The 57,671-nt window shown below is 54.2% G+C and carries 47 protein-coding genes and 2 pseudogenes (2 of these 49 running past the window's edge); 15 read left to right on the plus strand and 34 right to left on the minus strand.

The window, feature by feature from the left end; translation table 11 throughout:
* The 8 genes in view from M9920_00705 to M9920_00740 are tightly spaced (at most 33 nt apart) and all read left to right on the plus strand, a layout consistent with a single transcriptional unit that may run on beyond the window.
* Nucleotides 1–26, plus strand: partial view of a hypothetical protein gene (locus M9920_00705; GenBank protein MCO5050811.1) — the final stretch only. Its footprint begins 784 nt before the window's first position; 26 of the gene's 810 nt are visible here — the last part of the coding sequence; its start codon lies beyond the left edge, outside the window; the stop codon is at nt 24–26.
* Nucleotides 27–43: 17 nt separating this feature from the next.
* On the plus strand, nt 44–466 hold the full coding sequence (locus M9920_00710) for a nuclear transport factor 2 family protein (GenBank protein ID MCO5050812.1): 423 nt from the start codon (nt 44–46) through the stop codon (nt 464–466).
* Between the two features lie 33 nt (nt 467–499).
* On the plus strand, nt 500–862 hold the full coding sequence (locus M9920_00715; protein ID MCO5050813.1) for a type II toxin-antitoxin system prevent-host-death family antitoxin: 363 nt from the start codon (nt 500–502) through the stop codon (nt 860–862).
* A gap of 2 nt (nt 863–864) precedes the next feature.
* Nucleotides 865–1,305: a type II toxin-antitoxin system VapC family toxin gene (locus tag M9920_00720; GenBank protein ID MCO5050814.1), complete on the plus strand. Its 441-nt coding sequence runs from the start codon at nt 865–867 to the stop codon at nt 1,303–1,305.
* A 9-nt stretch (nt 1,306–1,314) separates the two neighbouring features.
* The gene (locus M9920_00725; protein ID MCO5050815.1) at nt 1,315–1,890 is read left to right on the plus strand and encodes a hypothetical protein; all 576 of its coding nucleotides are present in this window, start codon (nt 1,315–1,317) and stop codon (nt 1,888–1,890) included.
* Nucleotides 1,887–2,177, plus strand: coding sequence for a hypothetical protein (locus tag M9920_00730; protein MCO5050816.1), 291 nt, complete (start codon nt 1,887–1,889; stop codon nt 2,175–2,177). The genes M9920_00725 and M9920_00730 overlap by 4 nt, the downstream gene beginning before the upstream one ends.
* Before the next feature lie 9 nt (nt 2,178–2,186).
* Nucleotides 2,187–4,853, plus strand: a complete 2,667-nt coding sequence (gene gyrA, locus M9920_00735) for a DNA gyrase subunit A (protein ID MCO5050817.1) — start codon at nt 2,187–2,189, stop codon at nt 4,851–4,853.
* A gap of 5 nt (nt 4,854–4,858) precedes the next feature.
* Complete coding sequence (locus tag M9920_00740) at nt 4,859–6,133, plus strand: response regulator (protein MCO5050818.1); 1,275 nt, start codon at nt 4,859–4,861, stop codon at nt 6,131–6,133.
* A 1-nt stretch (nt 6,134) separates the two neighbouring features.
* Here M9920_00740 and M9920_00745 read toward each other — a convergent pair whose 3' ends face one another.
* On the minus strand, nt 6,135–6,701 hold the full coding sequence (locus M9920_00745) for a hypothetical protein (GenBank protein ID MCO5050819.1): 567 nt from the start codon (nt 6,699–6,701) through the stop codon (nt 6,135–6,137).
* Nucleotides 6,702–6,831: 130 nt separating this feature from the next.
* Nucleotides 6,832–7,536: a pyridoxamine 5'-phosphate oxidase gene (gene pdxH / locus M9920_00750; GenBank protein MCO5050820.1), complete on the minus strand. Its 705-nt coding sequence runs from the start codon at nt 7,534–7,536 to the stop codon at nt 6,832–6,834.
* A 156-nt stretch (nt 7,537–7,692) separates the two neighbouring features.
* Between pdxH and M9920_00755 the strand changes: the two genes are divergently transcribed.
* Both M9920_00755 and M9920_00760 read left to right on the plus strand, forming a co-directional pair.
* Nucleotides 7,693–11,142, plus strand: a complete 3,450-nt coding sequence (locus M9920_00755) for a hypothetical protein (GenBank protein ID MCO5050821.1) — start codon at nt 7,693–7,695, stop codon at nt 11,140–11,142.
* Between the two features lie 2 nt (nt 11,143–11,144).
* Nucleotides 11,145–11,996, plus strand: coding sequence for a D-hexose-6-phosphate mutarotase (locus tag M9920_00760; GenBank protein MCO5050822.1), 852 nt, complete (start codon nt 11,145–11,147; stop codon nt 11,994–11,996).
* On the opposite strand, the gene M9920_00765 is transcribed toward M9920_00760, so the two are convergent.
* On the minus strand, nt 11,993–12,478 hold the full coding sequence (locus tag M9920_00765) for a hypothetical protein (protein ID MCO5050823.1): 486 nt from the start codon (nt 12,476–12,478) through the stop codon (nt 11,993–11,995). The genes M9920_00760 and M9920_00765 overlap by 4 nt on opposite strands.
* Nucleotides 12,479–12,594: 116 nt before the next feature.
* Between M9920_00765 and shc the strand changes: the two genes are divergently transcribed.
* Genes shc through M9920_00780 form a run of 3 tightly spaced genes read left to right on the plus strand, consistent with a single transcriptional unit; the run spans nt 12,595 to nt 16,752 of the window.
* Nucleotides 12,595–14,586, plus strand: a complete 1,992-nt coding sequence (shc, locus tag M9920_00770; GenBank protein ID MCO5050824.1) for a squalene--hopene cyclase — start codon at nt 12,595–12,597, stop codon at nt 14,584–14,586.
* A gap of 20 nt (nt 14,587–14,606) precedes the next feature.
* A complete protein-coding gene (locus tag M9920_00775) occupies nt 14,607–15,590 on the plus strand; it encodes a HEAT repeat domain-containing protein (GenBank protein MCO5050825.1) in 984 nt (327 codons plus the stop codon).
* 43 nt (nt 15,591–15,633) lie between these two features.
* Entirely contained in the window at nt 15,634–16,752 is a 1,119-nt protein-coding gene (locus tag M9920_00780; protein ID MCO5050826.1) for a quinone-dependent dihydroorotate dehydrogenase, read from the plus strand.
* Between the two features lie 56 nt (nt 16,753–16,808).
* Here the strand turns inward: M9920_00780 and M9920_00785 are convergent, their stop codons facing one another.
* The 31 genes and pseudogenes from M9920_00785 to M9920_00935 all read right to left on the minus strand — a co-directional run bounded on the left by M9920_00785 (nt 16,809) and on the right by M9920_00935 (nt 56,015).
* Nucleotides 16,809–18,095, minus strand: coding sequence for a nucleotide sugar dehydrogenase (locus tag M9920_00785; protein MCO5050827.1), 1,287 nt, complete (start codon nt 18,093–18,095; stop codon nt 16,809–16,811).
* A gap of 123 nt (nt 18,096–18,218) precedes the next feature.
* Nucleotides 18,219–19,760: an O-antigen translocase gene (locus M9920_00790; protein MCO5050828.1), complete on the minus strand. Its 1,542-nt coding sequence runs from the start codon at nt 19,758–19,760 to the stop codon at nt 18,219–18,221.
* Nucleotides 19,757–20,857, minus strand: coding sequence for a DegT/DnrJ/EryC1/StrS family aminotransferase (locus M9920_00795; protein ID MCO5050829.1), 1,101 nt, complete (start codon nt 20,855–20,857; stop codon nt 19,757–19,759). The genes M9920_00790 and M9920_00795 overlap by 4 nt, the downstream gene beginning before the upstream one ends.
* Complete coding sequence (locus tag M9920_00800; protein MCO5050830.1) at nt 20,854–21,273, minus strand: FdtA/QdtA family cupin domain-containing protein; 420 nt, start codon at nt 21,271–21,273, stop codon at nt 20,854–20,856. The genes M9920_00795 and M9920_00800 overlap by 4 nt, the downstream gene beginning before the upstream one ends.
* A gap of 149 nt (nt 21,274–21,422) precedes the next feature.
* Nucleotides 21,423–21,533 (minus strand): annotated as a pseudogene (locus M9920_00805) (isomerase).
* Nucleotides 21,534–21,675: 142 nt separating this feature from the next.
* Nucleotides 21,676–21,893 (minus strand): annotated as a pseudogene (locus tag M9920_00810) (hypothetical protein).
* 163 nt (nt 21,894–22,056) lie between these two features.
* Complete coding sequence (gene nadE, locus M9920_00815) at nt 22,057–23,043, minus strand: NAD(+) synthase (GenBank protein MCO5050831.1); 987 nt, start codon at nt 23,041–23,043, stop codon at nt 22,057–22,059.
* 20 nt (nt 23,044–23,063) lie between these two features.
* A complete protein-coding gene (locus M9920_00820; GenBank protein ID MCO5050832.1) occupies nt 23,064–24,632 on the minus strand; it encodes an acyl--CoA ligase in 1,569 nt (522 codons plus the stop codon).
* On the minus strand, nt 24,626–26,647 hold the full coding sequence (asnB, locus tag M9920_00825) for an asparagine synthase (glutamine-hydrolyzing) (protein MCO5050833.1): 2,022 nt from the start codon (nt 26,645–26,647) through the stop codon (nt 24,626–24,628). The genes M9920_00820 and asnB overlap by 7 nt, the downstream gene beginning before the upstream one ends.
* Before the next feature lie 18 nt (nt 26,648–26,665).
* Nucleotides 26,666–26,926, minus strand: coding sequence for an acyl carrier protein (locus M9920_00830; protein MCO5050834.1), 261 nt, complete (start codon nt 26,924–26,926; stop codon nt 26,666–26,668).
* Nucleotides 26,927–26,999: 73 nt separating this feature from the next.
* Nucleotides 27,000–27,422 (minus strand): VOC family protein, encoded by a 423-nt coding sequence (locus tag M9920_00835; protein ID MCO5050835.1) that lies wholly within the window; start codon nt 27,420–27,422, stop codon nt 27,000–27,002.
* The gene (locus M9920_00840; GenBank protein MCO5050836.1) at nt 27,419–28,198 is read right to left on the minus strand and encodes an N-acetyltransferase; all 780 of its coding nucleotides are present in this window, start codon (nt 28,196–28,198) and stop codon (nt 27,419–27,421) included. The genes M9920_00835 and M9920_00840 overlap by 4 nt, the downstream gene beginning before the upstream one ends.
* A gap of 225 nt (nt 28,199–28,423) precedes the next feature.
* Nucleotides 28,424–33,751: a YDG domain-containing protein gene (locus tag M9920_00845; GenBank protein ID MCO5050837.1), complete on the minus strand. Its 5,328-nt coding sequence runs from the start codon at nt 33,749–33,751 to the stop codon at nt 28,424–28,426.
* A 200-nt stretch (nt 33,752–33,951) separates the two neighbouring features.
* On the minus strand, nt 33,952–35,031 hold the full coding sequence (locus M9920_00850) for a glycosyltransferase (GenBank protein MCO5050838.1): 1,080 nt from the start codon (nt 35,029–35,031) through the stop codon (nt 33,952–33,954).
* 316 nt (nt 35,032–35,347) lie between these two features.
* On the minus strand, nt 35,348–36,154 hold the full coding sequence (locus M9920_00855) for a phosphatidylserine decarboxylase (protein MCO5050839.1): 807 nt from the start codon (nt 36,152–36,154) through the stop codon (nt 35,348–35,350).
* Between the two features lie 6 nt (nt 36,155–36,160).
* Complete coding sequence (locus tag M9920_00860) at nt 36,161–37,330, minus strand: hypothetical protein (protein MCO5050840.1); 1,170 nt, start codon at nt 37,328–37,330, stop codon at nt 36,161–36,163.
* A 135-nt stretch (nt 37,331–37,465) separates the two neighbouring features.
* Nucleotides 37,466–39,091 (minus strand): choice-of-anchor D domain-containing protein, encoded by a 1,626-nt coding sequence (locus M9920_00865; GenBank protein MCO5050841.1) that lies wholly within the window; start codon nt 39,089–39,091, stop codon nt 37,466–37,468.
* 38 nt (nt 39,092–39,129) lie between these two features.
* The gene (locus M9920_00870; protein MCO5050842.1) at nt 39,130–40,368 is read right to left on the minus strand and encodes a hypothetical protein; all 1,239 of its coding nucleotides are present in this window, start codon (nt 40,366–40,368) and stop codon (nt 39,130–39,132) included.
* Between the two features lie 239 nt (nt 40,369–40,607).
* Nucleotides 40,608–41,540 carry a glycosyltransferase family 2 protein gene (locus tag M9920_00875; protein ID MCO5050843.1) on the minus strand — a complete coding sequence of 311 codons (933 nt, stop codon included), beginning with the start codon at nt 41,538–41,540 and terminating at the stop codon, nt 40,608–40,610.
* Nucleotides 41,512–42,846 carry a hypothetical protein gene (locus M9920_00880; protein MCO5050844.1) on the minus strand — a complete coding sequence of 445 codons (1,335 nt, stop codon included), beginning with the start codon at nt 42,844–42,846 and terminating at the stop codon, nt 41,512–41,514. Before M9920_00880 ends, M9920_00875 begins: the two co-directional genes overlap by 29 nt.
* Nucleotides 42,847–42,944: 98 nt before the next feature.
* Entirely contained in the window at nt 42,945–43,811 is an 867-nt protein-coding gene (locus M9920_00885) for a glycosyltransferase family 2 protein (protein ID MCO5050845.1), read from the minus strand.
* Between the two features lie 86 nt (nt 43,812–43,897).
* Entirely contained in the window at nt 43,898–46,108 is a 2,211-nt protein-coding gene (locus M9920_00890; GenBank protein ID MCO5050846.1) for a glycosyltransferase, read from the minus strand.
* 215 nt (nt 46,109–46,323) lie between these two features.
* Nucleotides 46,324–48,549 (minus strand): Wzz/FepE/Etk N-terminal domain-containing protein, encoded by a 2,226-nt coding sequence (locus M9920_00895; GenBank protein ID MCO5050847.1) that lies wholly within the window; start codon nt 48,547–48,549, stop codon nt 46,324–46,326.
* A 167-nt stretch (nt 48,550–48,716) separates the two neighbouring features.
* Nucleotides 48,717–49,211, minus strand: coding sequence for an N-acetyltransferase (locus M9920_00900; GenBank protein MCO5050848.1), 495 nt, complete (start codon nt 49,209–49,211; stop codon nt 48,717–48,719).
* Entirely contained in the window at nt 49,208–50,341 is a 1,134-nt protein-coding gene (locus M9920_00905; GenBank protein ID MCO5050849.1) for a Gfo/Idh/MocA family oxidoreductase, read from the minus strand. Before M9920_00905 ends, M9920_00900 begins: the two co-directional genes overlap by 4 nt.
* Nucleotides 50,342–50,392: 51 nt before the next feature.
* Nucleotides 50,393–51,229, minus strand: a complete 837-nt coding sequence (locus tag M9920_00910) for a sugar transferase (GenBank protein ID MCO5050850.1) — start codon at nt 51,227–51,229, stop codon at nt 50,393–50,395.
* 268 nt (nt 51,230–51,497) lie between these two features.
* Nucleotides 51,498–52,508 (minus strand): dTDP-glucose 4,6-dehydratase, encoded by a 1,011-nt coding sequence (gene rfbB, locus M9920_00915; GenBank protein ID MCO5050851.1) that lies wholly within the window; start codon nt 52,506–52,508, stop codon nt 51,498–51,500.
* Nucleotides 52,505–53,377, minus strand: coding sequence for a dTDP-4-dehydrorhamnose reductase (gene rfbD, locus M9920_00920; GenBank protein ID MCO5050852.1), 873 nt, complete (start codon nt 53,375–53,377; stop codon nt 52,505–52,507). Before rfbD ends, rfbB begins: the two co-directional genes overlap by 4 nt.
* 22 nt (nt 53,378–53,399) lie before the next feature.
* Entirely contained in the window at nt 53,400–53,948 is a 549-nt protein-coding gene (rfbC, locus tag M9920_00925; protein MCO5050853.1) for a dTDP-4-dehydrorhamnose 3,5-epimerase, read from the minus strand.
* A 12-nt stretch (nt 53,949–53,960) separates the two neighbouring features.
* Nucleotides 53,961–54,851, minus strand: coding sequence for a glucose-1-phosphate thymidylyltransferase RfbA (gene rfbA, locus M9920_00930; GenBank protein MCO5050854.1), 891 nt, complete (start codon nt 54,849–54,851; stop codon nt 53,961–53,963).
* A gap of 60 nt (nt 54,852–54,911) precedes the next feature.
* A complete protein-coding gene (locus M9920_00935) occupies nt 54,912–56,015 on the minus strand; it encodes an SAM-dependent methyltransferase (protein MCO5050855.1) in 1,104 nt (367 codons plus the stop codon).
* 72 nt (nt 56,016–56,087) lie between these two features.
* On the opposite strand from M9920_00935, the gene M9920_00940 reads away from it, so the two are divergent.
* Entirely contained in the window at nt 56,088–57,182 is a 1,095-nt protein-coding gene (locus tag M9920_00940) for a type IV pilus twitching motility protein PilT (GenBank protein ID MCO5050856.1), read from the plus strand.
* Nucleotides 57,183–57,209: 27 nt separating this feature from the next.
* On the plus strand, nt 57,210–57,671 hold the 5' portion of the coding sequence (locus M9920_00945; protein MCO5050857.1) for a PilT/PilU family type 4a pilus ATPase. It continues 741 nt past the right edge of the window; only the first 462 of its 1,203 coding nucleotides appear in the window; the start codon lies at nt 57,210–57,212; its stop codon lies off the right edge, out of view.

A 57,671-nucleotide genomic window follows, 5' to 3' on the forward strand; every position in this document is an offset into this window, starting at 1 on the left:
AAGTCTATCAGTCGTATTTTCGATGATGAAACCGAACAAGTGCATGAAACCAGACTTTGATTCAGCATTGAAGGCGCACTTCGCCGCCATTGCCAACCGGGACATTCAGGCGTTCAAGTCGCACCTGTCTCTGGGTGATACGCTTTACACGATTGTTCAGAACGGTCACGCCTTTAAGACGCCAGCGGAGACCATCGCCATTCACGAGCAGTGGTTCAAGGATACGAATTGGACTTGGAACGGCTCGGTTGTCCATAAGGTCGTCGGCGCGGACATGGCGATGGCGCTCGTGCGCTACACGTATCAACCTAACCCGGAAACCGCGCCATTCGAGACGTGGCTCGTTTACGTTTTCCAGTTGCAGGCAGGCGCGTGGCGAATCGTCCACGACCAAAATACCGCCCTTGATTTCCACGCTTTCGCCCGCGCCGCAGGGATCAATTTGCAGGAGAAAAATAAATGTTGATGAATGTAGTCACATGAGACTACATTGAGGCGTATGAAAACAAAACGACAGGCGGCGCTCTACAAACAAAAGCCCAAGTCGCTGGGCCTCGAACCGGAATCGCCCGGGCCAGCGGCCTTGAGCGAGGCGGTGGCGCTGCCGGGCGTGGGGCTGACCATCCCGGTGCGCGCGGCCAAAGCCAAGCTTTCGGCGCTGCTCGAAATGGTCGCGAGCGGGCAGGAAGTTACGATCACGTCGGATGGCAAACCGAAGGCGGTTTTGTCGCCGGTGGGTCGGCGCGCGGCGCAGAAAGTTTTCACGGGCATGGGAGATCATCTTAAATCCATGCCCATGCAAACCAAAGGGCCGTTCGCCGATGAAATTGTCCGCACCGACCGCGACGGTCGCGGTTGGTGATTATGTATCTCGACACAGGCATCCTGGTGAAACTGCTGACGCCCGAAACGGAGTCGTCGTTCTTTGAACGCGAACTGGTCGGTCACACGGTGGTTTCATCGGAACTTGCCTTGGTCGAAGTCAAATCGGCGTTGTTTGCAAAAGAACGCGCCGGAATCATCACGGCGGCGCAACGGGCAAAGGCGGAAACAAAATTTGCGGCGATGGTGGCGGATGGTATTTTTAGGCTTATCAGTTTTGACAGCCACACATTGCGCAAATCCGTGCAAGTCATTCAGGCGTGTCAGCCGAAAGTGCCGTTGCGGGCGTTGGATGCGCTGCACGTTGCCGCGTGCGATTTGGCGCAGGAATTTCCGCTTTGCACGACGGATGCGCGGATGCACGCGGCGGCGCGGGCAATGCACATTCCGGTGTTCCCGGAGCAACTGCCGTTGGAAATTTAGAGCGATGCCATGCCGACGATTTATGTCATTGCCAGACCGAATGGCGTGGGGAAAACCACCTTCGCCAACCGTTATTTGCCGAATACAATCAAAGAATTGGAATTTGTGAACGCTGATTTGATTGCCCGGGGGCTTGCGCCTTACGCGCCGGAATCCGCTTCCATTGAAGCGGGGCGCGTGGCTTTGCAACGTATCCGACATTTGATTGCGGCGAGCCAATCGTTCACTTGGGAAACCACCATGAGTGGACGGAGCGCGGTCGGTTGGTTGAAGGCGGCGAAACAGAGCGGTTACGTGATAAAGGGATATTTTCTATGGGTGGCCGATGTGGAGATGACTTTGCACCGCATCCGTCGGCGCGTTATCGAGGGTGGTCACTTAATTGAACCGGAGATTTCACGACGGCGGTTCTTCAAAACCATCCAGAACTTTTTTACCATTTACCGTCCGCTTTTTGATTCGTGGCGCTTGTTTGAGAACGACGCAACACCGCATTTGCTGGCTTTGACAAAAGCCGGACGCATGGTGGTGCGCGATCCGCAACGGTTTGAACGCATCCTATTGGAAGCCGAGATTGGGTTATGAAAACGAACTACGAAATTCTTGACGACACGATGCTGGACGCTGAAGACCTCGCAGCCGAGCGCGACCTACAACTTGCGGCGGTGGATTCCATCCGCCGCGCCCGACAATTCGGCATAACCTGGGTGACGCGCGAAGACGGTAAAATCAAAGAAATTCCGCCTGAACAAACCGCGCCGTATGAAAATCGCCTGCTCGCCAGTGCCGAAAAATTGAATCAACGCATCCAATTTTTGAAACAATCCGAAGCAAGCAATTATTCGCTCAACGACCAGCCGCCGCTACAATAATTTTACATCATGCCAGACGAAATCGAATCCAATCAGCCGCCGGAGCCAGCGCAGCCGACACAGCCCGGCGGACTTTACTCGCAAGGCGAGAAAATCCAAAAGATCAACGTCGCGGACGAGATCAAGAACTCGTTTCTCGACTACTCGATGTCCGTGATCATTTCGCGCGCGTTGCCGGACGTGCGCGACGGCCTCAAGCCCTCGCAGCGACGCATCCTGTACGCGATGGAGAACCTGTCGCTGTTCCCCGGGCGCAAGCACATCAAGTGCGCGAAAATCTGCGGCGACACCTCCGGCAATTACCATCCGCACGGCGAGGCGGTGATCTACCCCACCCTGGTCCACATGGCGCAACCGTGGGCGATGCGGGAGAAGCTGGTGGATGGCAAGGGGAACTTTGGCTCGGTGGAAAACGATCCCCCGGCGGCGATGCGTTATACCGAGGCGCGGCTGACCCATCTTGGCGCGGCGCTGATGTCCGACATGGACAAGGACACGGTGGACTTTGTTCCGAATTACGACGAGCGCCTCACGGAGCCGAGCGTGTTTCCGGCCGCGTTTCCGAATCTGCTCGTCAACGGCGGCACGGGTATTGCCGTGGGCATGGCTACCAACATGGCGCCGCACAATTTGGGCGAAGTGATTGACGGCATTTGCGCGGAAATTGACCGGCCGGACATTACGATTCCGGAACTGATGAAATACATCAAGGGTCCGGACTTCCCGACCGGCGGCCTCCTCTGCGGCATTGAGGGCATCCGAAATTATTTCATGACGGGACGAGGCAGCGTGAAATTGCGCGGTCGCGTGGGAACTGAGGAGCTTAAGGGCAACCGCGAACAACTGATCATCACCGAGATTCCTTACAATGTTAATCGCGCCAATCTGGAGCAACAAATCGCCAATCTGGTCAACGAAAAGGTCATCACGGAAATCTCGGCGCTGCGGAATGAGTCCGACGAGCATTGTCGGCTGGTGATTGAACTCAAGCGGGACGCGGTGCCGAAGGTGGTCATCGCGAATCTGTTCAAGCACACCCAACTGGAAACCTCCTTCAGCGTCAACGCGCTGGCGATTGATCACGGTCGCCCCAAGACGTTGAACCTGAAAGAGCTGATCCAGTGCTATATCGAACACCGTCGCGAAGTCGTGTTGCGGCGGACGCGCTTTGAATTGAGGAAGGCCGAGGAGCGCGCCGACCTGTTGGAAGGTTACATCATCGCGCTCTCGAATCTTGACGAATTCATCCATCTCATTCGGTCGAGCAAAACCCGCGACGAGGCGAAAGTCAAACTGCTGGCCTTTGAATGGTCACGTCAACAAGTCGAGCAATGGGGCGTTTTGATCCGCCAGGAAAGCCGCTTGCAATCGGGCCGTTACGCCCTGTCCGAGCGGCAGGTGGACGCCATCCTTGATCTGCGCTTGTATCAATTGACCGGGATGGAAATTGATAAAATTGACAAGGAATACAAGGCGTTGCTGGAGGTCATCAAGGATTTGATGGACATCCTCGCCAAGGAATCGCGGGTCATGGCGATCATCAAACAGGAGTTGCAGGAGATCAAAGCCAAATACGCCACGCCGCGAAAAACCGAGCTGGTGCCGGATGAAGGCGAGATTGCCATCGAAGACCTGATCGCCAACGAAGGCGTGATCATCACGCTGACCCACGGCGGTTTGATCAAACGCACTGCGGTGAGCGCCTACCGGGCGCAACGTCGTGGCGGCAAAGGGGTGATTGGCATGACCACGCGCGAGGGGGAAACGGCCGAGGATCGGGATTTTGTCGAGCACCTGTTCACCGCCAGCACCCACGATTACCTGATGTTTTTTACCAACACCGGTCGCGTTTACGTGGAGCGTGTGTATGAAATTCCCGACATGGGCCGCGCGGCCAAGGGACGCAGCATCGCCAATTTGCTGGAACTCAAGGCCGGCGAATCCGTCGCCGCCATGATTCGAGTGATTGCCAAGGCCGATGAAAACCGGGAGGATGTGACCTGGCAACAGTCCGGGGAAATTTTCTTTGCCACGCAACAAGGCACGGTGAAAAAGACAGCACTACATAATTTTGCGAATGTGCGCAAAGGCGGTATCAACGCCATCAACATCGGCGCAGGCGATGCGTTGATCACCGTCAAATTGACGCGCGGCTGCGTTGACGAAAATGATCCGGGCGACGACGTGGTGCTGATCAGCCGGAAGGGCATGAGCATCCGCTTTCACGAGGCCGACGTGCGCTCGATGGGCCGCACCGCAGCCGGCGTGCGAGGCATCAATCTGGAAGCGGATGATGCGCTGGTCGCGGCGGCGGTGGTCATGCCCGACGCCACGCTGCTCGTCGCGGGTGAGAACGGAATTGGCAAGCGAACGTCGTTTGACGAATACCGCATTCAATCGCGGGGCGGCAAAGGCATCATCACCATGAAAACCGGGGATAAGACCGGGGACGTGGTTGGCTCGCTCACCGTCCAAGACACTGACGAGATCATGTTGATCACGGTGGGGGGACAAATGGTGCGCACTTTTGTCAAAGACATCCGCGAAGCGGGTCGCAACACCATGGGCGTCAAACTGGTAAATTTGGACGCCAATGACAAGTTGCAGGCCGTCGCGCGCGTCATCAGCGAACAACAGGAAGAAGCCGAAGACGGCAGCGAAGTTGCTGGAAAGTAAAGTTTATGGCGAGACTGGTCGTTATTTCCAAAGCGCAGGCGGGTCTGACGTGCGAACTTGGCCCCCACTGGGTCACGATTGGTCGCGCCGAAAGCAATACGTTTCAAATCCCCGAAGTCTCCATTTCGGGCGAACATTGCGAAGTGCGACTGCGCGGCGGCGAACTGGTCGTGCGCGATATGCGTTCAACCAACGGTACGTTCATTAACAACAAGCTGGTCACCGAAGCCGTCTTGAAGTCCGATGAAGTGTTGCGCCTGGGCGACATCGAATTGCGGTTTGAAAAGGCTCCCACCGCGGCAACAACTTCCACGTCCCCCAGCAAAACCGAGTTGCTCAAACTGCCCAAGTCGGGCGATCCCTTCATCCGTCCCGAGGACAAATCCGACAAACCGCACCAGGTACTGCTCGTGGATGACAGCATGGCTTTTTTGGAAACCTTGGGGGAGATGTTTGAAACATTAAGCGACAAGTCGTGGCAGATTTACCGCGCTGTTTCCGCGGACCAGGCGCTGGCCTTGCTCCAGCAGCACTCGATTGATCTCGTCGTTCTGGACATCAACATGCCCATGCTGGACGGCGCGCAATTGTTGACCGTCATTCACCGCCGCCATCCCGAAGCCAAAAAGGTGGTTCTCACCGGTCACGCAAATGACGGCCACCGCAACACCTGTCTGGCCAATGGCGCCGAACTGTTCCTGGAAAAGCCCATCACTCCCGATGGATTCGTGTCCGTCTTCAACCTGCTCAACGACCTGTTTGTGTGGAGCCAGCGGGAAGGGTTTACGGGCACCTTGCGCCAGGTCGGTTTGACCGATGTCATCCAAATTGAATGTCTGCGGCGCAACTCCACCATTCTCGAAGTGCTGAGTCCGGGGATTCGTGGCGAAATTTTCATCGAAGTGGGGAGCATCGTCCACGCCACTGCCGGAGCGCTTTCCGGAGAGAAAGCGTTGTTTCGCCTGCTCGCCATCAGCAACGGTCAATTCCGAGTGCAACCGTTTCACAATCCGCCGCAGCATACCATCCAAGGCTCCTGGGAGTACCTGCTGATGGAGGCCGCCCGGATGCGCGATGAAACCACCTCTTTTGAAGATGACCGGGACAACACCGTGTTGATCCGAAAGCGCCAGGACGACAAGCCCGCGAGTCCTTCTGCCACCCAGAAAATATCTTCCGCGCGAAGCGAAACCGCGCCCAAGAAGGCTGATGGCGATCAGGTCATTGCCGCCACGCACGATGGCAAATGGCATCCCGTGGAAGGCAAAAAGAAAAGTTGAGCTACTCGTTCAGCCCGAAGTGAGAGGGTGGACGAATGTCACCAAGCACGCCTTCGATCGTCGGCCCCAATCTCAGCGTCTCCTCAGCCGCCGTCTGAACTGGACCAGACTCCAATCCGTGAGCCGCCAGGTAGTCAAAGTTCCCTTGTCGGCACAGCTCGCGCAGCAATTCACGCCGGGCCGGCGAACTGGGAACGGCCTGACCCGCACGGATCACTCCAACGTCCACCAGAATCCCGACGCGTTCCCGACGGCGCGGCAGCCAGCCATCGAACCAATCCCGCACGGGAGTGGAAAGTTGCGGTTCGGCCCCGGCGCAAAGCACCAGAAAGTCGGCCTTCACTCCGTCAGCCGCCGCCTGCCGGCTCATGAGCGCATCCGCCAAAAAATCGGTACGCCACCAGTGGAACTTCAGATTGACAGCCTCCCAAATTTGGCGCACCAGCACATCGCAAACCGCCAGTGCCTGCGTTCGTGCGTGGCGATCATCGTAAACCACCATTACATGACAGGTTTCCCCGCCCGCCGTCGCGACCCCCGGCTCCAGAGAATTATCGGTTACACTCATGGCTTTAGTCCCGCCTCCACACACGTCAACCTTGGGTTGATGCGTTGCACCAGATTTTAACTCAAGGTTGTCCCAATCAGATTGCGCGCAAATAAATTTTGAAGGATTTTTGCGCCCGACCCGACCGCGACTACGGAGATAACCGCCCGATTCGCCAACGACCATCCGGTTGCCGCCAATAACACAACCGATCATGCAAACGACTTGGACGTCCCTGCCAGAATTCAATCCGCTCGGGCCGCAACGCAAATCCGCCCCAAAAGGGTGGCAACGGAATTTCGTCGGGATACCGCTTCGCGACCTCCTCCCAGTGCCGCTCCAGTTCCGCGCGCGAGGCGACCTCGTGGCTCTGCGTCGAAGCCCACGCGCCCAACTGACTGCCGCGCGGGCGACTCTTGAAATACGCCTCGGATTCCTCATGCGACACCTGGCTCACCTTCCCGGCCACGCAGACCTGGCGTTCAAATTCCGGCCAATAAAATGTTAACGCGGCGTTGGGATTGGCCGCCAACTCGGTGCCCTTGCGACTGGTATAATTTGTGAAGAAAATGAACCCGCGCTCATCCATCCCCTTGAGCAACACCGTGCGGCTCGATGGAAGCCCCTCCGCACTTACGGTCGCCAGCGTCATCGCGTTCACATCCGCGCCCGAGCGCCCCAGAATGGCCTGGCCGAGTTTGTACAGCGCAATCCCGATGCGTCGCCACCGCGATTTTCCCTGCGCACCAATTGCGTCTTCCAACCAGAAAGAAAACTGCCGCAACGGATCGGGATCTAATTGGGATTCATCCAAGGTCAACACCTTGTACTCACGACGGATATCAGCAATCGCCATAGCAATGTTGCAGCGTAGCGCGACCTTTCCTCCGTGCCAACCCTGAACCCGCCAGTGAATCACGTCCTTCCATTTCAAATCACTTCGCCCTTCGGTCTCGAAGCGCACTTGTTAAGACGGGGAGATTTCATATTCTTTGCAGGTAGCGGAGTATTCATGAATTCGATTCCTAATTCGCCGGAGCAACGGCATCTGGTTTCCTTTATCAACGTCAAATTGGTGCTGCTGGGTTGTGAGCCAATCCAGACTCCCGAGCTGGCAAACCATACCGATATTGTGTCGGCATTCGCGGCTCAGTACCAGGAAAAAGATCGGTTGTTGGGTCAATACCTCTGCCCTGCCGACCAGCGCATTCAGAGTTTTCTGGACAGTTATCTGCAAGGCGCGCCAGCGGGGCGACTGCCCATCCGCACGTTCACGTTGGATCGTCCGGGACTGGCGCGCATTTTATCGTTGCCGGTGGATCGTGACGAATTTACCTCGGAGTTGATCTCCTCCTACCGCGTGAAACAGGGCGTGCTGCATAATCCCAAACACGACCGACGCACAACAGCGGGAGTTTTTCATGTCGCCGAAGGTGGCTTGCCAATTCCAGATGACAAATTGAGCGTGCCGAAATCCGTCTTCGCCAAAATGCTGGAGCTGGCCTGGCAACCGCCCAGAGCGTTGTTGCAACTGCCCTTCACCGCCACGCAACCGAAACCTGCCGAGTGTTTTGTATCCTTGCTGTTACGGCCGCTGGTTTGCCCCGCCGTTCCCCGGATCACGAGTGAGAAGACTTTGGAAGTGCGCTTTTTCGCGCCCGGCGGAATGGTCAGTAACCTCGATTTTGTGGAGAGCATTTTTGGGAATGGCGGCGATCCGCTGCTGCCCGAGAATGACGCGGGGCTGGACACTGAACATTGGACCGGCCACACCGGCTGCGTGATTCTCGCACCGCACCTGACGCAATTGACCAAACGCGCAGTGGGGCTGCCGCATTGGGATCAGGCGACGGAACGCCAACGGCGCGACGGCATGTGCTGGCGCAACGAGAACGAGCGCTATAACAACGGAGAAGCCTTCAAGCTGACCTGCCGCGATGAGCGGGGCGTCATCGTCACCATCATTGCCGACAATTACTTCGGCTATTGTAAAAAGGAAATCAAAACCCAGATCAGCTACGCGGCGAACCTGTTCGGCGGCTGCGAGGAAGAACACGCCGGGGGCGCGGTGACGTTTGCGGCCTACAACCTGGGCGAAAAATTTAGTGGCGATCTCCACGTTCGTCCGCTGGGACATAACATCGAGGAGGTATTCCAACTTTACGCCGAACTCATGGACATCCAACCCGAGGGTTATGGCATCGACAAACAGTTTCCGAACATCGTGTATGTACCGCAGAACGCCGAGTTCGATCTCCTGGCGCAAAAAGTTTCGTGGAGAAACCAGACCGGCGAACACGCAATCAAACTGCTCGCGCGGCAAACCTACGTGCGGCCCTCGGGTTACAAGGTGCGCATGGAAAAACCCGCGGATCCGGGGCGCCCCTGGCGATTGGTGGGCATCACCGCCGAGGGGGTCTTTTGTCACAAACCCTGCACCGTGTCCGGCGGCGGCAAATCCGAAATTTCCAAACCCATTACCGACGCCGTGCTGACCGGACCGGTGTTTGTGGCGGATTTGAAATCGGACATGGACAAGGTGACGGAATTGATCGAGCGCGATTACTCGGATCGCTTCAAAGACAAATGCCGGAACGATCGGCGGAAAATTCTTTCGGGCGAACGCTCACTCGGATCAGTCATCAAGTTATTGACTCAGGATCAACGCGATTTCACGCCGGCATACAATGCCTGGCTCGAAAGCATCCCGCGCTATATCAAGGAATTGGTGTTTGTCATCAAGCGCTACTATCAGCCCGCCTGGGGCGAGCATTGGCGGGAACACTTCAGCGTGGACATCATCAACGGTACCCCCGGCAACGAACTGAAGTGCGATAATCATCATCTGGTCACCATCCATTTGCGTGTGGGGTTTGATGATGACGGCGCGTGGCGCACGTTTGGCCTGCGCAAAGATTACTATCCCGCCGTCAAAATCCAGGTCGAGGACGATATCACCGCCTCCGTCGTGGTGCCGCGGGCGCAACTGGCCGGCCTGCCCGAGCCATCGGGATCGGCGGCGGTCAAGTTCGTCGGCAATTGTGAGCAGCGGCTTTTTCAGCGTCCCGATGACGCCATCCAACGCGGCTACGATAAGCAGGCCGAAAAGGATTTTGCGCAACCGGACAACTTCTTCTCAAATTACGAGCCGCTCCCAGGCACGTTGGCGCCCGCCCTGATCGAGGATAGTGTCAGCTTCTCGGAATACACCGAGCCGATGCAACGCGTCATCAGTGAAGTGGCGAATGAACGCACTGGCTACTTCGTCTCGACGGCTCATCCGCGGTTGGTGAATGGTCGGCCGAGCAAAAACCCCCGTTATCTACAGGCGCGGCCCGATTTGCAATCGCCGGAAGCCGTCTATCTGGCGGCGGTCGGGATACGATTGCGCCGGCGACTACCACTCTCCCAACCCGTTTACAAGCCGGTCGAAGCCGTGCTGCCCGGTCGCCGAAACAATCCGCCGGATGGAAACGTCCGTCCCCTGGCCGTTTACAATCCCATCCACTACTTTGAACCGCCGGAGCTGTTCATGGAATTCATCTGCAGCATCACGGGCAAATCTCCATCCACCACCGGCGCCGGCTCGGAAGGTGCGTTGACCAAAGGACCATTCAACGCCCTGCCGCCGATCATGGATCTAAACAACGCGCTGGTGTCGTTTCTGTTGACTGGTACACACGGATTCGTGACCGCCGCGGGCTACGTCGGCCCCCAATTCCGCGTGGATCACGACATCAGTTTGATCGTGCCCGAGGTCTGGTGTCACCTGACGCCGGAGGAACGGGAGCCGGAATTTCTCATCGCGCACGGCTATCTCGACAAATGCGAGGACTTCGAATACAAGGGTAAGCCGGTGCTCGCGAGCCGGCTGGGATACCGCATCAACATTCGTTTCGTGCATTACTTCTTTGGCCGCGTGTTTAATCATCCGCACACCATTTTCACCGAGGCCATGTTGAAGCCGGAATTGCAAGACATGGACGTGTTTGCGGACGGCATGGATAACATTGTCGCCGCCCATGCGCGCATCGCCGGGATGTACTTCAACGACGGCTCGATCGCGCAAGCGTGCCCGCCGTTGAACGCGCTGTTGCACATCATGCGCGACGGGCAATGGGAAGGGAAACGGCTCGAACACCCGAACGTGCGGAAACTGTTCACGCGCGACCACCTGCTCGCCAGTGATTGGTATGCGGAACGACTCAAAGCCAAACAAGCGGTGGATCGCCAATTGTTGCAGCGGCACGAGGCGTATCTCAGCCAGTTTCTGCAACGCCCGGATTATACCGACGAAGCCCGACGTTTAGGCATCCACGAACGCCGGGAAAAAGTTCAAGCGCGATTACGGGCACTCGAAGCTCCGGACGATTGGAAAAAGTTGACCGGCACCCTAGGCGCCGAGCCGATCGCGCATTATCTTGGCGGCCAAGCGGCGACCGCGCCGCGACAAGGAGGATGAGTATGAACACAATCACTGGCCGGGGCGGCCTGCCCATGGTGCAAATTCAAACGCCGTGGAGTACCGCTGAAATTTATCTGCAAGGCGCCTGCGTTACCCACTTTCAATTACACGGGGAATCGCCCCTGTTGTTCTTAAGCGAGCAAAGCCGTTTTGAGAAAGGCGCGGCGATTCGCGGCGGGATTCCCATCATCTTTCCGTGGTTCGGCAAACCGCCCGGACGCGCCACGCAGCACGGCTTTGCGCGGTTGCGCGCGTGGGAACTGGTGGAGTTAAACCGGGCCGGCGATGGCAGCGTAACCGTCCATTTAACCCTGCCCACCACGGCGGAACTCCTATCCATTCCACTCGACTACTACGTCACCGTCGGTAAAACGCTGACCGTCGAGCTGGTCACGCGGAATTATTCCAACGACGTTTTTGCCTTCGACAACTGCCTGCACACGTACTTTGCGGTTGGCGATATCAGCCGCATCAACGTAACCGGTTTGCGCGGCGAGGAATATCTGGACGCCGCGGAAAAATTCCAACGCAAGCAAGAGCAAGCGGAAGCGATCCGCTTTGATCGCGAAGTGGATCGTCTCTACGTCAACACCACGCGCCCGGTGGAAATTCATGATCCCGTCTGGCAACGCCTTATCCGCATTGAGAAAGCAGGCTCAGCGTCCACAGTGGTTTGGAATCCTTGGATCGCCAAAGCCCAGGCGATGGCGGATTTCGGCGATGAGGAATATCAGCGCATGGTTTGCGTGGAATCCGGCAACGCGGCGCAAAACGGAATCCAACTGGCGGTTGGCCAGGAGGCGCGATTAAAGGCAACCTACAGCCAAATGAAATTGACGCCTCAAGGTTAAGTCGTCGTGGGATGGGAAGACGCCGGCGCTTTCAAACTGGAAAAATTGCCGTCTTCACAACACGCCACAAATCCCTCGGTGACCGTTTTCAATTTTTCCCAGCGCGCCCGAATGGCCAGGGCCTCTTTCTGGGTGATTTGATTGTCGGCGGCGGCAAGCGCGATCACCGCCAGCAGATCGGCAAACTCCTGCACAATCTCATTGGTGGCGGGGATCAGGTAATCCGGGTGCGGCAAGGTTAATTTGGGATTGCGAATGAAGAACCCTCCGGCGCGCTCACAAATCCACTGCACCAGACGAGCGTCCTTGGTGCTTTGCAGCAATTGTTCCAACCGATCCAGCGGATTCACCGCGCCGCTGCCATCCCCGGCGTTTGGCTCGGCCCATTTGTAGATCATGGAAAGTGACAGATTCAGATCCGCGGCCACTTGTTTCGCTCCACTTTGCTGGATGACCTCGCGCAAAAGTTCATGTGATTGCATGGCGTCACGATGGGAAACTGGCGGCTAAAATTCAACCTCGAAGGACGAGGCATTATCATCTTTACATCCCCCGCGCCAATGCCGAAAGTGAGCGCGTGTTAGCTTCACAGCATACTCTGAGACCGCAACACGAAGCAGCGGTCCATAGTCCCGAAACCCCGGATTGGCCTGAGCTTGAAGTTGCGCTCCAACGTTCGCAACAATACCTGCTCAGTTTGCAAAAACCGGAAGGTTATTGGGTGGGCGAACTGATTGTGGACAGCACGCTGGTTGCCGACACGCTGGCCTATCATTATTGGAACGGCAAGGTGGACCCGGAATGGCAACGGAAAGCGGTCAATCACCTGTTGAGCCGACAACTTCCCGAGGGCGGTTGGAACATCTATTACGGCGGACCGGCGGAGGTCAACGCCACCATCAAAGCCTATCTCGCCCTCAAACTCGCGGGGGTTCCGGTAACGGATCCGCGCATGCTCAAAGCGCGCGAAATCGCCAAAAATCTCGGCGGCGTTCCGCGCATGAACACCTTCTCCAAATTATATCTCGCGCTGCTGGGACTTTATCCGTGGAAATATGTGCCCACGATCCCTTGCGAGGTGTTGCTCATCGGCAAATGGTTTCACGTCAATTTTTGGGAGATGAGTAATTGGTCGCGCGCCATGCTCGTGCCCCTGGCCATCATCAACCATTTCAAACCGACGCGAATTCCGAAAAAGCACGTCAACCTCGACGAGCTGTACCCGCAGGGATTTCACGAACGGGATCTGGCCTTGCCACCGGACCCGGATCGCATCTCGTGGCGCAACTTTTTCCTTTGGTTGGATCGGCTGCATAAATTCGCCGAGAAATTTGCCGAGTATGGCATCCACCCCTTCCGCCGGCGGGCGTTGAAGAAATGTGAAAACTGGATGCTGGAACGCTTTGAAGGCAGTGACGGACTGGCGGCGATCTTTCCGGCCATGCTCAACGCGGTGATCGCGCTCAAGGCTTTGGGTTATCCCGAGGATCATCCACAATTGCTCCGCGCGGAAAAGGAATTCAAACGGCTCGAACACGAAACGGAGGACGACATCCGGATTGAGCCATGCTTGTCGCCAGTGTGGGATACCGCCATCGTCGCCATCTGCCTGCGCCAATCAGGTCTGCCTGCCGATGATCCACGCCTCAAGCAAGCGGCCGAATGGCTCATGGGAAAAGAAATTCGGCGGCGGGGCGATTGGATTCATAAAAATCCCGTGGACGTCGAACCTAGCGGCTGGGTCTTCGAATATAACAACGAATGGAACCCGGACGTTGACGACACCGCGATGGTGCTGCTGGCGCTCCGGCAAATTGCCACCGACCACCCGGCCCGGCGCGAGGAATGTTTCGCCCGCGGCATGAAATGGATGATGACCTTCCAATGCAAAGACGGGGGTTGGGCGGCCTTCGACAAGGATTGCACCAAGAATATTCTGGAAAAAGTTCCGTTCGCCGACCACAACGCCATGTTGGATCCGGAATGCGCCGACATCACGGCGCGCATCTTGGAATTGCTCGGTTACGAAGGTTGGGACGTGAACCATCCGCAAATCGTGGCGGCATTGAACTACATCCGCACACAGCAGGAGGAAGACGGTTCCTGGTACGGACGTTGGGGAGTGAATTATATTTACGGCACGTGGCAAGTGTTGCGCGGCATGCGGGCGCTCAAGCTCGATATGAGTGAACCCTGGCTGCAAAAAGCGCGGCATTGGCTTGAAAGCGTGCAACATCCTGACGGCGGCTGGGGCGAACGCTGCAACACGTACGACGATCCAGTGTTCAAAGGCCAGGGGCCGAGCACGGCTTCCCAAACCGCCTGGGCCGTAATGGGGCTTTGCGCGTTTGGCGATCCCGATCTGCCGAGTCTGCGTTGCGGCATCGAGTATCTGGTCCGCACGCAAAACGAAGACGGCTCCTGGGATGAGGAGGAAGTTACAGGCACCGGTTTTCCCAAGGTTTTCTATCTCAAGTACGACATGTACCGCAATTCCTGGCCGCTGCTGGCGCTGGCGACCTATCGGAAACTGCTCACGGATTCGCCCGACAACCGGATCATCAAATTAAACGGGCACGTGGCGACTTGACGTGGTAAAGTCGCTACGACTTGAGACGACATCGCTTCATTCTCCTGGCGTGGTTCGCGTTTGCCGCCTTTGTGTTGCTGTTGCTTTGGCAGGCTAATCATCGCGCCAACGTGCAATTTCAGGGAAAGACAGTTCGGGAATGGGCACGCGGACTGTACCTGGGGGCCACCGCTCAACAAACCAACGAAGCCACCATCGCCTTTCAAACGATGGGCGCGGCGACCGTTCCAGAGTTACGCGCGTTGCTGCTCAGGCAAGACCCGCCCTACAAAAAGCTGCTGTTGAAATATATCCGGTATTTCCCGCCACCGGTTCGCAGTTACCTGTTTCCCAAAATCCGCTTGGACGCGGCCGAATACCGTGTTGGCGCCATTCGCGCCCTGGGAATTTTGGGGACGAATGCCGCTCCCGTCCTGCCGGATTTCATGCGAATCCTAACCACCCCTGATTCACCGGAGTGTTGGGTCGTCGCGCAAAATATTTCAGCGCTGGGCTCGGAAGCCATTACCAGCTTGATCCCGCTGGCCACCAATACGGAGGTCCGCACGCGCCACGCTTCGGTCTATGCCCTCGGCCAGGCCAAATCCAATGCGCTGCCGGCAGTGACCGTTCTCATCATGGCTTCCACGGACACCAACGAAACCGTGCGCGCGTCCGCATTTTATTCACTCAGTCAGATCGGTTCAGCCGCTGTGCCGATAGTTGTGGACCTGGCGGTTACCAACTCTGATCCCCAACTGCGAAGTGCCGCGTTCAACTCGCTGGCGATCCTCCGGCCTCCGCCCGGCAGTGTGATGACTTCCAGTCTGGCAGCGTCCACCAATTCCACCAGCATCCGGCGCATGGCCTATCAGTCACTATGGTTTGCGCGGCAAACCAATGCCCACGCGCTAAAGCTTCTTACTGCTGGATTAACCGACGAGGACGAATCGGTCCGCAAGATCGTGCAACACATCCTCACCCGGATCGCCGCTTCCAACGCCATCGCGCCTCAGCCGCAATGAATCTCAACTCGACACTCACCCGCCCTCCCTCGACCATGGCGATATGAGTTGGCTCTATCGCAACCTGATCCGCCCCAGCCTTTTTGCGCACGACGCGGAAGCCATTCATGAGTTTACGCTGCAAACTTTGGGTTGGGTCAGTCGCCACGAATTCGTTTGTGATTCCCTGGAATCACTACTCGGCGCTCCACAATTGCCGGTGAATTTGTGGGGCTTGCAATTTCCCAATCCCATCGGACTCGCCGCCGGAATGGATAAACTTGGAGAAGCGCTTCCCGCGTGGCAGGCGCTGGGATTTGGCTTCACGGAAATCGGCGCCACCACCTGGCATCCGCAGCCCGGCAATCCGCGCCCTCGAGTCTTCCGCGCCATCGCCGAGAACGCCATTGTCAATCGTATGGGCTTTAATAATCCTGGAGCGGAAGCGCTGGCCGAAACTCTGCACGATTGGCGTTCGCGTGGTCGCTGGCCCAAACATCCCGTTGGTATCAACCTCGGTAAATCAAAAATCACACCGCTTACGGATGCGGCGTCAGATTACGCAAAATCCTTCAAAGTTCTTCGAGATCTGGCTGACTTTTTCGTCGTCAACGTCAGCTCGCCCAACACGCCGAATTTACGTCAGCTTCAAGACCAGTCGGCGCTCACGGAAATTCTTGCCGCCCTGGAACAAGAACAAATCGGAACCGCCGCCGCTTCAGCGCGCAAACCCATCCTGATCAAGGTCGCTCCAGATTTGAGCTTTGAAGCACTCGATGAAATTCTGCAACTCACCGGCACCGTTTCAGGAATTATTGCCACCAATACCACCATCACCCGACCCGACTCGATGCATCCAGCTTCCCAGAGGGTTTATCGCGAAACGGGCGGCTTGAGCGGGCGACCACTCCGCCAGCGCAGCACGGAGATCATCCGACATTTATTTCGGCAATCTCGAGGGCAACTCCCGATCATTGGGGTCGGCGGAATTTTCTCCGCCGATGACGCCTGGGAGAAAATTACCGCCGGCGCGAGCCTGCTCCAAATTTTCACGGGTCTGGTTTATGAAGGTCCGGGACTGGTGAAAGCATTGATCGTCGGCCTGCGCGAACACATGAATCAACATGGCCTCACCGACCTGCGCGATGCCGTCGGCCGACAAGCGGCAGTTGCCCACGCATGAGTACATAAAAAACGGAGCGGGCGTCACCCAGCTCCGTTGTGCAAATCAAAAACCAATTATGCCTTCAAAACCTGATTCGGGGCGGTCGGAATTCCGTGCATTGCATTGCGCGTATCCACGATGACCGGCGCCCAGTCCGCCAGCTCACGATAATTTACTTCGGCATGATTGGTCGCGATCAGAACCAAATCGTAGCGAGCAATGGTTTCCTGATTCCACGCAACCGATTTCGTCCCCGCCCAATGCGGGTGTTCCCGCGTCGGCCGAATCACCGGCACATACGGATCGTAATACGCCACCGTTGCTCCTCGTGCTTTCAACTTTTCCATTAACACATAACTCGGCGATTCCCGCTCATCATCCACATTCGGTTTGTAAGCCAAGCCCAGCACCAAAATTTTGCTGCCGTTAATGGATTTCTGTTGTTCATTGAGCGCGTCGGCCACGCGATGCACCACGTACTCCGGCATCGCCGTGTTCACTTCTCCCGCCAACTCGATGAACCGGGTCGCCTGCCCATATTCCCGCGCCTTCCACGTCAGATAAAACGGGTCAATCGGAATGCAATGCCCTCCCAGTCCCGGTCCCGGATAAAACGCCATGAACCCAAACGGCTTCGTCTTCGCCGCCCCAATCACTTCCCACACGTCGATCCCCATCGCCTCATACACCATCTTCAACTCGTTCACCAACGCAATGTTCACACTCCGAAAGATGTTCTCCAACAGCTTCGTCGCCTCCGCCGCCCGGCACGATGACACCGGCACCAACGTCCGAATCGCCTTCCCATACAACGCCTGGGCGCGGGCCAGACACGCCGGCGTCAAGCCTCCCACCACTTTCGGAATGTTGGCCACCTGACTGTCCGGGTTGCTCGGGTCTTCGCGTTCCGGCGAGAAGGCCAGATGAAAATCCTTCCCCGCGACCAGGCCTGAACCGATCTCCAAGACTTCCCGTAAATCCGTGTCGGTGGTGCCGGGATACGTGGTGGATTCCAGTACGACCAGTGCGCCCTTTTGCAGGTGCCGGGCGATGGCCTTGCCGGTGTTGACGATGTACGAGATGTCCGGCTCGCGATTCTTGTTCAGCGGCGTCGGCACACAAATGATGACCGCTTCGACTTCACGGATGCGCCCGAAATCCGTCGTGGCCGAAAAACTGCCATTTTTAACGACCGCGGCAATGGATTCAGCACTGATATGCTTGATGTAACTTTTCCTTTGATTCAGAGCGTCCACCTTGCCGGTATCCACATCGAATCCCAACACCGACACACCAGAACGCGCGAACTGCAGCGACAGCGGCAGCCCGACATAACCCAAACCGACAATGCCAATTTTCATTTAGTATTATTTTGTTATTTTTGAATCGATCGAACTTACCGAACTGATAATTAGTTGTGCATTATCAACAGATGATTGCGAACTCATTCCGAAACCAAATGCGGTCCTCAATGATTTGCTCACTCAGTCCAGTACCCGCAACTTAACCAACAGTCTCCTAAAACGACGCGGGAAACGTTCCGGAGGCAAAAGACTAGCTATCTTTCGAATCGAATACACTGCCATACCGCTCATTACCATTACCCCGATTATGGTTGCCACCAATTCCCCCAAGAAATAGAACGCCACGCTCACGACAAGCGCCAGCGTCAAGTAGCTGCTGATAAGTTGCCAAGACGCTCGACTCCAAATAAAACCAGTCAGTTTACGACTAATAGCATAGACTGCGATTATATAGAGCACATACATGGCAACAAACGCCATCCCCACCCCGTTAACCCCCCAATGTCCAACCGCAAACCATACCATCGCCAAATAGGTCGCGCTGGAACCCAGCTCACTTAAAAAAAATACGCTTTTCGCGTTTTTGGCCAACATGATGAACCCCATCGGCCAAGCAATGACCCGCAGCAGAATCCCCAAGCTGATCCAACGCAACACGTCCACCGCCGGGAGGAATTTAGCCGACTGCAAAATCTGAATCGCCCAAGGTGCAAAGGTCAACGTCGCCACCATGCCGGGACCGGCTAAAAGAATTCCAATCTCGGTCTGCTCATTAACCAACTGATTACATTTGGCGTGATCACCAGCAATAGCAGTAAGCCGCGGGTAGAAATCAGTTCCCATCGCCTGCAACACAAACCCGGCAAAATAACCGCCCACCAACCAAGCAGCACCATACAGTCCGACCGCGTTTGCATCCATGCGGCGCATCAAAATAATATTAATGCAATAGTTAACCCCAACCACCATTAAACCGGTCGTTAGGAACACTGCCCCCAGCTTAAATAACTCACCAGTTTCATTAAAAAAATCCGCCACGCGCATTTTTACAGAAACAACCTTAACCCGTCGGGCGAAGAGCCAAGAAGTCAGCACGCTAAACCCGGCGACAGAAACCAAGGCCCAAGCAATCCCACGTTCGCGGAAAAAATAGATGATCGGAATACAGACCAAGGTGCTGAAGATCGCTCCCAACACCTTATCCTTCGCCATGTCGGCAATACGCCGCACCCCCTGCAGCAAAGCGTTCTGCCCTTGCGAAATGATGTTGCACAGTACGGTCAGCGATAGGATCGCCACCATTGGTGCGTACCCGGCATCGCCAAATGAAAACAAGGCGACGCGGCGCGAAAACACAGCCAGCAAAATTGCTCCGACGACTCCCAAAACACGTGAAACTCGGCGCAAGGTGATAACCGTACGCGCAATACGTTGCTCATCCCCGCTTCCAGTAGTTTCGGCAATTTGGCGAACGCCACTGCCATTCATCCCCATTCCCGCAATCGTTTGAGACAATTCCACTATGGAATTACAAATTCCCCATAGACCATAACCTCCGGTCCCCAACAAGAGCGCGATTGCTTTTGCCCGCACCATGCCCAGCACGAGCGTCACCGCCGAGGAGCCGCCGATCACCGCAGAAGATTTCAGGATCTGCCCATAGGACTTGGGGTTGGTTGAAGCTGATTCCATGTGAGTCGCAAAATCAACAGCGACGTTCAAGCTGAGTCCCTGACAACGGAAATTACTTCATCGACTTGGCTGGAAGTCAGGTGTGGTCCGATTGGTAAACTCAAAATCGTGCGACTCATTTCTTCTGCGATGGGAAAATCGCCCACTCTACCTCCTAAATCGGCATACGCTTCAGCCAAGTGAGCGGGGATTGGGTAATGGATCAAGGTGCCTATTCCTCGGTCCTGTAGTTTTTGCTGCAAACGGTCCCGCTCCGCGTGCCGGATGACAAATAGATGCCAAACCGGTTCGGCCCAAGAAGGTACAAAAGGCAAAGTTAACGACTGAACCTCGGCCAACTCAGAAAGATAACGCGCCGCGATTGATTGTCGCCGAACGTTCCACTCTTTCAGTCGTTGCAACTTTACCCTTAGAAAGGCAGCCTGAAGTTCATCTACGCGTGAATTGAACCCCTTAACCTCGTGAAAATATTTACGCTTCGAACCATAGTTTCGTAGCGTACGAACAGTTTCGGCAAGTTTTTCGTCGTTGGTGGTTACTGCACCGGCGTCACTAAACGCACCTAGATTTTTTCCAGGATAAAAACTGTGGGCAGCGGCATTCCCAAGCCCTCCCGTGGAGCGCCCGTAATAATGAGCTCCGTGAGCTTGCGCGCTGTCCTCGATTACGACCAAATCGTGATCGGCGGCAACCGCCATAATCGAACGCATATCAGCAGGCTGGCCGTAAAGATGCACCGGCAAAATCGCTTTGGTGCGCGAAGTAATCACACGCTTAATTTTTGCAGGGTCCAGATTATAGGTCTTTACATCAGGTTCGACACCAATGGGAGTAGCTCCGGCATAAGAGACAGCCAACCAAGTAGCGATGAAAGTATTGGTCGGAACAATGACTTCGTCTCCCTCTCCTATGCCATAAGCTCGCAAAATCAGGTGCAAAGCATCCAAGCCATTCGCCACAGCTACGCAATATTTTACGCCGCAAAAGTCAGCAAACTCCGACTCGAAAGTCGTCAATTCTCCTCCGAGCAAATAATGACCGGAATCCATGACACGGTGGTAAGCCGCATCAAACTCCGATTGCAACTCCTCGTAGGCAGGTTTTAACTCTAGAAAAGGAACGCTCATGATTTTCTCTTGCGTGCGGCGTCTAAAAAGCATTGATAATCGCGATAATAGTCGGCCTCATCGTAGTAATTTGACGCCAGCACCATGCAGACGGAGCCAGAAGAGAAGTTGTCCAACTCGCGCCAAATCATTGGGCAGACGTACAATCCGGTATAAGAACGATTCAAATGAATGCGCCGCTTTTTCTCCAATCCATCATCAAGAACGACATCAAAACTTCCCGACATCGCTATGATTAGCTGATGCAGCTCTTTGTGCGCATGCCCGCCTCGCTCCGCTCCACCTGGCACATCATATAAATAATAGACTCGGCGGATTTCGAACGGGATATGGCGTTCACCTTCAATAAACGTCAAATTACCGCGCGGATCACTAATTTTAGGAAGATCTACCAAGCGACACTCTGTTAACCTCATCGTACCACCTAAAAATTTCCATCATCGGCGACTCAGGAATGAGTCGGCCGGATTTCTTCTTCTCCAACTTGTTCGTAAAATTGACCGCAGGAGCAACTCAAACGCTCCGATGTGGCCTTGATTAGACGCGTCCCACATTTACAAATCCAACCAACAAGCCGGGCTGGATTGCCATAAACCATTGCGAAATCAGGCACACTCCGCGTGACAACCGCTCCGGCTCCAACCATGGCATAACGGCCAATGGACAATCCCGGCAATGTGGTAGAATTTGCGCCTAAACTACAACCTTGTCGTAACAAAGTATCAAGAAACTCCATCGGATACTGTTTGCTGCGAGGTCTTTTATCATTAGTGAAACAGGCGTTAGGCCCCAAGAATACATCGTCTTCTATCGTTATACCATCCCATAACGAAATTCCGGTTTTAATCGTAACGCGATTCCCCACTACGACCTTGTTTTCAATAAAGGTGTGATCACAAATATTGCAATCCGTTCCAATTCTGGCCCCGGACAAAATATGAACGAAAGCCCAGACTCGCGTACCAGTGCCAACAGTGGCACCATGTTCGACAATGGCTGACGGATGACAAAACCAATCTCGCGCCTCCGCACGCATCACACTCGATAACCACGGTGGTGGCGCAAGCTCCATGTCAGTCCGTTGGCCGACTCCATCGTTCGATATCTCCTCCATATTTTAATCAACGATCACGAAGCAAAATGGCGCGCTTTGCCCATTTCGTCCAGTTATTACACGCTGTTACGATTGTCGCGAATAATCAGGCGAGCAACTCCGGCACCGACACCACCAGTTGAGGCTTCAAGTGCAGGTAACGGGTCGAAACGCGTTTCATTTCAATATCTTTAAAGACTTTCTCCACTTGGTCGGACGTCAGCCCCACCACCGGCGCAACCTGTGCAACCGGCACCCCGTGGTTTTTGGCGTAGAGACACAAATCCATTTTTTCGTAGGGCAAGGAAAAGTAGAATTCGTCCTGCCCCTGTTCCAGGCTGTAAGTATCCGTGGTCGGCGCCCGCCGACAGTTTTTCTCGGGCACTCCGAGATATTCAGCAAGCTGATACACCTGCGTTTTGTAGAGGTGAGCGATGGGTTTGAAATCAGCTGCCCCATCACCTAGTTTCACGAAAAAGCCTTGATCATATTCCAGCCGATTGGGGGTTCCAGCCACCGCATAATTCAACCGATCGGCGTAGTAATACTCCATCATTTTTCGCACCCGTTGTTTAAAGTTGGTGGCAGCCAAAACTCCCAGATAGGCCTCCAACGACAGCTTGGCTTTGAGCGTTTTTCCGTCGGGTGATTGCGCCACCACGCTAAAATAGTTAAAGCCTTGATTGGTCAGGATGTTTTCCAACACAATCTTGCTCTTCCATCCCGGCCCATATTCAGGAATCACCATCTGAAAGGCTCGTTCCTGGCGTGAATAACATCCCACGGCCTCAAGGATTTTAGTGATGTCCTCGATAGCCGAATCGAAACCAAAATGGTTCGAGATGGCCTGGCTGTAGCTCAGGGTGTCCTCAGATGAATGACGGTCCGGCATGTGAATGCCAAAAACCCGTTCTTTCCCCACCGCCCTGACGGCTAATGCAGCCGTGCATGAGCTATCAATCCCACCGGATAAGCCTAAAACCACGCCCCGGCGTTTGAAGCTGGTTAGCAATTCTCGTATCCCCCGAGTGATGATTTCCACCTGCTCGGCACAATTTATTTTTAATACATCTTTCGAAAAAGGCGTGGTCATAAAACTTTAATCTTTAAATATCAAGGAGTGGAAAGGCTGGTTGCTAATCCGTTCGCCGGTTGCCGGGCCTGCTCTCGAAGCACGGACTTCAGGATCTTTCCCGACTGGTTTTTGGGCAACGATTCGACGAATTGAATCCATTTCGGCAATTTGAACGATGGTAGCCGCCTCCCCAAATGATTTTTAATCGCTTCTTCAGTCAACTCAATCTGGTGGCGCACCACAAAAGCCTTGATCGCCTCGCCAAGGACCTCGTCGGGGACTCCAATAACGGCAACTTCCAGAACTTCGCGGATCTCCAAGAGTACGTCCTCGATTTCTTTCGCGCTAACGCGGTTGCCGCCAACCTTGATGATGTCTCGCGATCGGCCAGTGAGGAAGATATAACCGTCCTGGTCCTCGTAACCCAAATCGCCGGTGTAATAGTAACCATGGCGCAAAACTTCGGCGGTCGCCTCGGGAGCCTTCCAATAACCGATCATGATATTCGATCCGCGGGCCGCAATCTGCCCCGGAACCCCGGCAGGCAACCGACGCCCGGCTTCATCCAAGATGGCAACTTCCACGTTCGGAATCGCCCGTCCAATTGAACCCCATTTGTTGGGCAACATTTCCGGCTCAACGTAAGTGAGGCGAGGACTGGCCTCGGTGCTCCCATACATGATGTACAACCGGACCTTCGGAAATACCGCGACGAGTTCCTTTTGCAGCGCGGGCGCCATTCCGCCACCCGCTTGGGTGATAAAACGCAATTCGGGAAACCGGCGCTTCTTAAGATCGGTCTGTTTCAACAAAATCGAAAAAGTTGACGGAACACCAGCGAAGCCCGTCACTTCGTGTTCCTCCATGCTGTTCAAAACGGTGGTGGGAAAAGCGAACCGATTATCAATTACCAATGATCCGCCGCTGAGGAAATGACTGTAAAGCAACGAACGACCGTACACATAATAAAACGGCAGAACCACCATCATTCGATCCTCACTCCGCAAGGCCAGGTAGGCCGCGATGGACCGCATGTTACTCACCAGGTTTAGGTGAGACAGCATCACCCCTTTGGGTTGGCCGGTGGAGCCTGACGTATAAATCAATGAAGCCAGGTCCAGATCTATGCGCCGGACTCTCACGGGCGGAGCTGGCGGCGCTTGATAGATGGCAGCCAATGAATGCGCGGCGACGGTCTGGTTCGCTGGCATCGAAGGCAATTGATCGAGAATCAAGTCGTGTAAATCAGGTAATTCTCCAAGAAAACCACGCCACTGTTTGGCAAATCGGTTTGAGGTGATCAAGACACGCGCTTCACAATCCAGCAGCAATTGCTTTAGGCTGCCGGCGTCCAACTCCGCGTTCAACGCCACTTCTACCGCTCCAGCTTTCAGCGCGCCAAAATGGCTGGTGATGAAATCAAAGGAGTTGGAAAGCAGAATGGCGACTCGATCTCCGGGTTGCACGCCAAGACGAATTAGATAGGCAGCCATCTGATTCGCCTGCTGATCCAACTGACCGTAGGTTTTCCATTCACCATTAAACCAGACGGCCGGTTTATCCGGATAAGCTTGCGCCGCATGGGCTAAAAGGTCCGAGACTAACATGGCATTGCTCCCAACGGAACGGCTTCACGGCGCTGGTGCCGCACGACCTTCACATCATCATGAGCCGATAATTCAGCCCGAACTCTGAATCCAGTAACAAACTGCTTTTGCACCAAAAGTGTAGATAAAATTCCCGCCAAAGCCATGTCATCGGTTTCACCAACGGGCTTGCCCTGCTCCAGCTTCGTGGCGAGTTGACGCACGGCCAGCGGATTGAAAATTCCAGAAGCCCTCACGTGCGAATCGGACAATAACTCCCGTACGTAATCGGGCGTTGCCGCGTGAAAGAAACTGCGATGGATGGGCGCACGATATGGGCGTTTACGACGCTTCCAGATCGCTTCCGGTAAATACTGACTGGCCAATTGCCGCAGCAGATATTTTTCGGTCAAAGCCCGCAATTTCAGCCGGGCTGGCAGCCGGTTGCAAAACTCCATCACCCGAACGTCAAGAAACGGGTAGCGCCCTTCGACGGAATGGGCCATCGCCACCCGGTCTCCCTGCGCGGATAACAGGTAGGCGGAAAGGAATGTGGAAATTTCTAGATATTGCGCCTGTTCCAAGTCACCCCAATTTTCAAAACCAGCCGGGTAATCAATGAGCGGCGCCTCCCGTTTGCGGGCTTCAGTGACCAGTGCGGTAAAATCCTGAGAGAAGAAGCGCGCCGCGCGATGAGTGTTCCGCCAACGAATGTGGTGTGAAAAATCCGGAGCATTTGTTTTCGCCAGATCACTCCCAAAAAATGCGGCCAGATAAGAGCCGCCGGCACCCGCAAGATTAAGATCGGGATACAATCGCTTCAGCAAGGCCGAGCGCCATTTGGAGGTTGGTTGGCGCGCCCAAAACCTACGAATCTTCGCTTCTTTGAAAATATCGTAACCACCTAAAAATTCATCCGCCCCTTCACCAGTCAGCACCACCTTGAAACCACGCTCATGAACGAGCTTGGAAAGCAGAAACATCGGCACCGGTGAGGTGCGGAGAATCGGCACCTCCGTATGCCAGACCACGTCGGGCAGGGCATTGCCGATCTCGGCATGAGTCGCGCGTACCACATGATGTTGCGTACCGAGATAATCCGCCATTTCCAATTGAAACTGGCTTTCGTCAAACTTTTCGTCGTCGAACGCAATTGAAAAGGTATCGAGCTGGCTGATCCCTAATTTCCGCACCAACGCCGTAATCGTGGAAGAATCCAGCCCTCCGCTTAAATAAGCTCCGACAGCCACGTCGGCCCGCAGTCTTACGCGAACCGCATCGCGCAGCAGTTCGTGAAACTCTTCGACGTAATCCGCAACGGAGCGACGGCGGGCAGCCAGACGCACTGCGGTATCCTGGTCATATTCCGGCCGCCAAAAGGCCTGTTTTACAATTCGTCCATCCTGAACTTTAAGATAACAGCCTGGGGCTAGTTCAAAGATGTCGCGGAAACAAGTTCGCGGCGATAACGGACTCCAATAGGTGAAAATTTGATCCACGGACACCGGATCCATCTGCGCGTCAATTTGGGGATCAGCCAGGATGGCCTTGATTTCCGAGGCAAAAAGCAGGCGCTCCGGGGTGCAAGTATAAAACAGTGGCCGAATCCCGACGCGGTCGCGCGCCAGGAACAAGGAGCGATCGCGTTGATTCCAGATGGCGACGGCAAATTGACCGTTCAATTTGCGTAAACAGTCCGCCCCATATTCCTCGTAAAGGTGCAAAACGACTTCGGTATCACAATGCGTCGTAAAGCGATGGCCGTTGCGTTCAAGATCAGTGCGCAGTTCGAGGTGATTGAAAATCTCGCCGTTGAACACGATCCACAGATTTCCGTCCTCGTTGCCGATGGGCTGTTGACCACCCGCAAGATCCACAATGCTCAGGCGGGCATTGCCCAGGGCAACCTGGTCTCCCAGGAAAATGCCGAATTGGTCCGGCCCGCGGTGGCGCATCATGCCGAGCATCCGCCGCAAAGCCCGCTCACTCGGCGCCGCGCCTGCAGCTAAATTCAAAATTCCCGCAATGGCACACATCGAAGCCTCGGCGTCAACTCACGACTGCTTTCTACGAATATAGTCGGAAAGCTTTTGAACCGAATCAAAGTTGTCTGGCAAGATGTCTTCAGGCGGCACATTAATTTTAAAAGTGTTCCCTACAAAAGTGACCAGCTCCATCACTCCTATGGAATCAATGATTCCCGCTTCGAGCAGTGAGGTGTCATCGGCGTGAGTAAACCCCTCCCCGCTAAACAACATGTTTTCAGTGATAAACTTTTTGATCTGCGCTTTGAGATCTATTTCATCAGTGGCCATATTTTTCTATTGTTCGTTTCCGCTAAAATTCAAGGAACTCCAAAGCTTGCAATCGTAATGAGTCATTGCCAATTCAGGTTAGCTTGGGCCAGCCCTGTTTTTCCTCTGTATCAATCAGCTCGATATTCAAATTATTCCGGGCTAGAAAGAAGGCGATCTCCTTATTCTTAAAGGCCTCGCCGGGTTCTGGGGGCACCAAAAATTTGGCGCCTTTGGCTTCTAACACCGGCATTTCGATTCGCAAATCATCACAGCGAAAGCACAAATGATGCAAGCCGCCACCCCGACGCGCAAACAAAGATACTGAAGACTTTTCATCGGCTGGGGCTATCAATTTTATAGTGATCGAATTGTCCTTCGTCAGAAAAACAACTCGCACGCCTTGTCTGGAATTCAGCACAATGTCAGAATTTTGGACGTAGCCAAACATCTCCGACCATTGCTGGATCCCATCCTCCAGAGAGCGAACCACGATCCCGATGTGGTCAACAATCATCCCGCACTACTTTCATTCTTCTTCTGCATCCAGGCCTCATAGCCGATACCCTGCCAAGGCATGCCGCGATCGAAGCGTTTCATCCAAGGATACGGATTCCCTTTACCCAGAACCACGTAACGTCTCACATCCATCACAATTTTTGCTGGATTTCCAATTGCCAGGGAATAGTCGGGAACATTGCGGTTCAGGACTGCATCCGCACCAATCAGACAATTCTCGCCAACTTTGATACCCGGCAACAGGATGGCATGCACTCCGACCTGGCTGTAATTACCGATGTAACCGCCCCGCTCATCCGTGGAGGGCGGGCAAGGATCATTGGTCATCACCACATAGGGATACAGGAAAACAAAATCACCAATCACGCTATGTTGCGCAAGGTGAACATTACTGTGCAACCGGCAATAGTTGCCCATTTTTACGTCACCTTGAAGATCGGAGAGCGTGCCCACAGAACAGCCTTCCCCTATCGTTGTGCGTTCGCGGATTGTAACCCGGTGTCCAGATGAAAATCCTGCGCCGATGCGGCACGCAGCGTAAATAATGGAATGGCTGCGAATTATTGAATTCGCGCCAATGGTCGTTGGTGGATTTTGATATTCCTGGTTGGAGTAATAATCATTCAACGGCTCTCCCAATACCGTGTCATTACAAATAATGGAGTCATCCCCAATTTCCACTCCGTCATAAATCGTAGCGTTATCGCCGATTTTTACGTTTCGACCAATTTTTGCCCTACTGCTGACGAAAACATTACGGCCGTTAAATTTCATAAAATTAGAGCATCTCAGTTGGCATTCAGCGAGATTTGTAAAAGCCATCCGCTACTCCAGCACCTCTCTTACAACATTCAAGCTACCTCATTCCTGATGATAGCACTCTAGCCCGGCCAATCTGCACGCTGGAGTTTCAATAGGCTTCACCGCATAAGTAGGGAAAAGCTCCCACTTTGCAAGCAGATATTCGGATCGGGCTTAACCGAACACTTTGTGATTCACTTATGGCATGGGTAAGAGTTCCACTCGATAGAACCGTTGCGGCACGATTTCGAGAGGCGCCTCAGCAGAAGTTACGGAACCGAGTGCGCTGATGCGTCCACCCAAGTCCTGCCAGTTGGCAGCAGACAAGTCATCCGTGTATTGCAATTGATATTCCCGACCAGGAACTGATTCCCATGTGATGGTTACGAATGCTCCGTTACCATGAATCGCGGTGATCACTGGTGGAGGAGCGGTAACGGTCAATACGCCCGATAGAAAAACAAACGAGTAATTATTGTCACTACCGCCCGACACAGTTATCGGATATGATCCCGCCGGGCTGCTGGTTGTGGCGGCCGTCGTGGCAATGGGCAAGCTGTCCAAGACACCAACGTCTTCACCATTGACAAAGCCCGAATAGCTGATCGTCAACGCCGGATTCGCTTCTCCAAATCCACGGACCTGATCATCGGCCTTCACTGTCAATGGAGCTTTCCTCACCGTCAGTAGGCTCGCCGTCGCCGTCACGTTATAGTTCGGATTCGAGCCCAGCGTCACCGTGATCAGATACAGTCCAACCCCCGACCCTTCCGTCGCCGTCGTCGTCAGTGTGTAATCGAGCACCTCATTCCCCACCGCCCCCGTCACTACCGCGTCCAACACCGGGTTCGCCGTCCCGTAAACCTTGCTCTTCGCATTGGCCACCACCGTCAGTCCCTTCGCCGTGATGTCCGCGCTCAACCCCGGCGGCGTCAGCGTGTAGTTCCCCGCAGCCGCCCCCGTCAACGTGTAGCCCGTCGTCGTGATCGCAATCCCCGTCCCCACACTGGCGCTCGCAAACGTATACACCGGCGTGCCGCCCAACGTCACCACGTCCGGACTCACCACGCCGTTCAACGCCGCCGTCCCGCTCGCGCTCGCGCTCGCACTCCCGTCATACACCTTGTTCACCCCGCTCAAACCCACCACCGTCAAAGTCCGTGGCGTGATCTCCCCTCCCGCTACTGACATAAAGGTGTAGCTATAATTGTTGCCGCCATTCCCGTCGTTGACCAACCCCGATGGGATTAAGGTCCTTCCGGTCCCTACGTTCCGATTGTCGAAGGTCTGTGTAAACGTCGCCGTCTGTCCGTTGACCAGACTACCCGTAGTGATCGTCGGCGTTCCAGTCGAACCGGTTGTTCCGTCGTAAACCTTGCTGTCATTCACTGCAGTTACTGTCAGTGCCTGCTTTTCGATCGTCAGAGTGCCGGGGACGAAAACGACCAAGTACTTATCAGAAGTAAGGCCGGAAGCGGTGACCGCATATTCGCCAACCGGACTGGTAGAGGTTGCTGAAGTGGTCAACGTCAGAGCGCCATCCAACACACTCGGATCGTCACCGTCAATGAAGCCACTATAACTGGCGGTGAAACTTGGATTCGCTGCGCCGTAGGTCCGGTTGGCATTATTGGCAGTCACTGTCAACACCGGTCCCACCACGATGGTCATCTCATTGGTGGCGCTCAAGGATTGCTCATTTACCGCATCGGGATTGTAATCGGTAACCCGGACTTGAACCGGATAAGACGCTCCAGCTTGGTTGATGGTTGGGGTCCATTGAATCAACCCCTCCGAACTGACGGTCAATCCGGCCGGTCCGGAAACCAGGTCATAATTAAGCCCATTCGCTGGTTGATCGGAGTCTGTCGCCGTCACCAGGGTGCTCCACGGCATTAAAGCCACGATGTTCGTGGTTAAAGTTGTTTCAAATGTTGGCGCGCTGTTAACTTCTGAAACGACCACCGTAAAGCTGTTTGTGGCAAACAATGGCGACACCCCATTGTCCGTAACCACGGTGGTAAGGACATGAGTGCCGGGACCCTGGGCCTCGGTCGGAGTCCAGGTGATCACCCCATCGGCATCAATGGATGCACCTGCAGGCGGATCAAGCAAAGCGTAGGTGAGCCGCTTGGGCGCATTGGTAACGACTACCTCAAGAAGGTAGTAATCTGCATTGGGAAACCCGCCCGGCGACCCCCCGGTCCAAAGTGCGAGGCACGCATTTGTGAGTGTGCGATTCAAAGTCCCAATCGTTTCCCAGTTCGCATCATCAAAAGAATACAGCCCGGTAAAATCATCGGTGACGGGATCGCGATCCAAGCGCATGAAAAGATTGGTCACGGAACTTACACTCGCATGAGTCGCAAACGGATTGCCATTAAGCTCACTGACGATAGGAATAATTTCAGTTCCTCCATAGGTGTCGTTGTAAGCAAGACCAACATGCACCCAGTTGTCGTCATCCTGGTAGGCCGCCAAGTGAACTTGCTGGTAATTTTGGGTCGGCGCAAGCGACACATTTAGCTTCATGGAAACCCAATTGGACGACAAGGAGCGAAAGAGGCTGTTCCGCGTGTCATTTGCCGATTGCCATAAATCCCCCTCATCAACCGGAACCCGCAGTGAACCAGGATGGAGGGCCTGATCGTACGACACTACGGCGCCGACAACTTGTTCGGTATCCCGCGGCAAGCCATCGGGCGCCTTGGCGATAAAGCTCCACCCATCCGCCAGCAACGCTGCACGGCTGGCATAGGTAAAATTAATCAAATTTGTTGTAAGCGAACCGATATTTGCGGGATCTGATATTTCTGGATCGGTGGCGGTATTGGTTACAGTAAGCGTGGTCAACTCATTGATTACGCGATCGGCCTGCTCCGGCAAAACTAACGGACTCGTTAAAACCACTACCGTAAACTGATTGGTAGCGCTCAGACTGGTGGCATTTACCGCAGTAGGATTGACATCAGTAACTACTGTCGTGAATAGGTTGGTACTCGGCACCTGTCCAGCCGAGGGAGACCAAGTAATGATGCCAGCGGAATTGATGGAAGCATTCGCCGGTGCGGTTAGCAAGGCATAGCTGAGCGAATTGGCCGGAAGGTCAGCATCCGTGGCGGTATTAACGACTTGCACCAAAGCTTGACCAATCGAAATGCGATTTGCCAGGGAAGGTAGAATCGGAGTTTCATTCCATTCATCAACGGTTACCGTAAAACTGTTGGTGGCGCTGCGGGAGGGAAAACCGTTGTCAGTAACGATTACCTGAACCGTATAATTTAAGCCGCCGCAGGTCTCATCCGGAGTCCAGGTTAATATTCCGTCCGGGGTCATGTTCATTCCAGCAGGAACACCAGCCCCCAAACTAAAGGTCATGGCGTCGCCTTCGGGGTCCACCGCCGTATTGGTAATGGTGAGCAATTGCCCCTCCGCAATCACCACATCTGCATTGGCTGCAAGCACGGGCGGTAAATTAGTTGTGGAGGGTAAAGTCAGGACCACCTGCTGTGGGGTCGTCGTCATCACGGTGTCCCAATAGAGCATCGTGTTGTCTCCAACAGTCCGGGTCGTGTAATTCGTCGTACTGATTCCGTTCACGGTCAAATTTGAAATCACTCCGACCCCGCCCAGCGACACTGCTAGCGTCACGGTGTCGTTCGTACCGATTGCACTTTCGAAGCTCCGCATACGTGACGCTGCAATCGGTAGGCGATAGCAATCAAAGCGAATCTCCCCTACCGTCTCCTGGTAGTCCGAAATTACCGTCCGGTCTCGCTGATAGATATACTTTGTAACCGCACCGATCGAGGAAACCCAGATGTCCTTACCGACTGAATATGCCACCGCTCCATCGTCGTTGTCGTAACCGTGGAAGACCAAGTTGGCCCATTTACCCTGCGCAATTGCCGCATCCACCACGGTCTTTAAGTCAGCCGGGTTGTCCGGTGCGGCGGCGTTGTAATCATGCGGATCGTGTTCATGCGAATTGAAACTCTTCAACTCCATGAAATCAGACGGCGTCGGATCCTCCAATTGATTGATATTATAGCCTCGAATTGCAAGGAAGTATTCACCGGCCCGCCCTCGCATGTCTCCGTTGGCTATCCCACAAGGCCAAGCCAGGGTGATGATATCGGCGGCGGGTTGGATTGTTGTCGCCGCCAAGCCATTGATATTGGCCTCAAGCTCATAAAGCAGATTGGAACCTTCAAAAATCATGCAGAGGTGATCCACTAAGTGACACCCCAACTCCATTCCGTTCGTATAGTAGTCGTTATAGTATGATGGCGCAGTTGTATCATTCATTATATACGTGCCGCTGTAGCCATTGTCCCGCAACAGACCGTACATAGCGTTCCCTCCATCATCTACCGAGATGCTTAACGCACCACTCTTACCGTCCTGCCATGCAGGCAATGTCACCCGTGACTCTGGGTTAACCACGAAACTGACTTCCAAAGCTTGCGGATTGTTAGCCGCACCGGCAGCAACAAACTGAAGTGTCGCTTGATATACGCCCGCCGCCAATCCAGTTGCATTTACGGAAGCGTTGAGTTCCGTGGTGGTTAGTCCATTCGTGGCGGTCAGCGTCAACCAGGTTGGGAGATTGGTGACACTCCAGGCTAAACGCTGCGGACCGCGATGGTTAACGCGGAATTTCTGGTAATTGGTTGAAGTTTGTCCCGCTACCGTGCTAAAGACAAGTTCCGTCGGCTGCAACGCAAGCGAGGTCACCACATCTGTATCGGCGGTTATAATCTGCAACCGCCGCAAGTCAGCATTGGGAAAATCGCCGAAAGATCCCCCTACCCAAATGCCTAAACGCGGATTGAGCAATCCTTGCGTCACACTGTCCAAGGCCACCCAATTTGTCCCGTCCAGCGAATAAAAACTGCTGATATCGCCAAACTGCAAGTCTCGATCAAGACGCAGATGCAAATTCGTCGCCGTAACGGACAACGCAGCCAACGTCTGTGGCGCACCGTTGATCTCGCGGGTAAAACCCACATGTTGGTCCGCCGGGTAACCGCAGCCTCTTCCGACCTCAATATAATTGTCATCATCCTGGTATATCATCAGGTTGGCCTGCTGGTAGGGTTGCGTTGGGGCAAAATTTATCTCCAGCCGCACACTCATCCAGTTGGTCTCCAGGTCGCGAAAGATTGTGTTCCGGGTGTCGTTGCCCGAGGCCCACAAATCTCCCACATCCGCCGGGACGCGCAAGTAACCGGAATGCAATAGTTGGTCATATGAAACGTCAGGCGGAACCGTGCCGCTGGTAATTTCGGTATTGCGGGTGGTCCCATCCGGGTTACGAGCCAAAAAATCCCAACCGGCGGTCAAAAATGTCGCCCGATTTGCATAGGTGAAATTAATCGTGTTCGTGGTTTGACAAACGGCGTTAAGCACCCCAAGGGTAAAACATCCGACCGTCAACATGGATTTGATCAAATATCCCCAAAACAATGGATGGAGAGGACATTTAGTTTTGACGAAGACAGACTCTTTTCTCCAAATAAACATAAATAATCGCATCAAAATTGATCTTAATTACTTGCTGAAATCGCAGATAATTCCACTTGTGAGGCCAAAAACATTCTTAAAACTTCGGAATTACAACACCATCCATGACAACCAAGTGAGGTTTGCAACAAACCATTGCTCACTATACGCGGATTTGACGACTCTGCATATCCTCTAAATACGGAAGGGTTACCGTGATGCTACGGAATCTTTACCGGAGTTGTTGCAGAAGACGGTCTATTCCTCCATTTCCGCCACTGACCTCGAAGCAAATACAGTGCTTTATAAAGTCTGCTTGGCAAAACACGCACACTGCACCGCAAGGCGCAGCGGAGGTGGCCTTGCCTAGCGGTCTGAAAGATCACCCCGAACCGAGTGGAAATATCCCGGCTTTCCATCATCCGCAACTCCACGGCATAGTAACGTCGAATACGAAGCGCCTCCGTCACCAACGAGTCCCGCTCCGCCGAGGTGATGCGCCCATTTGAGCAAAGCACCTCGATATCGGAAAGCATCGTGTCGTAAGCCGCCACGCTTTGTCGATTGACCCAAAGTAGCCTCCGTTCCCGATGCTCAAACGACCGGGTATCATCCCACCCGACAAAGAACGACATATTGTGTTCATGCCGTCGGTATTTCACCAGCGGCCGATGGACATAGAGCAATTCGCCTATCGCCAAAGTCCGGAAAGACAGCACCAAATCTTCGAGATCCGATTTTAAGGGACCGAAATAACGAAACAACTCTGGCGAAAACGCATGAGCACATCCGTTCACAACGGGCTGGGATGAGGATAAAAACTGGAATAAGCTCCCCACCAAGGGCCAGCAAAGACGATCATCAGCACAATCACCGCGCAATCCACCAACGCCCTGAACCTCGCCATTGATAAAAATAGTCGTGTAGCTTGAAAACACCGAAGTCGCCCGGCGGCCTGACTTTTCCCAAGCTTGATGGGTCACCTCGGCTCGCTCGGGCACTGAAATGTCATCGCCGGCCTGAGCGATTACTAATTCGCCCGCGCATAGTTCCATCACGCGATTGAGATGTCGCCCCATGCCGAGGTTCGAATCGTTCCGATTAAGCCGGACCGCATGCGGTCCTTTGTAGTGAGCCACTGTTTGACGGATAACCTCAAACGTCCGGTCTTTGGAGGCATCATCGGAAATGATGACCTCCAAAGGAGAATAGGTCTGTGCTAAAGCGCTTTCAACCGCTTCGCGAACGAGTTTTTCCTGGTTGTAAGTTACAATGACAAAACTGATCAAAGGCTTGTCCATAAAATCCTGGGCAAATGAAGTCACCGATTATTCAATAGCGATTCTGCACCAACCCTGCCTTGAGCCAAAAACCATTCAATCACTCATTTTTAGCTATGGCGGCTATGCAATCGTCTGAAAGAGTATCAAACCTACATCCTGCCACCATTTGTAGCAACCGCACCAATAGCTGACTATTATCACGAGTAACCTGAGCTTCTAGGATTGAACTATTATTTTGAATTGAAGGGTAACCACCCTCCATCACCGAGTTAGCCGATTCCACGAATACTTAACTCTTTGACGGTACAAGCAAGGTATGAAGATCCGGGTATTACTACCTAGTAAATTTCCCCACCACAGTTTCGCCAGCGACCAATTCATCGCCTTCTTTGACATCGAGCAATGGGATTACATTGACAGGCAGAAACAGGTCCACTTGGGAGCCAAATTTGATCATCCCTATGCGCTGGGCGATATCGAGCTGTTGTCCCTCTCTGACATAGGCTTCGATGCGCCGAACGAGGCGTGATGCAATCTGAACAAGCGCAACTTGAAATTTTCCGTTATCAAAGAGCATGGTCTGCCGCTCATTGACATTGATGGCCTCGGGTATCCGCAGCGACCAGAATTTACCTGGTCGATGTTGGGCCAGAATCACCTTGCCGGCAATAGGCGATCGATTGATGTGGACATCCGTGAACACCATTGAAATCCCAACCTGCCAGAGTTCCTGTGCAGCAAGTGACGATTTTTCCAGTTCATCAAGATGGAGTTGAGCCCCTTTCTTATCGCACCGCAGCACGCTATTGGGCGACAGTTTCCGAATATAAACAATCTTGCCATCCGCCGGCGACACGACGACGGCCGGATCAGGAGGTGGCGTACGTTCCGGATCGCGGTAAAAGCGCCACGCGATGAAGCCAACGTAGAACGCAAGTTGCACGGCGGGCACGGCGAGGAAAATCACACTTTGCGGCCAACCGGCCCGGTTTATCAAACAGCCGACGGCGATGCCGCAGGCAGCACCCACACTCAGCATGAGCGCAGTGAAGCGGGGCTGAATGCACCACTTCACCGATGCCGCCCAAAGCACGGCCACTCCGACCGCCGCTCCGCCACCAATAATTATCCAATCATTCATAAGACTTTAATAACCGCGTTTGATCATGAGATACGGCACCAACGCCCATTGCAGGAAGAACGGCCACGGATCTCCTTTACTCCATTCACAACATATTGTTTTCCCGCGCAAGCTGCGTAAATAACTTCCAACACTCAACTCCTTTCGCCGCCACAAATCCACAGCCACAGGAATATCTGTGACGTGCTTCACCCAGCGCCAGCCGTACTGCGGTGTAACCGGTGTAACGGCGTGACCAGCGAGCAAATCGAAACACATTTTTGGCAGATTGCCAACCACCGGTGAACCGAGCGAATGCCAGCCCCACGAACGGGCATTGACTTCAAAAAATTTCAACCTCCCGTCGCGGGGGTCGCGTTTCCACTCCACTTCGGCCAACCCGGTAAAGTTCAAAATTTCCATCACGCGACGACTTTCTTGCTCCACTTCCTGGTCGTGTTCAGCTGTCACGTAAGTGCTGGCCCGTCCAAAATCCGGCGGATGCTGCCGCCGACGGCACGCGGTGAACGCCGCTACTGGCTGTCCATTATCGAACAATCCCGCGTATGACCACTGATAGCGGCCATCACCAGGAACAATCTCCTGATATAATAATTCATCCACCGGCACTTCCGCCAGCGGGCCGGCGAGCACCGCCTCCATTTCTGCAGCCGATTCCACCCGGATGGCTTTGGCCTTACAATGCTGGCTGTAATTGCGCTTGAACGCCGGTTTAATGATGAGCGGAAACGGCAGGTCGCCGCCCGGACGGTCAGCGCGCGATTGCGGTGCGAACGAGGTGGGGGTCGTCACGCCATGTTTCAGACACCATTCGTAATTAGCGCGCTTATCGTAAATCAGCCGATATTCGTCCCACGGCAATCCGCCGGTGCGGAAAAATTCCTTCGCTTCCTTGAAATGCAGCGCGATTTGCCGCACCTGTTCGTCATCGGTCGGAATAAGCGTCCAACCGAGATAATTATTTTTTTGAGCCAGCGCCACGAGCCACGGCCAGAACTCGTCGCTGATGTATTTCGGCGAACCGTGGAACGGACAGCGATAGCGCGAAAAACGCGCCACGCCCCAAGTATCCTGATCCACGAGCGTGCAGGGAATTTTTTCCGCGCGCAACTGCCGAAGCAGCCCCAGCGCTTGATATTCCCCACCCAAAACAATCACCCCCGTCAAGCTATTCATCTTTTGAAGTATGCGCAAGTTTCTACCGCCAACATCAAGACTTTCGGCTAACTTAAGAGTATCCCTAAAACGAGACGACGCGAAAACAGAGCAATACTCCCTTACGGTAATCTCTCTCTTTGGCCGTCGTTAAGGTCATTGCGCCGTAAGCAAGCGCAAGTCTGACGGCGGACCAAGAACTGTGTACGCAAACCCGCTTACCGTGACCAGCGTACCATTGCCTCCCGTTAAGGTTACAAGTTGCGAATAGCTACCCGCCGCCGTCGGACTATAGCGAACGGTGACTATCTGACTCTGTCCGGCCTTCAAATTGTATGTTCCTCCTGAAATAACGCTGAATGGCGCTGACACTGTGGCTTTTCCTGTCAAAGTATCTCCACCTGTATTCTGTACTGTAAAAGAGAGGTCACTCGTAGCTCCCACCGCAACCGAGCCAAAATCTCGACTGTCGGGCACCGCGGAAACTTCAGCTTTCGTATCCGAGCCACGGCCCCCGCCGCCATCGTCACCGCCACCGCCTTCACTGCCGTATTCATACGCGCCAACCGTCCACGTTGTTCTTGTCGCGCCGTTCGGGTCAGTGTTCCAGTTAGTTCCCAAATTGCTGCCCGTGACATTGCTGGCGGGACGAAAATCGCGGCTCGAATAATTCACAAAAAAACTGGTGTTCGTGGTGAGGTTGTTGGCTTGCGTAATGCCCGTCCCGCCGTTCTCCAGATTGATGCTCGCCGAGACCAAGACGTTATTTTTAATCTCGATGCCGCTTGTAATTGCTCCGCTCATCGCCCGCACCGAACCAACCGGCAGATTCACAAAGGTGTTGTTGTAAATCTTCATATTTGATTGCGTTTGCGGATCGCGAAATTCAATTCCGCGCGCGACTCCTACGCCGTCATAAAACACGTTGCCGTAAATCTCCCAGCCCGTAGTGCTGCCGCCAAAATACAAGCCCTCCACGTTGTAATTGTGAACCTTGTTGTAGCGAAATGTTCCGTAACGACTCGCCACCCACCAGATGTTTCCGTGATCTTCGCCCACTTCGCGACTGTCGCACAATTCGCTGTATTCAACGGTCATGTAATCATTGCCGGTGCTGTCCTGAAAAAAGGTGGTGATGCCGTGCATGTAGCAATGACTAACCAGCATGTGCGAGGTGTCGTAAGAGCCGCTGTTGCCGTGAGCGTAAATGGCATAAAGCCACGGGCTTGAGCCGCTGTCGTAATCGCCGCTACCGCCCGGCCCAGCAAATTCAATGTAACGCCACGCGCAATAAGGATGATGCCCCGTATCCCAATAGGTGTAGTCAATTGAAGTCTGATGCCAGGTTGTCGTAATCTTGAACCCGATCTGGCGCGGCATGGTTGGGCTGTAACCGCTGACATCGTAATAACCGCCGTTGCCGCCGGGCGGACTGTCAAAATCCCATGCCGAAAATTCGGCCATGCCGTCTCCATAAGAATCATCCCAGCCAGTGCTGGTGCCGTGATCGGCTGCGGTCGCTTTCTTGATATAGATATACGTCGAACCCGACCGCGCATCGTCGAACGTGTAACTGCCATAGCTGCCATCGGCAACATAGTAGGTGTCACCACGAACCAAAGACGCGGGCAAGTTGGTGTAGGCATTCGCCCAATCGTTGCCGGTCTTACTGCCCGCGCCTGCCCCTGCCCGCACGTAATGATTCGCGGCGGATGCCGTAAACGTCGCGAGCAGAAACAAAAAAGTTAAGAACCGGGAGGTTTGAAGTATGTTTGCTTTCATTGTTACATCAAGACTAGGAATTGTCAGCACTCCCTCTTTCATGGATCATCAACCAATATTCTCAGGTTGGTCGGAGGATCTGGCAATACGGTGGGTGGCTGATTGCCTCCACCGTTCGCGCCAAATTGAAACGGCCCCAAGTCCCACGCACCCGCAGCCGGCCGAATGTTGCCATCAAAATCCACATTCGACATATTGGCATCACCGCTCAAGTTCATACCCTTACCGATCAAACTACTTCCTGCCTGCAAACGGAAATCACCCGCCGCCGGATCCGCAAACTTGCACGCGGCTTCAGTCGTCACGAAATCTCCCGTGCCGCCCCACATCGCATCCGTACGGTTGAAAGCGTTGTAACCGTAGGACGGACTCTTTCCCAGTTCACAGTAGGAATCCACCAACACGTTGTTGTAATAACGTCCGCGATTCAAGCAAGGGTCGGCGATGATGAAGAGCGGGTACTGTCCGGTGCCAGTTTTGTAGAGCAAGTTATTGTAGAAGCGAAAATTATCCGTGCTGATGACCGGCCACGCCTTGCAATTGTTGAAAATATTGTTGCGAATGGTCCAGTACCCTTCCTTGTCCGGATTGCAATTGACGTTGTCCGGCGTGCCTTTCAACTGAAACGTCGCCTGCGACGAGTTTACGAAGTAGCAGCGTTCAATCACATTGCTCCAGATCTGCGAACCCGTCCACCACGTTTGAAAAATGTCCGCGTGGGGACCGTTGCCCGGGTTGGTACAGTTGGAAAACGTGCAACTTGTGAAAAGATTGTTAATGCCCCAAACCCGGAACAAGTCCCGATCCTTCATGTTGTAAAAAAACATGTTTGAGACCACGCAAGAGTTCGCGTTCACCATGAAAATGACGGCATCGTAAGTATTGATGGAGGCGTAATCGTGGATTTTATGATCGGCCAACAATGAGTTGTTGCCGCGGATGGCGACCAACGCATGCCCTTCCCCAGTTGGCGTATAAGGAGACTGAATGTCAAAACCTCGAAAAATAGTGCCGCTGCCAGAGAACACCAACGTTCCGGAAGTTGCGTTACCCCGAATGGTCAGCGTCGAAGCACCATTGCCCAAAACGGTGATGTTAGGTGTCGAACAGGTAAACGACGACGTAATTGTCCAGTCTCCTGAACAATTCAACACGTCTCCTGGCGCGAGCCGTGAGAGCGCGGTGGTAAATGATCGCCAAGCGGTAGCGGGCGTATCGCCGCTGTTAGCGTCATTCCCTACCACCGAATTGACATAGTTGGTTTTTGCTGGAGCCAAAGAACAACTAAAAATCAAAGCTGCTAATACAGCAACGGTTACGCTCGCGCCTTTCGTCCAATAGGCTGAAAAGTCAGTCCTGTAACCAGACATATATTCAAACAGTATCGCCAATTTATTTCCAATTGAACCGCTGTGGTAATGACTTACAACGAGTTCATCACGCGTCCACGCAAACCAAAGCTGGTTCCATACCAACACCTCAAAAACCTGTGTTACACCACATGCCACTTAAAAATCTACGCACCCTTCCCAGTCAGCAACCATCGCAAGCAAACAAAATGCTCTCTAAGCTTATGGTTTCCATTCCGATCCGAAAGCCCCAAGCTCAAGGCGAAACGTGCCACCAGGCGAATACCATGATACAGGAGAGCCAGCACATAATAGGTGCATTGGCCAAGCCCGCCATAGTGCTTCTTCCAATACTTTAAGTTCGCCCGGAGCATCTCGATGCTGTAACGCAGCGGCGCATTGGCCGAACTGCCGCCGCCAAAATGCGTCGCGGTGGCCTGCGGCACATAAACATTCTTCCAGCCCGCGTCACGAAAACTTTTGCACCAATCCAAATCCTCAGCGTAAAAGAAAAACCGCTCATCCAGTCCGCCCACTTTTTCCACGGCACTGCGCCGCACCAACCAGAAGCAACCGCTTAAAACTTCCACTTCACCGAGGTGGTCATAGTTCCAATGCCGCAGTTCAAACCCGGAGAAAAGCGGATGGCGCGGAAACACGCGATCCAGCGCCAGCACGGAACAGGTAAGATTCCAGACCGAAGGCAGCCGCCGACATGAGCGCTGCAACAGGCCATCGCCGCCGGTGATTCTCGGCCCCACCAAACCCGCGCTGCTGTGGCTTTCAAGATAATTGGTCAATTCCTCAAAACAGCCTGGGTGTACAACAACATCGGAATTGACCAACGCCAGATACGAACCAGTGGCGTGCTTGATGCCGAGATTGTTGGCGCGCGCAAAACCCAGATTCTGTCCCGCGCGGATCAACGTCACTTCCGGAAAACATTCCTGCACCATGTCCGGCGATCCATCGGCGGAAGCATTGTCCACCACAATGATTTCCTGCACCAAGCCCCCGCCGTTCTCGCGCAGGGAGATCAGGCAGTTTCGCAGGTGATGCTGCGCGTTCCAACTAACAATGATGACCGAGATTGGGCTCATGAGCTTGAGCTGTCTGTGGAGGGTCTTTAACAATCACGCGGGCGGACGGACCAACGATGAATTTTGCCGCCTGAAAGGAAGCAATCGCTCCCAACAGAAAATAGATGTAAACGATTGACTGATCAAAGTAAGCCACCGAAAGAAAAGTGGTCGCGTGGCCGAACAGCGTGGCGCCTGCGGTCCAAATTAAAAATCGACGCTCAAAGGGCGCTTGCTTATCCCGTCGCAACGCGCGACCAACGGCGGCAAAAGCACTGGCCAGAATGCCAATGAACAGCAACATCAACGGCAAACCGCCCAACACGCCAAATTGAAGGTACTGGTTGGTGATGTCGGTGTGATTCTGACTCCAATAAACACCCGTCGGCATCCAATGCCGTGTAACATCCGTCCCTACTATCCACCATTCTCCCAGGTGCTGGATGGCTGCCTCGATCAATGCCGCCCGATGCCAGCCGGTGCTGCTACCGGTAAGATCAATTTTGGCGAGTAAATAGTACACCGGCGCCTGCATTACCAGACTCAACAACACGACCATTCCTATCGCACCCCAGCGCACGACTTTCATCTGTTTCCGCACCAACCATAACGCCATGCCAAATAAGATAATCATCATCGTCATAATCGGTCCGCTCGAAGCGCTTGCATAAACCATTGCCGCCGTGACCATCCCGCCTATGATCGCCACTTTTCTATCTTGCCACCAGCAACCGAGTACCAAGGGCAGACAGGCGGCCCCGACCGTTCCGGCCAGTATGGGATGGGCAAACGGGCCTTGCGCTCGAACCTTTCCATCGCGAACGGTGATTTCCAACGGCATGCCGCCCAGATAAGCAAACCAGTTATATCCTCGCAGCTTTTCCCAGAGCAAAAGAACCGCCAGCGGAACCAGTATGATGATCATCGGTTTGCAAAGCCGCCTGAAATCCTCAAAGTTTTGCAAGAATATCCGAAACAGAAAATAAATGAGAGCATTGTCAAACACGTAAGCCGAACGCAGAATCAGTGTGCCGCCCACATCCTTATGAAACAAACCACTACACACCACCCACACACCCCACGTCGCCATCAGCCGATCCATCGTCTGCCAACCTCCGGCGATACGCTCTTGCTTTATCATCACGCGCAAGCAGCCCACCATCGCCATGATACGCATCTCGGTGAAATTCAAACCGCCGATGTTCAACGCCTGTCCGGTCGTCATGTAAGTCGTTGCAATTAATAACGGCAGCGACGCCCACCGCCGCGGCAACATGTACAAGTAGTACGCACAGACGAGCGTTACAATAAAACCAAGGAGATTCATGAACTAACGCCCCCGCGCTGATTGAAATTTTTTTCTTGCCCTCAAGCTGTTTGACAAAGTGAACAGCTCAAGAAAAGGATTAAGAGGGAAGGCTCCTCTCAGTGGCCTCGCTTGAACAAGCGTTGCATCTGCTCGCGACGGATAAAGCGGACGAGCTCCGCAGGCACATTTCGCTTTCTCCGGCTCAAGCAGCACCACGTATAACCCGCAAATCGCAGAAAAGACGCGAGAAAGTAAGGCCGCTCAACACAGCGGTAAGCACATTTGGCCATTTCAAACAACGGATGGTTGCCGAGCGCATATTCGCGCACGCCCATCAGCCACGTCCGACGGACTAGGTTTCCTTCACTGATATTACGCGGCTTCAGGTGGTCAACTACGATTTCACTGAATGTTTGCGTTTTGAAACCATGCATTCGGGCTTGCACACAAGTAATCGTATCCCAGCCACCTTCTGGCACGGCCACTAATCCGCCCAGCGCTTCGAAGCATTCCCGGCGAAAGAATTGCACCGCACCCGCCACTTCCTTTAACGACTGCGGGCTGGGATGATAGCGTCCCTCGTAGAAATCAACCACCAAACCACCCGCGAGACCGAGCTCCGGATCGTCAGCAAACCGCTGCAGCATCTCCTCGTAGTAATTTTTGGGGAATCGGATGTCGCCGTCTAGCAGTCCGATGAACTGATAGTCCCGCGCCTTGATCACGGTCAAACCGGATTCAACTGCAAAAACAACAGAGGCAAAATTTCTGTCGGGGCGGCGGGTTAGTCGAAGCAAACGGATAAAGTCGTACTCCGCTGCATACTTCCGGACAATTTCGTCAGTCTTGTCAGTGGACTCATCGCTCACAATCACCCACTCGATCGGACGAACCGTTTGTGCAATGACCGACTCGATCGTGATGCCAATCGTCGCCTGCTCATTGCGCACCGGAGTGATAAGCACGTAGGTGAAATTTTTCATTTTGAAAGGGCGCGATACCAGCGAATGTTAACGACAATCGAGCACGATAATTCCCGCCTTCATTTTACCACCTGCTTCGGTTCAATTCACGGATTGGCCGCTACCAGCGACTGGCCATTTTGCTTCCGGCTCGCGCGTTTGGAGGAGGCAAGCAACGAATCCACCAGCGCCAAATACTCCGGCTTGCGATTATTCCAACTGTGTGTTTCGGCATAAGCAAAAGCTCGTTCCACCATGCCGCGCCGCAGTTCAGCATTGCTCAAAACTTCATACATGGCTTCAGCCATTGCATCCGCGTTGCCCGACTCAAAGAAACGCACCACCGAATCATTGAAATAATAGCGATCAATTTTAGTCGCCGAAATGACTACGGGCACGCCCACCGCCATGAACTCCATGATCTTCGTGCTGTAGGCTTCGTTGCCGAAAGAATCCGCGCGCTTGGGCACAACGCCCAAATCCGCGTGAGCCATCAAGTCGGCCACCTGTAGAAGCGGAATTTCCTCGGTGAATCGCACGGCGTCCTGCAACCCCAAATCTTTCGCCAGTTGTTGCAGTTCCGCCGCCATGTTGCCGTTACCGTAAATATGGAATTCGACTGTCGGCATCCGACGCCGGAGTTTGGCAAAGGCGCGAATGGCAATGTCCAAACCTTGGTGCCACTGCAGGCCGCCCGGGAAGATGACGACGGGGCTTTGGTTAGGTGTTTTTTCGGGCGCGGGTTTGAACACGTTGCGGTCCACGTTGTTGATGAACACCGAGCATTTTTCTCGCGGCGCCGAGCGGGCGATATAACGGTCGAGCCAAAGATGATTGCCGAGAATCACATGGTGGGAAAAAGCGGCGGAAAGTTTTTCCGCCCATTTCAAGGCCCGCACCAGCAGGCTGCCATCGGATTTCCGAAACTTGTTGCCGAAGAACTCCGGCAAAATGTCATGCACGTCCAAAATTACCCGCGCTCCCGTCAGTCGCGGCAGCCACGCGGCGAACACCACGAAATCCGGCACGTTGTGCGCGTGGACGAAGTCGTAGCGGCGGCGCAAATGCCGCCGCGAAACCTGCCCTGACGTAACGAGCAGAAAACGCAGCAACGGGAAGAGATACGAGGCCTTGGAATTGCTGCGCTTGGCGGCGCGGTCCTGCACCCGGATCAATTTCACTCCGTTAATCATTTCCTCGCGGGGCATCTCCGGTTTGGCGCGCAGGGCGAAAACTTCCACTTCGTCCCCGCGTTGAGCCAGCGCTTCAGCGTAACGGATTACACGCGTGTCGCCTTCATAAAATGAATGCGTCATCATGCATACTCGTTTGGGTGTCCGCGTTAGCGACAACGCGGGCGTTGACGTTGGCTGGCGGGGTTTGAACTTGGCGCAATAGTCCGCCACTTCGCGGGGCAGAGCGTGCCAGTATTGACCCGCGTATCTAGTGTGGACGTATTCAAGCAGTTCCGCGTAAAAGGCCGATGGAAATTCAAAGGCCGAACCGTTACCGGCGGCGAACTTCACGTAATCGGGATGAACATTCACCAACACCATGCCACCGTGCTGCGCGACCCAGTCGAGTTTTTGTTTCCAGAGTGCGATACTTTTCTCCCGCAAGAACAGGAACAGCGTTGAATCCTGAACAAGCGTGTAGGGCAGTTCCATGTAACCACCCTGACCGTCCACCTTTTCCACCCAGAACGGGTAAATAGTGTTCATGCCGTCCGGCTGCGGCTCGAACGGATCCGCGTCAAATGTCGAAAGATCGTAGCGGATGTTCAACTGTTGCTGCCATTCAAGGTTATGAAACATGAATCCGGCGCGAAAACCAACGGCCCCCCATTCCTTGAGGTATTGATTGATGCGCGGCGACTGCGCCTGGAATGATTGGTAGCTCCGGAACAACGACCCGTCATGGTGTAAATCGTGAACGCCCACTTCAAAACCCAGCTGCTCCAACTCCTGACGAAACTCGCGGGTTACGCGATATTCACCTTCGGGAATAAAGTTGAACGAGGAACGGAATCCGGATTCCATCTCCAAATTGGCCAAGGCGCGACAACGGTCGAGACCCTTCTGTCCCTCCACGTCATGCGTGAGAACGAAGGCGAATTTTTTTCCCTGCGGCCAGCCGGGCCAGTTGGCGGGTGGTGTTTCCGTGCCGGATTTGACCGGCCAGATGCCAGCGGAGCGCGCGCGGGTGCGTTGAGCGACGTGCCGCCGCAGCGCATACCGCACGCTGCGCGGCAGCAAGGGTTTGATGGCGTAATATAACGCCAACAAGGGCGACCCACGCGATGATAATGTCGTCGTCATGTTAGTTTCTTAAATTTGAATTTCCTTTCATCTCGCGCAAGTTCACGTGGACAAACTTCGTCCCGGTCAGTTCGCACTGCGAGTGCGAACCGGAGACCGAAAATAAGATGACTTTACGCACAAAGTGAATTTGATTCAGCGAAGTCGCATCAGCAATCATCGCCGCTGGCGCTTCGATGTCAGCACTGAAGGTGCCGTTCTGCCAGACTTGACGTTTAGTCCTGGGTTAACCACTCGGGTACGGGATTGTGGAACTTGTTCAGAACCGCCGTCACGTTCGCCCGCGATTCCCGCATCAACCCACAGGCGTAGCGAGCCGCATAGTCTTTGGTCTTACCCGCTTCCAGCACAAATAACACAAGGTCCATGCGACCAGCCATGCGCGCCGAAATACTGGCCGGGGCCACGCAGGCCATGTCGAAAACAATATATTCGTACGCTTCCGCCTTAAGTTTGGGCACGTAATCGTCAAAGTCCGGCGGCAACATGTCGGCCAGACGGTCGCTCGTCCGTTGGTTGCCCCGATGCTTGGTCATCGAAAGAGACGGGGGGTTGTTGGCCCCTTCATTGGCATCTGTTTCGACTTCAAAAGATTGCGAAGGGCCGTAGCCGGCTTTGCCTTTGTAAAACGAATAAGTTGTTCCCGCCGCGGAGGTCCAATCCACCAGCAAGGCGGTGCCGCTACCGGTGCGAGACAAGGAAGCGGCCAACCCGCTGGCGAGAGTGCTGACGCCCGCTCCATTCGTGCAGGCGGTCACCCCCACCAGCTTGGGATAAGTTTCAAATTTTCTCGCCTCAAAGTGGGTAATGACGCGCTCCCGCAAACCCTCAATGTGAGTTTGCATTTTCTGGTCCGGAGTCCAACCCGCCAAGGCGGAGCCGCTCTGAGCTTCCTCGGGTTGCGGTTTCATCACTTTTAATTTTTTATGCGAAGACCAACGCAACAAGCCGGAAGCGCGGCGGATGTCCGGAATGGTTAACAACAGCGGAATCCGCAACTGCCGGACAATTTGCGACGGACGGCGGACCGCCCGATCCAGGACCAAGCCCAGGAGAAACGATATTCCAAAGCCCATGCCAACGCATCCAGCAAAGCCGGCGCCCACTAATTTAAACAACTTTTTCTCGTTCAACTTGGGCGGGGTGGGCGATTGCATTTTCTGCATGTTGGCCATGCCGCCCTGACCACTCTCCTCCTTATTCGCCTTTTCGAGAGTGGCGCGATAAAATTCATAATCTTCCTCTGCAGCTTTGCGCATGCGTTCCAGTTCCGAAACCTTGGGTTCAAGCTCCATCAGGCGGAAGGCTTCCTGCTTAAGGTTGGTCAACATCAATTCATCCGCCTGCACGGTCCGGGCGAGTCGCTCGATGGCCTGTCGTTCCATTTCCACCGTGATTACCGGCGCATTACTGGACGTCCCGTCCGTCACTCGCGGTCGGTCCGCGACGTAGTTGGTCAAGGCGGCGTGTTGCGTCTCCAGTGACAGTTTCTGCCGAAGCAATTCCTGAATTTTAATGTCCAGCTTCAAGACCGACGGATGATTCGTGGTCAAATCATCCACGACAATGGCTCTTTGGCGGGCTTGTTTAACTCCTTGAATCTGAGCCAGCAACTCCGAGTAAGAATCCACCGTATCCTGGGTCAACTCCGCTTCAACGACCGCTGGCCCCGGCGTCTCTTTCGCGGTATCCCGCCCGGCCTGGAGTCGGGCCAGTTCTATCTGGGCGTGCGACAACTGGCTTTGCAGTTCGGTGTACTCGCGACTGATCGCGGCCTGTCGTTCGCGCAAGTCCGGTACTCCGGCCTGGGTGCGCAACTCTTTTAATTGTTTATCAATTTCGGAAATCTTTTTCGCCGCAAGCTCCACCTGTTCCACGTAATTGCTGGTATCTCCAATTCGCAAATTATGGTGCAGGCGCATGTACGCATCCACCACACCCTGTAACAGCGGCTGAACCAGATCGGGATCACGGTGCGAGAGCGTCACGCTCATGTACATGGCGCGAGGCGGGGCCACGGTCAGACCGCCGGCAATCACTCCAGCCGCCTCCAGAAGATTCGTCCCCCCACCGTATCGGGCCAGCACCTTTTCCGGCGTAAAACGTTTGGCCACCGTTATCGCAGTATCGAAACTCTTGAGCATTTCGATTTCGGTATTGATGACCGTGTCGGCGCCAAAAATAGTGGGCGTCACATCCGTCTCGCGGTCCTTGGGATTAACCGGGGTCAAGGAAACCACGTACGGAATATAGATATTGGCCGTGGATTCGTAGTTGGGCGGGCGCACGATCCAGATGGCCACGGCCACCACCAGCCCCATTAGTACGGAAGCCAGCACCACGAACTTGTAGCGAAACAAAGTGTATAAAATATCACTAAGCCCGATACTGCCCTTGGGCATCTCGGCATTTTCGCCGCCATCCTGTGAATTTGATTCCATGCGCAACTTCGACCGTGATCCAGCCTGAGTGACTCAATTGGGCCGTTCGGAGCGCGTCTCCATAACGCCCGGAACCGCCGACCAACAAAACCACGCCTCCTTGATTATTAGCTGTTTCCAGCAGGGAAATCCGACTTCTGATTAATCCATCCGGGCCGTACCAACGCTCAATGCACTCGCTCGGTTCGGAGGATGCGGGCTGGATTACCAGCCACCACCGCTCCGGCGGGCACATCTTTCGTCACCACACTACCCGCGCCGATGATAGCGCCTTCACCAATCGTAACACCACACAAAATGGTGGCGCCCGAACCAACCGAAGCGCCACGTTTCACCCGCGTGACATCGCATTTCCAATCGGCTTCCGTCTGCAGTTGCCCGCCAGCGTTGGTAGCCCGGGGAAAGCGGTCGTTGATGAACGTAACGCCGTGCCCAATGAAGACCTCATCTTCGATGGTCACGCCTTCGCAGATAAAACTGTGGCTGGAAATTTTACAACGTGCGCCAACGTAAGCGCCTTTTTGAATTTCAACGAAGGTACCAATTTTGGTGTCATCGCCGATCGAACAACCGTAAAGATTGGTGAACGCAAAAATTTTAACGCGTTGCCCCAGTTTTACGTCGGCAGCGATCCGCTGGTACGATGGGTCGGAGGTACTCACGCTCCCAACGCGTTGTGCAATCCGGCGGCCGCGCCGACGCGGGCCTTACCACTTTTACCATCCGTGCTTGATTTCGAACTAAAACCATTACGCGGACGATTTCCGGTGACTTGCGCAATGGAGATCGCCTGCCCCTGTTGCTGCAACGAAGTGCTTGAAGCTTCCAGAATGCGCACCACTTCCAGCCCGGATTGGCCGCTGGTAATCGGCTTTGCCTCGCCACGGATGCAGTCCAGGAAGTGCTGACATTCCAGTTTTAGCGGTTCATCTTGTTTAATGTATGGCACGTATGAGTCACCGTAATGGTAGGAATAGGTAAATTCGGCGAATGTGTCATAATGGGCTGGAACTTCAACCCGCGCGTCGTAAATCTTCAATTTCTCCAACGGCTCGGTGTCGTCATAAACGATCATGCGGCGCGACCCCACGACCGTCATTTGCCTGATCTTCTTCGGGTCCAACCAACTATTTTGAACAAATGCGCACCGATTCTTTTTGAAGGTCAGATACATCATGGTCACGTCTTCGATATGACGGTTCACATGACTGCTGCCCTGACACGAGACGGACTGGGGTTGCTCATCCAGCAAATACAGGATGATGGAAATATCATGCGGGGCCAGATCCCAGGCCACATTGATATCTTTTTGAAACAATCCCAAATTCAGCCGGCGCGCCGAGATATACTGAATTTCTCCAATATCCCCCGCATCAATGATTTCTTTCATTCGGCGAACAGCGGGCGAAAAGAGGAAGGTGTGGCCAACCATCAAAATCAACCCATTCTGTTCGGCCAACGATACCAACTCTTCCGCCTCGATCACAGTGCGGGCCAATGGTTTTTCGACGAATACGTGCTTCCCGGCAAGCAAGGCGGCTTTTGCCATTTCAAAGTGGAAACGCACCGGGGTCGCAACGACGATTGCATCCAATTCTCCATCTTGCAGCAAATCGCTGAACTGCGTGGTGGTGGCAACGTCTTGATGCAGTTTGCGCATGTGTTTCAAACGCGACTCGCTGGCATCACAAATGACCTTCAGCTCGCAGCCAGCCGCTTGACGCAAATTTCGGATTAAGTTCGGTCCCCAATAACCACACCCCACGACCCCCACCTTGATGGCTTGTTTCATAGCTTTAATAAATGGCAATGCACGGATTTTGCAATCCTTGGTTGGGACAGCTTATTTCGCACCAAAACGAGAAACCGCCACTGCGGAATGGATCGGCACAGCCGTGGTAATTCGTGCTGCTTGGGATTCGCCGCGGCGCGCAACTCGTTGATCCCGGCACTGCTGAATGAGTGCGGGCAAAGTTTTGACCATGATTTTCAAGTCCAACCAGAGACTCATCCGCTCCGAATATTCAATGTCGAAATGGATCATCTGGTTAAAAGTGGTACGGTTTTTTCCACTTACCTGCCACAGTCCGGTCAGTCCGGGAACGGCGTCAAAGCGGCGCTTTTGCCACGGTTCGTACATTTCATACTCGTAGCGCACACAGGGGCGCGGTCCGACAAGGCTCATCTCCCCCCGCAACACATTGATAAGTTGTGGCAACTCATCCAATCCGGTGGCGCGTATTATCCGACCCAAGGGAATAATGCGGGAATCTTTGCCGGCATCCAGCTTGGTCATGGGCGCATCTGATTTGATCAGACTCGTTGTGTACCCCTGATGCGAAGCGGTCTCCGCCCCGACGCGCATGGTGCGAAACTTAAAGCAAACGAACCGTTGTCCTTTGTAACCGATTCGTTCCTGGCGAAACAAAACCGGACCGCGAGATCCCAGCTTGATCCCAATTGCGATCAGTGCGCCGACCAGAAGGGTAGCCGGGAGAGTCAGCAGAATAACCACGGCGTCAAGCAAGCGCTTCCACATCGGTGCGGCGCTATTGTTGACAGATCCATTTTCCACTGTTTGCTTTTGTTTCAAACCAACGACTTTCCGATTTTCGACATTCTCCATAATCTTCTGAATGTTGCTTGTCGCTTGCCTCCCTGGTGGGCAACCGAACAACACCAATCATTTTCCATTCAAATAAAATCGTTGCAAGTGGCATTGAATCAAAGACTTGGACATTCATTACGGAACGGCTATCCGGCTAACTACGGAGCGTTTCTTCGCCCGGATGGGCAGAGAAGATCGAATGGCAAGCTTACTGGGAAGTAGCGCAGATGAAGATTACGATTATTGTCGCACCGATACACGAAGCAACGCTTTCGGCAAGCGCAACCTAGACCACGAACCCCATGTCCGTAGTTCAACCGATGAACAGCGAAATTTTGTTCTACTTATGCAACACCGTCTTCACCCAGGTTTGGTTCTCCAGATACCAACGCACGGTTTCACGAATACCGCGCTCGAAGGTGTAGGCCGGCACCCAACCGAGTTCTTGTTGCAATTTGCTCGCGTCAATGGCGTAGCGACGATCGTGACCCGGACGATCTTTCACGAAAGAAATGAGGGCGCGCGTATTGCCGCCCAATTGTGGTGCCAATTCATCAATCAGATCACAAATGAGCTTCACAATGTTGAGGTTCGCCCATTCATTGTGACCGCCAATGTTGTAGGTCTCGCCGCTCTTCCCCCGATTTAAGACCAGCCAGAGCGCCTCCGCGTGGTCACGCACATACAACCAATCGCGTACGTTCATGCCGTCGCCGTAAATCGGGATCGGCTGGCGCGCCAACCCCTTCTGGATGACCACCGGAATCAACTTCTCCGGAAATTGAAAGGGACCGTAGTTGTTGGAGCAGTTGGTGATCACCGTGTTCAACTGATAGGTGTGGTGATAAGCCCGCACCAACATGTCACTGGACGCTTTGCTGGCTGAGTACGGTGAATTGGGCGCGTAAGGTGTAACCTCCGTGAAAAATCCCGTCGCCCCCAGCGAACCATACACTTCGTCCGTCGAGACGTGATGGAAGCGATGCTGGTCAAAATGTCCCGCCCAAAATTCGCGACACGCCTCCAGCAGATTAAACGTCCCCACGATATTGGTGGTGATGAAATCTCCCGGGCCGGTGATCGAGCGATCCACGTGCGATTCCGCCGCCAGGTGCATGACCTGCGTGATTCCATGCTGCCGCACGACGCGAACCACTTCGTCCTTGTCGCGCAGATCCACCTTCTCAAACACGTACTTGGGGTGACGCGAGACCGACGCCAGATTCTCCAAATGGCCGGCGTAGGTGAGACAATCCAGGTTGACCAGCTTTTCAAGCTCCGGTTTGTCAATGAGGTGATGAATCAAGTTTGAGCCGATAAAACCCGCTCCGCCGGTAATCAATAATTTCATGATAGATCTAAAACTTGGTGCAAACTGTGTTCCCAATCGGGCAGACGCAGCTCGAAAACTTTTTCCAATTTATCACAATTCAAAACCGAGTACGCAGGGCGGCGCACCGGCGTGGGATATTCCGCGGTGGTGATGCCTTCCACCTGGCGGCATTTCCGTTCCGACTCCGGCAGCGCTTCAATAATCCGCCGCGCAAATTCGTACCAGTTGGTTGAACCGCTGGCGGCCAGATGATAAATCCCGCGGAACTCCTGTCGCGCTTTGGAACGCATCACCTGCTGCGCCGCCTGAGCGCTGGCCTCGGCAATCATGCGCGACCAGGTTGGCGAACCGAACTGGTCCCGCACCACGCGCAACGTCTCGCGTTCACGCGCCAAACGGTGCATGGTCTGCATAAAATTCCGTCCGCGCGCGCCATACACCCAGCACACGCGAAACAGCAAATAATCCGCCCCGGAAGCGGCCACCGCTTTTTCGCCCTCCAATTTTGAAGTCGCGTAAACCCCCGAGGGAGAGGTGGGATCGGTTTCCACGTACGGCGTGGTTTTCGAGCCGCCAAACACGTAATCGGTGGAATAGTGGATCAACCAGGCCCCGAGCCGGCGAGCTTCGTCCGCCAGTGTCTCCGGCAGGGCCGTATTGATTTTGACGCACAAATCCTTTTCGGTCTCGGCCTGGTCCACCATCGTATAAGCGGCGGCATTCACCAGCAGTTGCGGCCGGACTTCAGCCACCAAGGTTCGAACCGCGCGTGCGTCCTCCAAATCAAGATCGGCCCGGCCCACGGCGACAACCTGACCCAAAGTCGCCAAGGTTCGCTGCAACTCCCAGGCAACCTGACCATATTTTCCGATGACCAAAATCTTCATGCTGAATATCGCCACCGGGCCATTAATCAAACAGACGTTCCCGGGGCAGGTCGTTTAATCGCGTCCCCCGTTGGTCTTTTTCAGAAAGTTGCGGGTGGGCCAGCGGCCAGGCAATTCCGATGTCGGGATCGTTCCAAAGGAGAGACAGCTCATTTTCGCGACTATAAAAATCGGTGCATTTGTAGGCAAACATGGCGGTTTCACTTAACACCGCAAAACCATGCGCAAACCCCGGCGGGATGTAAAACTGGAGTTTATTTTCCGCCGATAGATTCAAACCATGCCACCGCCCAAACGTGGGAGAGCTTTTGCGAAGGTCCACCGCGACATCAAATACTTCGCCCTGTAAAACCTGGACCAGCTTCCCCTGCCCTCTCGGATTTTGAAAGTGCAAGCCCCGCAGTATTCCCCGTTGTGAAAATGACAAATTATCCTGAACAAATTTCCATTTTAGCCCGGCGTCGTGGTAGCGTTGCTCATTCCAGGTTTCCATGAAGAAACCGCGCGCGTCTCCAAAAACACTGGGCTCGATGATCACCAAGCCCGATATGTCGCAGGTTGCAATTTTCATGTTCGTCGCAATTCAGGCGCGCCCGGGGGCCGGCCTTCGGGCCTCGGCGAGTACTTCATGCTCCAGGTAGTCGCGATATTCGCACTTCGGCATTTTGGCGACAAGCCCCTCGAGTTGCGCCAAATCCAAAAAGCCGTTGCGGAAGGCAGCTTCCTCCGGGCAACCAATCTTTACGCCAGTTCGCTTTTCGATGGTTTGCACATACGCGCTGGCCTCATGCAAACTGCTGCTTGTTCCCGCATCCAGCCAGGCGAAGCCGCGCGCCAATAACGCCACCCGCAACTGTTGGCGGCGGAGATAGGAAACATTGACGTCAGTAATCTCCAACTCGCCACGCGCGGACGGCTTTTGACTGCTGACAATTTCCAACACCTGATTATCGTAAATATACAAACCCGGCACCGCGTAGTTGCTCTTGGGTCGCTGCGGTTTTTCCTCGATTGAAAGCGCCTGTCCCTGCGCATCGAATTCCACCACGCCGTAGCGTTCTGGATCGTTCACGTGATAGCCAAAAATGGTGGCCCCGCTCTTAAATTCATTGAACGCGTTGCCAAAGGCTTCACCTCCGTAGAAAATGTTATCACCCAGGATCAACGTGACGTGGTCTTTACCGATGAACGATTCCGCAATCAGAAAAGCCTGCGCAATACCCGCCGGTTTCTCTTGCGCACGATAGTCAATCGTCAGCCCAAAACGCGATCCGTCGCCCAACAACTGTTTGAACCGCGGCAGATCGTGCGGCGTGGAGATCAGGCAGAACTCCCGGATGCCACCCTCGATCAAGGTGGTCAACGGATAATACACCATCGGCTTGTCGTAAACCGGTTGTAGTTGTTTGCTGGCGACGAGGGTTAACGGATAAAGCCGCGAACCGGCTCCGCCAGCCAAGATTATTCCTTTCATCGTTTAATTCAAAAATGCGTCTTAAAATGCCGGGAAACAAAAACCGTGCAAGTCATTTGCTCAACCAATATGTCCTCCATGCGTATCCGTAATACCCCGGCTCTGCAACAAAACCCGGAAGCTCCGTCCCAAATGCTCCGGATGAATCAGCGTTTGCAATTCCCGACTCCACCGCGCGCTCCACGTCGTTGCGAGTCTGTGGTCTTGCATCAATTGCTTCGCGAGGTTTGACAAAAACCTTCCCTGCAAGCCATAAAACTCCGTTACCAATCCCAACCCTTCTCCCTCGCGTTGCAACCGCGAGAAATTAACGTGCGCCGTGAGGTCTTGCGCACCGGGCAACCCGAGCGCGTCTGGGACAGCTCGATGCTGATGGTAAGCTCGAACCGTTCCGTTCGGGCGATGTGGCGATAAAAAATCCTCGGCGTCCAATCCGTAATCCAGAGTCAACAGCCAACCCCGTCGTAAAGCTTGCGCCGCACTTCGCCACCATTGCTCGGCGGCGGAATTCAGTTCCAAGGTATGGTCCGCGGGTAAGGCGCATTGCAACTCGGGTGGAACTTGAAACCATTCGGGCAACGTCACCGTTCCCGACAACCTGGTCCAGTGAAATGCGTTTGCCGACCAGACCACGCCCCATTCAAACCACTGCTGCATCCGCTGATTCCAACCCAGTCGCCGCACCGGAAACGCATCCAGCAACTCGTTGGAAAAAATCACCCCGCGCAAATCCTTGGGAAGCTCGGACGCGTCGCGCACCCAGGTAACCGAGGTGTCGAATCGTTGCAAAGTCTCCGCTTGCCAAGCTCGACGCCGCGCCGACGGCTCGATGATCACGTAGGTCAGCCGCGACATCAGTTCTGGTTGGTGGGCAACCAACCAATTCAAAACATCGCCGGCCAATTTTCCATCGTGCGCGCCGGCTTCCACCAGGCAAACCGGATCGTCAGGCAAACGCTCCAACCAACGCGCGAATTGAAAGGCCAGCAAGGTCCCGAAAAGCGATCCGACGCTGACGCTGGTATAGAAATCTCCCGATCGCCCGACTGTGCCACTTTTCTGCTCGTAATATCCATATTCGGGACAATACAAGGCCAGCTCCATGAATCGGGAGAACGGGATCGCGCCCTGAGCGGCAATTTCCGCCTTAATAATCTCGGTCAATTCGCCCATTTGAGAATGATTCCTGCGGCTGGTGCGGATTTAGCTAAAGGTGACACGAATCGTAAAGATTATATGGCCAAAATTGACGCGTTTTTCAACTTGATGTTCGAACAAAAGGCCTCCGACCTGCATCTCTCGGCGGGCAACAATCCGATGCTGCGCATCAACGGCGAGCTGCATCGCGTGGAACATCCGCCCTTGGATAATGACACGCTCAAGACGATGATTTACGAGATCGCCCCCGACTACAAGATCAAGACGTTTGAAGAATCGGGCGACGTGGATTTCGGTTATGAGATTCCCAACATCTCCCGCTTTCGCGCGAACTTTTTCAATCAAAAAGCCGGAGTTGCCGCCGTTTTTCGACAAATCCCGAGCCGCGTGCTTTCCTTTGAAGACTTTGAGAAATTGGAAGCGCCCCTGCCCCCCGTGCTGAAGAAATTCGCCATGCTGAACAAGGGACTGGTCATCGTCACCGGTCCGACCGGCTCAGGCAAATCCACCACACTCGCGGCAATGCTGGATTACGCGAATAAAAACCGGCGCGACCATATCATCACGATGGAAGACCCGATTGAATTCGTGCATGAGAGCAAAAACTGTCTGATCAACCAACGCGAAGTCGGTCTGCACACGAAAGGTTTCGCTTCGGGATTGCGCGGCGCGTTGCGTGAAGACCCGGATATTATTTTGATCGGTGAGTTGCGCGACCTCGAAACCATCGAACTGGCAATCATGGCAGCGAACACTGGTCACCTGGTCTTCGGTACGTTGCATACCCCTGGAGCGGCAAAAACCGTGGACCGGATTATTGACGTGTTTCCCGCCGATCAGCAGAACAAAATCCGGGCGACCCTTTCCGAATCCCTGAAAGGCATTGTCGCTCAAAACCTGTTCAAGCGGATTGACAAAAAAGGACGCGTCGCGGCCCTTGAGATTCTGGTGTTCAACACGGCCATCGCCAACCTCGTGCGCGAAGCCAAGACGCACCAGATTCCCGGCATGATCCAGGTCGGCAAAAAAGCGGGCAACCAACCGCTCGACGATTCCATCATGGAACACCTGCGGATGAAACGCATTTCGCCGGAAGAGGCGTATGAGAAAAGCCTCGAGAAACGCAAGTTTCGCCCGTTCCTGGCTCATCCACCCGAAGACGAAGAAGCGTAACCTCGCAACCCATTTTTACCGATTATGATGCGGCGCCCGGAATTAGATCACATCCTGAACACCATGCTGGATTCCCAGCCTGAGGTATCCGACTTGATTTTCACCGTAGATCGGCCTCTGCAAGTCGAATCCTTCGGCGAACTCAAGCCGGTCTCGCTGGACCCGCCCATCGAGAAATTGAGCCCCTATCAGACCGAGTCCATCGCTCTGAATCTGATTGGAGAAAACCAATGGCACTTGCAAGACCTGATGCGCAAAGGCTCGTGCGATACCTCGTACCAACTGGCCGAGCGCGCGCGCTTCCGCGTGAACATTTTTTCGCAACGCGGCTGTTACTCCATCGTCTGCCGCAAACTAAACACGCAGATTCCCACTCTGGCCACACTGAAAATGCCGGAAATTCTGCAACAAATTCCCAAGGAAAAAACCGGTCTCGTCCTGGTCACCGGCGCTACCGGGTCCGGAAAATCCACCACGTTGGCGGCCATC

This window comes from Verrucomicrobiia bacterium, assembly GCA_023953615.1.
Taxonomy (GTDB): Bacteria; Verrucomicrobiota; Verrucomicrobiia; order Limisphaerales; family JADLHS01; genus JADLHS01.

Excerpts from the sequence above, each read along its gene's own strand:
- M9920_00765 (MCO5050823.1), bottom strand. The coding sequence starts at position 12,478 with ATGCAATCACATGAACTTTTGCGCGAGGTCATCCAGCAAAGTGGAGCG.
- rfbD (MCO5050852.1), bottom strand. The coding sequence starts at position 53,377 with ATGAAGATTTTGGTCATCGGAAAATATGGTCAGGTTGCCTGGGAGTTG.
- M9920_00745 (MCO5050819.1), bottom strand. The coding sequence starts at position 6,701 with ATGAGTGTAACCGATAATTCTCTGGAGCCGGGGGTCGCGACGGCGGGC.
- M9920_00785 (MCO5050827.1), bottom strand. The coding sequence starts at position 18,095 with ATGAAAATTGGCATTGTCGGTTTGGGTTATGTCGGGCTGCCGCTGTCG.
- M9920_00710 (MCO5050812.1), top strand. The coding sequence starts at position 44 with ATGAAACCAGACTTTGATTCAGCATTGAAGGCGCACTTCGCCGCCATT.
- rfbC (MCO5050853.1), bottom strand. The coding sequence starts at position 53,948 with ATGAAAATTGCAACCTGCGACATATCGGGCTTGGTGATCATCGAGCCC.
- M9920_00850 (MCO5050838.1), bottom strand. The coding sequence starts at position 35,031 with ATGGACAAGCCTTTGATCAGTTTTGTCATTGTAACTTACAACCAGGAA.
- M9920_00715 (MCO5050813.1), top strand. The coding sequence starts at position 500 with ATGAAAACAAAACGACAGGCGGCGCTCTACAAACAAAAGCCCAAGTCG.
- M9920_00800 (MCO5050830.1), bottom strand. The coding sequence starts at position 21,273 with ATGAGGTTAACAGAGTGTCGCTTGGTAGATCTTCCTAAAATTAGTGAT.
- M9920_00885 (MCO5050845.1), bottom strand. The coding sequence starts at position 43,811 with ATGAAAAATTTCACCTACGTGCTTATCACTCCGGTGCGCAATGAGCAG.
- M9920_00940 (MCO5050856.1), top strand. The coding sequence starts at position 56,088 with ATGGCCAAAATTGACGCGTTTTTCAACTTGATGTTCGAACAAAAGGCC.
- M9920_00780 (MCO5050826.1), top strand. The coding sequence starts at position 15,634 with ATGAGTTGGCTCTATCGCAACCTGATCCGCCCCAGCCTTTTTGCGCAC.
- M9920_00845 (MCO5050837.1), bottom strand. The coding sequence starts at position 33,751 with ATGTTTATTTGGAGAAAAGAGTCTGTCTTCGTCAAAACTAAATGTCCT.
- M9920_00720 (MCO5050814.1), top strand. The coding sequence starts at position 865 with ATGTATCTCGACACAGGCATCCTGGTGAAACTGCTGACGCCCGAAACG.
- M9920_00835 (MCO5050835.1), bottom strand. The coding sequence starts at position 27,422 with ATGATTGTTGACCACATCGGGATCGTGGTTCGCTCTCTGGAGGATGGG.
- rfbA (MCO5050854.1), bottom strand. The coding sequence starts at position 54,851 with ATGAAAGGAATAATCTTGGCTGGCGGAGCCGGTTCGCGGCTTTATCCG.
- rfbB (MCO5050851.1), bottom strand. The coding sequence starts at position 52,508 with ATGAAATTATTGATTACCGGCGGAGCGGGTTTTATCGGCTCAAACTTG.
- M9920_00725 (MCO5050815.1), top strand. The coding sequence starts at position 1,315 with ATGCCGACGATTTATGTCATTGCCAGACCGAATGGCGTGGGGAAAACC.
- pdxH (MCO5050820.1), bottom strand. The coding sequence starts at position 7,536 with ATGGCGATTGCTGATATCCGTCGTGAGTACAAGGTGTTGACCTTGGAT.
- M9920_00795 (MCO5050829.1), bottom strand. The coding sequence starts at position 20,857 with ATGAGCGTTCCTTTTCTAGAGTTAAAACCTGCCTACGAGGAGTTGCAA.
- M9920_00820 (MCO5050832.1), bottom strand. The coding sequence starts at position 24,632 with ATGTTAGTCTCGGACCTTTTAGCCCATGCGGCGCAAGCTTATCCGGAT.
- M9920_00860 (MCO5050840.1), bottom strand. The coding sequence starts at position 37,330 with ATGAATAGCTTGACGGGGGTGATTGTTTTGGGTGGGGAATATCAAGCG.
- M9920_00855 (MCO5050839.1), bottom strand. The coding sequence starts at position 36,154 with ATGAATGATTGGATAATTATTGGTGGCGGAGCGGCGGTCGGAGTGGCC.
- M9920_00880 (MCO5050844.1), bottom strand. The coding sequence starts at position 42,846 with ATGAATCTCCTTGGTTTTATTGTAACGCTCGTCTGTGCGTACTACTTG.
- M9920_00730 (MCO5050816.1), top strand. The coding sequence starts at position 1,887 with ATGAAAACGAACTACGAAATTCTTGACGACACGATGCTGGACGCTGAA.
- M9920_00865 (MCO5050841.1), bottom strand. The coding sequence starts at position 39,091 with ATGAAAGCAAACATACTTCAAACCTCCCGGTTCTTAACTTTTTTGTTT.
- M9920_00875 (MCO5050843.1), bottom strand. The coding sequence starts at position 41,540 with ATGAGCCCAATCTCGGTCATCATTGTTAGTTGGAACGCGCAGCATCAC.
- M9920_00840 (MCO5050836.1), bottom strand. The coding sequence starts at position 28,198 with ATGAAATTTAACGGCCGTAATGTTTTCGTCAGCAGTAGGGCAAAAATT.
- M9920_00890 (MCO5050846.1), bottom strand. The coding sequence starts at position 46,108 with ATGACGACGACATTATCATCGCGTGGGTCGCCCTTGTTGGCGTTATAT.
- nadE (MCO5050831.1), bottom strand. The coding sequence starts at position 23,043 with ATGACCACGCCTTTTTCGAAAGATGTATTAAAAATAAATTGTGCCGAG.
- M9920_00740 (MCO5050818.1), top strand. The coding sequence starts at position 4,859 with ATGGCGAGACTGGTCGTTATTTCCAAAGCGCAGGCGGGTCTGACGTGC.
- M9920_00755 (MCO5050821.1), top strand. The coding sequence starts at position 7,693 with ATGAATTCGATTCCTAATTCGCCGGAGCAACGGCATCTGGTTTCCTTT.
- gyrA (MCO5050817.1), top strand. The coding sequence starts at position 2,187 with ATGCCAGACGAAATCGAATCCAATCAGCCGCCGGAGCCAGCGCAGCCG.
- M9920_00830 (MCO5050834.1), bottom strand. The coding sequence starts at position 26,926 with ATGGCCACTGATGAAATAGATCTCAAAGCGCAGATCAAAAAGTTTATC.
- M9920_00905 (MCO5050849.1), bottom strand. The coding sequence starts at position 50,341 with ATGAAACAAGCCATCAAGGTGGGGGTCGTGGGGTGTGGTTATTGGGGA.
- M9920_00895 (MCO5050847.1), bottom strand. The coding sequence starts at position 48,549 with ATGGAATCAAATTCACAGGATGGCGGCGAAAATGCCGAGATGCCCAAG.
- asnB (MCO5050833.1), bottom strand. The coding sequence starts at position 26,647 with ATGTGTGCCATTGCGGGAATTTTGAATTTAGCTGCAGGCGCGGCGCCG.
- M9920_00760 (MCO5050822.1), top strand. The coding sequence starts at position 11,145 with ATGAACACAATCACTGGCCGGGGCGGCCTGCCCATGGTGCAAATTCAA.